Source organism: Yersinia canariae (assembly GCF_009831415.1).
GTDB lineage: Bacteria > Pseudomonadota > Gammaproteobacteria > Enterobacterales > Enterobacteriaceae > Yersinia > Yersinia canariae.
The window spans coordinates 3,629,565-3,687,235 of sequence record NZ_CP043727.1 but is presented as its reverse complement, the minus strand read 5'-3'; the positions used below and the strand labels follow the sequence as shown (position 1 = coordinate 3,687,235).

Below are 57,671 nucleotides of genomic sequence, written 5' to 3'. Positions count from 1 at the left end.
AGCTACTTGCTCAACCGCTTTGACCATAGAGCCAAAGAAAGGGTCTGATACATCAGAAACAATCATACCCACGGTTTCTGTCGATTGTTGAGCCAGCGCCCGAGCATTGGCATTTGGGTGGTATTGTAACTGCTCCATGGCGTTACATACTGCCTTTCTTGATGTTTCACTGGCCTTGGGCGAATTATTGATAACACGAGATACCGTCGCGACGGAAACACCCGCCAGCTTGGCAACATCCTTAATAGTGGCCATTTTTCTTCCAGAGATTTTCAGGGTAATCGCTTACATCACTCAGTTTTGCGGAAAACGAAGCTGTCCGCAAGGGGGGATGATCGCAACTTGGCGAGAAAAAACCACAGAACAACACATCAGCGCCCGCCCGCTTAGTCTAAAACGATTATGTTTAGTCAAAATTGTGCTTTGGGCATATTGCCGGGTAAATGTTACTTTTATGATCTATTTAATTGTCTGAGATAGCCATGTCCATCACCCGTTACCCCCAGCTTGCCCACTGGGGCGCTTACACTGCAGTCGTTGAAGATGGCAAATTAATCCGCTGCGAGCCGTTTGCCGATGACCCCAATCCTTCACCGCTATTGGATTCAATTACCCCAATGGTGTATTCCGATAAACGTATTCGTAAACCGGCGGTGCGCCGTTCGTGGTTGCAGCAGCGGGAAAAAAGTGATCGAACTTTACGTGGACGGGAAGATTTTGTTGAAGTGGACTGGGATGTCGCGCTGGATTTAGTCGCGCAAGAGAATCGCCGTGTCCGAGATAAATATGGCCCTTCAGGGCTATTTACTGGCTCCTATGGCTGGTCTTCTGCTGGGCGTTTACATCACGCCCGTTCATTAGTCCGGCGTTTTTATTTCAGTGGCGGTGGTGGTGTTGACCAACTCGGTAACTACAGTTGGGGTTCGGCGCAGTTTTTCTTGCCGTATGTGATAGGGACTTTTAGCCCACTGACTGGCAGGGTGACCTCTTGGCCAAGTGTGGTGGAGCACTGCGAACTGTTTATCGCATTTGGTGGGCTGGCACTGAAAAATGCTCAAGTATCGTCTGGTGGCTCGGCTGAACATTCATTAAAACCTTGGCTGGAGAAATTGGTACAAAAAGGCACTCCGGTGATTAACATCAGCCCGATGCGAGATGATTGCCCAGACTTTGTGAATGCGGAATGGATCCCCATTCGCCCGAATACTGATGTGGCATTGATGCTGGCGCTGGCGTATGAAATTCAGCGGGTTGGCGGCGAAGATAAGGCTTTCCTGGCTAGCCACTGTGTGGGTTATGAGCAATTGGCTGATTACATTCGCGGGGTGAATGACGGCATAGCGAAAACACCCGACTGGGCCAGTGAGATTACCGGTATCCCGGCGGCAAGAATTAGCCAGTTAGCACAGCAACTTATTGGTGTGCGCAGCTTTATGACCTGTTCCTATTCAGTTCAGCGCGCCCACCGCGGTGAGCAACCCTACTGGATGGTCATCGCGCTATCCGCCATGTTAGGGCAAGTCGGCTTGCCGGGCGGCGGTTTCTCCTTTGGTCACGGCTCAATGAATGGTGTCGGTAATCCACGAATTGATACCCCCGGGCCGAGTATGCCGGTGGGGAAAAATCCATCAGGATTGGCTATTCCCGTCGCGCGTATTTGTGACATGTTGCTGCAGCCGGGGCAGCCTTATCAATTTCAGGGGGAAACCCATACCTATCCAGATATTCATCTGGTGCATTGGGCGGGCGGGAATCCTTTTCACCATCATCAGCAATTGAACCGGCTGGTGGAGGGTTGGCAAAAACCCGATACCGTGATTGTGCAAGATATCTGGTGGACACCCGCGGCTAAAATGGCCGATATCGTGTTGCCGGTAACCAGCTCGCTGGAGCGCAATGATATTGGGGGCTCGTCACGGGATCGCTATGTATTAGCAATGCATCAGGCGATTGCGCCACAACATCAAGCACGGCACGATTTTGATATTTTCGCCGATTTGGCTGAGCGGCTAGGTTATCGCGATACCTTTACTGAGGGGCGAGATGAAATGGCGTGGATCAAGCATATCTATCAAGAGTGCGGTGCTGCGCAATTGCCCCATGGAGTGGAGTGGCCTGATTTTGATACATTCTGGCAACGGGGTCATGTGGATTTACCGGCCCCGCAGAAAGAGTTTGTTTTCTTTGATGCTTTCCGCGCCGACCCTCAGGTTAATCCACTTCAGACACCGAGTGGCAAAATTGAATTATTCAGTGAAAAAATCGCCAGCTATCAATATGAGGATTTTGCCCCGCATGCACAATGGAAACCCCCGGTTGAATGGCTGGGAGCACCGCAGGCAGAGCAGTGGCCGCTGCATTTGATCTCTATTCAGCCGAGTGATCGCTTGCATAGCCAGCTTGATCCGGCGCCATTGGCGCAGGGGAATAAAACTGCAGGTCGCGAAACGCTCTTTATGCATCCACAAGATGCGGCCAGCCGTGCAATTACTGAAGGCAGCCAAGTGAAAGTGAGTAATTTGCGCGGTAATTGTCTGGCGGGGGTGCGCATTACTGATGGTGTCACCCGGGGTGTGGTTTTGATGGCAACGGGGGCATGGTTTGATCCCGGCTTTGGTAGCAAACAACATCAAGTTGAGCAATCTGGTAACCCGAATGTCTTGACATTGGATATTGGGACTTCTCGTTTGACTCAAGGCCCGAATGCGATGAGCTGCTTAGTTGAGGTGGCGCTGTACTAATGTACTGCAATGAATTACAAACCTTTTCGGCTTACTGACAATGTTCACTCCTGGTTACACTTTGCACGTAAATGTTGCGATTGCCTGCTGGCTGAGGTTTCACACAAACGGATACAGTAGTGATCCCAGAGGTATTAATTGGTGAATAATCAACATACGCTGTGTGTTAAAGCCAGTTTTTTATTTGCACCGACCTACGCAGATGCGTAGGTTTTTTTTTATTTGTCTTTTTCCTCCCCATTATCGGCCTCCTCTTACAGATAAATCAGCCATTATTATAGTATCCTGTTCTTTTCATATTCATTGGCTTATAGAGAAACAGACATGGCTTATCGCTTGTTGCGTACTCTTTTTCGTGGATTATTTCGCGTCACCATTGATGGCATTACTGACCAGTTTTCGCACCCAAAACTGATTATTACGCCCAATCATGTCTCTTTCCTTGATGGTGCTCTGTTAGCGCTGTTTCTCCCAATAAAACCGGTGTTTGCTGTCTACTCCAACATTACTGAAAGCTGGTATATGCGCTGGTTGCGGCAGTATGTGGATTTTGTTGCGCTTGATCCTACCAAGCCCATGGCAATCAAACATTTGGTCAGAATGGTCGAACAGGGCAGACCAGTGGTGATATTCCCTGAGGGGCGAATCACCGTCACCGGTTCATTAATGAAAATCTATGATGGCGCAGCCTTTGTTGCTGCGAAATCAGGGGCTGCTGTTGTTCCTATCCGTCTGGAAGGGCCTGAATTTACACGTTTTGGGCGATTGGGGGATGTCCTAAAAGTCCGTTGGTTCCCAAAAATCAGTATTCATGTGCTGCCCGCAACCACTTTACCGATGCCGCGAGCGCCACGTGCCCGTGACCGCCGAGTGCTGGCAGGTGAGCGCTTACACGCCATTATGATGGCAGCACGCATGGCTATCGTGCCACGAGAAACATTATTTGAAGCGCTGTTATCAGCACAAACGCGCTATGGCCGTTTAAAGCCTTGCATCGAAGACATTTCCTTTAAGGAAGACAGCTATCAAACGCTGCTAAAGAAAATCTTAGGTGTCAGCCGTATTTTGCAACGTTTTACTGCTCGGGGAGAGCATGTTGGGATGCTTTTGCCCAATGCCACTATCACGGCTGCGGCGATTTTCGGTGCCACGCTCCGGGGGCGCATCCCGGCGCTGCTTAATTACACTTCGGGTGCTAAGGGTCTGAAAAGTGCTATTACTGCGGCTTCTTTAAAGACTATCGTGACCTCACGGCAGTTCTTGGAAAAAGGCAAACTGACACATTTACCTGAACAGGTTACTGAGGCCAATTGGGTCTATCTGGAAGATTTAAAAGATACGGTCACGTTGGCTGATAAGTTATGGATTTTATTCCATTTATTTTCCCCTCGTCGAGCAATGACGCCACAACAGGCAGATGACAGCGCGTTGATTTTATTTACTTCTGGCTCAGAGGGTAATCCTAAAGGTGTGGTGCATTCACACGCCAGTTTATTGGCAAACGTCGAGCAGATCCGCACCATTGCGGATTTCACACCGCGTGACCGTTTTATGTCGTCACTGCCGCTGTTCCATGCTTTTGGCCTGACGGTGGGGTTATTTACACCGCTGATGACTGGCAGCCGCGTATTTCTTTACCCCAGTCCCCTACATTATCGGGTCGTCCCTGAACTGGTGTACGACCGTAACTGCACGGTGCTGTTTGGTACCTCCACTTTCCTTGGCAACTATGCCCGCTTTGCTCATCCGTATGATTTTGCCCGCTTGCGTTATGTGGTGGCTGGCGCTGAAAAGTTAGCTGATAGCACCAAACAGATTTGGCAGGACAAATTTGGGATTCGTATTCTGGAAGGTTATGGCGTCACTGAATGTGCGCCTGTCGTGGCAATTAATGTGCCGATGGCGGCAAAAGTGAATACGGTGGGCCGCATTCTGCCAGGGATGGAGTCCCGGCTGATTCAGGTGCCCGGTATCGAACAGGGCGGGCGTTTACAATTACGTGGCCCTAATATTATGCGCGGTTATTTGCGAGTAGAAAACCCGGGGATACTGGAGCAGCCATCTGCTGAAAATGCTCAGGGCGAGCAGGAAATGGGCTGGTATGACACTGGTGATATTGTGGCTATTGATGAACAAGGCTACTGCGCCATTCGTGGCCGGATGAAGCGCTTTGCTAAATTAGCCGGAGAAATGGTATCACTGGAGAGTGTTGAACAGCTCGCACTGCGTGTTTCGCCGGAAGGGCAACACGCGGCAGCAACGAAAACCGATAGCGCCAAAGGGGAAGCTCTGGTGTTGTTTACTACTGACAGTGAAATGGCTCGTGAAAAGTTAGTCAAAGCAGCCCGAGAAAGTGGTGTGCCAGAATTGGCAGTGCCGCGTGATATTCGGGTGGTGAAAGCCTTGCCTCTGCTGGGGAGTGGCAAACCTGACTTTGTGACGTTAAGTAAGATGGCGGAAGACCCGGAGATGAGCGCATGAGTCAGCAAGAATTAGTCGATAAGCCGTTATTATCCAAGGGGATGGTCGCGGTTCTCTGCGCGCAATTTTTCTCGGCGTTTGGTGATAATGCTCTGCTTTTTGCTACATTGGCATTAATTAAGCAGCAGTTATATCCCGACTGGAGTCAGCCAATATTACAAATGGCGTTTGTCGCGACCTATATCATTCTGGCTCCGTTTGTTGGGCAATTTGCCGACAGCTTTGCCAAGGGGCGGGTCATGATGGTGGCGAACGGCTTGAAACTGGCTGGCGCGCTGGTTATCTGTTTTGGTTTCAATCCGTTCTTGGGATATAGCCTGGTGGGGGTAGGGGCTGCGGCTTATTCGCCAGCGAAATATGGCATTTTGGGTGAAATCACCTCCGGTGAGCAGTTGGTGAAAGCCAACGGCATGATGGAGGCTTCAACCATTGCCGCCATTTTACTCGGGTCGGTTGCGGGCGGCATATTGGCTGATTGGCATCTGGGCGCGGCATTGGGCGTGTGTGCGTTGGTCTATGCCATTGCGGTGGTCGCGAATATGTTCATCCCAAGGTTAGCTGCCGCCAGGTCAGGTAATTCATGGCGACCTCGGGCAATGACGGGCAGTTTCTTCACGGCGTGTCGCATTTTATGGCGCGATGGCGAAACCCGCTTCTCACTGGCGGGAACCAGCCTATTTTGGGGCGCGGGGGTAACATTGCGCTTCCTGCTGGTGCTCTGGGTGCCAATTGCACTTGGGATTACAGATAACGCCACTCCCACACTGCTCAATGCTATGGTGGCGATTGGGATTGTCGTCGGGGCGGGAGCTGCGGCCCGTTTTGTCACCTTGAAAACCGTGAAACGTTGTTTACCGGCAGGGGTATTGATTGGTGTTGCGGTCGCGATTTTTGCCCTGCAACACAGTATGCCGATGGCCTATTTGCTGTTGATTATTATCGGGATTTTGGGTGGTTTCTTTGTGGTTCCGCTTAATGCTTTACTGCAAGAACGCGGTAAAAATAGTGTCGGTGCGGGTAATGCTATTGCGGTGCAAAACCTTGGTGAAAACACGGCAATGTTGCTGATGCTGGGCTTGTTCTCCGTGGTGGTGAAGCTCGGTGTGCCAGTGGTGGCGGTGGGGATTGGTTTCGGCGTGATTTTCGCTCTGGCGATAGCGTTGCTCTGGGGTTGGCAGTGGCGGCAACAGCGGCGTAAAGTGGCTCAATGAGCCGATAACATAAACGAAAGGCCGCACAGCGGCCTTTTTGCTCTTTGGGTCAAGTAGAAATCAAGGTGCAGGGAAGGTAAATCGGGTATGAATCTCTTCCAATGCATTCAATACTTCTTGGCCCAGCACAACATTCTGACTATCAATATTACTTTTCAGTTGTTCCAACGAGGTTGCGCCCAGCAATGTGCTAGCAACAAATGGCTGCTGACGGACGAAAGCTAATGCCATCTGTGCCGGATCCAGCCCATGATGTTTTGCCAGCGCCACATATTCAGCAATTGCTCGCTGGGCTTGTGGCCCGGTATAACGAGTGAATCGGCTGAATAAGGTATTACGCGCCCCGGCGGGTTGTGCGCCGTTGAGGTATTTGCCGCTCAGGGTGCCGAATGCCAGGCTGGAATACGCCAGCAGTTCTACGCCCTCGTGTTGGCTTATCTCGGCCAACCCTACTTCAAAGCTGCGGTTCAGCAAACTGTAGGGGTTTTGAATCGAAACAATACGCGGTAAATCATGCTTTTCTGCCAGTTGCAGATAACGCATTACACCCCAAGGCGTTTCATTGGAGACGCCAATGTAGCGGATTTTACCCGCGCGAACCTGTTCGGTTAGGGCTTCCAGTGTCTCGAGCAAGGTGACAACTGCGGTTTGTTCACTGTAACGATAGTTCAATTTACCAAAGCAATTGGTTTCTCGTTGCGGCCAATGTAGCTGATAAATATCAAGATAATCTGTATTTAGGCGTCGGAGGCTGTCTTCCAGCGCAATACGGATGTTTTTTCGATCCAGTGCCATATTGGGGCGAATGGGCTTATCGTTCCCGCGTGATGGCCCGGAGACTTTACTGGCTAAAATTATTTTGTCTCGGCTACCGCGCGCTTTTATCCAGCTACCAATGTATTGCTCAGTTAACCCCTGAGTTTCCGGTTTTGGGGGGACTGGGTACATTTCTGCGGTATCTATCAAGTTAATACCGGCTGCAACGGCATAATCCAGTTGAGCATGGGCATCGGCTTCACTGTTTTGTTCACCAAAAGTCATGGTGCCCAGACCCAGCAGGCTTACTTCTAATGAACTGTGGGGAATACGATGATATTGCATTGCCGACCTTCCTTAATGTCTGAAATTATCAGGCCAATACCCATGGTGCCTGACATTGCTGCGCCAATTATTTGGGGTATAAGTCAAACTTGCCTTATCCGACTATAACGAAGCACTGCGGCAGGGGGAAGTGCGTAAGGCAAAAGTGCAGAAAAAAGCGTGAAACGGGCGTGGCGAACCACACCCGGAGTACGTGGTGTTTATTTACTTCGCCGGCTTATTTTTTTTCCCGCGCATGAGATTCAGGGTTTCAACACCCATAGAGAAGAACATGGCGAAATAAATGTAACCTTTCGGAATGTGAATCTGGAAGCTTTCCAACATAAGTGTAAACCCGACCAGAATCAGGAAAGATAAAGCCAGCATTTTGACTGATGGGTGGCGGTTAACAAATTCACCAATCGGCCGGGCAGCAAACATCATTACACCCACGGAGATGACAACGGCGGCCATCATAATAAACAGATGGTCTGAAAGCCCCACAGCAGTTATCACGGAGTCCAAACTAAAAATGATGTCCAACAGCATGATTTGCACGATAGCTGCAAAGAAAGAACTGACATTGCTGGTGTGCTCGGTGTCACCGCCTTCAATGGTTTCATGAATTTCTTTGCTGGCTTTCCAAATCAGGAATAAGCCCCCCAGCAGCAAAATGAGATCTCGCATGGAGATACCATGGCCCGCCACCGTAAATAGCGGCTCCGTCAGGCGGATAACCCAGGCAATAGAAGCAAGTAATGCTAAACGCATTAACATTGCTCCGGCCAAACCAAGACGACGGGCTTTGTTTTGCTGCGCCTTAGGTAATTTGGCGACCACTAAAGAAAGGAAAATAATATTGTCTATGCCGAGAACAATCTCGAGGATAGTCAGTGTGCCTAGCGCCAACCAAGCATTTGGATCGGCAATCCATTCAAACATAGTGCCTTACACCTTACGGAAATTACGGAAACACAAAGATACAATTATACGCGTTTATTGATTAATCGGAATAATAGGATTTGTCTGTTAAAGCAAAAAGTGACGTGACAGCATCGGGCCGGTAAGGGTCTTTTTCAGATAAAAACCACGAGGTAACGTCATGATGGGTTGCCCGTGCTCACCGATGGCCTCAGTTAATGCGCGGCTGTTGGCCGCTTTCGGCCGTAACTGCAACACTTCGCCATGGCGGGCGGTTATCGTTTCGACTCTCCCCAAAACGATAAGATCCATTAATTCTTCCCAATCACGACGCAGTAATTCTTCTTCTTCCTCATTTGGGCTCCACAATAAAGGAGCTCCCACCCGGCGTTGTGCTAACGGAATTTGCCGTTCCCCTTCGACAGGCACCCACAATACTTTGGCCAACTTATGCCGCACGTGACTGGTTTCCCACGTGATACCACTATTACCTGTTAGTGGGGCGACACAGACGAAAGTAGTTTCCAGCGGTTTGCCTTGAGCGCTGACAGGAATGGTTTTTAGCTCGATGCCAATATCTGCGAAATCCTGTTCAGGTTTGCTGCCCGCGCTAGCCCCCAGATAGAATTCCAGCAACATGCCTACCCAGCCTTTAACACGTTTTAAGTCCGCAGGAATGTTCCAGCCAGCCCTGATTGCCAATTCGCCAAGAGTAAAGCCTGCTAACGCCTCAGCACGCTGAAAAAGCTGATGTTCATTAGTGGGGGGAGCTGGGGGCAGTGAATAAACAGACATAAAATGGAAACCTGCTAAAGTCGGTTAAAAAACAAGCTGAAATAAACGTGACTGTAGATGTATTGTTATCCAGCCCAGCAGAAATGAATAATAGCATGATTTAACGGAAGTTTTCTGGTGTCATGCGCGGTAAATACTTTTATTCTGACCATCTTGTGCACCTGCTGACAGGAATAATGAACAGGATCTTACACCTATTTATCCACAGATTTGTTGGATAACCCCAGTAAATCACGATCACTGGTTCAATTTACAGCCTTGACGGCAGGTTTTTTTGCGCGTTTTGCTCTTTTTTGCATAACTTTGCCTCATTATCTGTGGATAAAAACTACATTGATGATTCTTTAGCCAGTTGCGGATCCAAAACGGATATAGATCACATTTTAGTGTCGTGAAAACCTGTGGGAAACCTGTTATTTCATTGAAATTAATCAATTATTTTTTTAGATATTTTTGGCGTATAATTGCGTTAAAATGAGTTGTACCTGCTTTTCCCTAGAGTTCTGCACACCTATATCCACAGAAAAAGTGAATAAAATGCGGAGTGTAACCCCTAGGGTGTTTATAACTTTGCCAATATCTGTGAGTTATCCCATAGTTATCAGGTTTCACTGGCAGATAAGCAGTGGTTTACCGCCTGTTGCTAGTGTGAAACAATCAGAGCATCTTTGAGTTTTAAGCTTATCGAGGTAGTCCGGTGATCGATGATGATGGCTACCGCCCGAACGTGGGTATCGTAATTTGTAATCGGCAGGGAGAAGTGTTGTGGGCCAGGCGTTACGGTCAGCACTCCTGGCAGTTTCCTCAAGGGGGGATAAACCCCGGTGAAACACCAGAGCAGGCAATGTATCGTGAACTTTTTGAAGAAGTAGGACTTAACAAAAAGGATGTCCGAATTCTGGCCTCAACCCGTAACTGGTTACGTTACAAATTACCCAAACGTTTGGTGCGTTGGGATACAAAGCCGGTATGCATCGGCCAAAAACAGCGATGGTTTCTACTACAGTTAATGTGTAATGAAGCCGATATCAACATGCAACGCAGTAGCACCCCGGAGTTTGATGGCTGGCGATGGGTCAGTTATTGGTATCCGGTACGTCAGGTGGTGTCTTTTAAACGGGATGTTTATCGTCGCGTAATGAAAGAATTTGCTCCAACTGTAATGCCTGTGCAGGAGGCTGTTCCACCACGGGTGCCGCCCGCTTATCGCCGTAAAAGAGGTTAAGTTAAGCCGATCATGCTCACGCGTTTGCGAGAAATAGTTGAGAAAGTGGCGATGGCAACCGGCCTAACGGATGCGTTAGAGCTGTTGGTCAATGAAACCTGTCTGGCGATGGACACGGAGGTCTGCTCGATTTATCTGGCAGACAATGACCGCCGTTGTTATTACCTAATGGCGACACGGGGTTTGAAAAAGCCCCGTGGTCGCACCATTACGCTGGCCTTTGATGAGGGGATCGTCGGGCTGGTAGGGCGTCTGGCCGAACCTATTAACCTGGCTGATGCTCAAAGTCACCCCAGTTTTAAATATGTTCCTCAAGTTAAAGAGGATCGCTTCCGGGCGTTTCTCGGGGTACCTATTATTTATCGCCGTCAGTTGCTCGGCGTGCTGGTGGTCCAACAACGTGAACATCGTCAGTTTGATGAGAGCGAAGAATCGTTCATGGTCACGTTGGCCACTCAACTGGCAGGTATCCTTTCACAATCCCAGCTTAACGCCATTTTTGGCCAATATCGCCAAACGCGGATCCGCGCGCTGGCTGCGGCTCCCGGTGTTGCCGTTGCCGAGGGCTGGCAAGATACTTCACAGCCTTCCCTTGATTTGGTTTATGAAGCCTCGACGCTCGATACAGCCCAAGAGCGCGAACGCCTAACCCAAGCGCTGGAAGAGGCTGCGGCTGAATTCCGCCGTTTCAGTAAGCGTTTTGCCGCCAGCTCACAAAAAGAGAGCGCGGCGATTTTCGATCTCTACTCTCACTTGCTCAATGATGCCCGCCTAAAGCGCGAACTTTTCGCGCAAATTGATGCAGGCTCAGTGGCCGAATGGGCTGTTAAGCAAGTGGTAGAACAATTTGCAGCGCAGTTTGCTAGCCTGCAAGACACCTATATGCGCGAGCGTGCCAGTGATTTGCGAGCATTGGGTCAGCGCTTACTGTTCCATCTCGATGACAGCACCTCTGGGGCCAGCCAATGGCCTCAGCGTTTTATTCTGGTGGCTGATGAGCTAACTGCCACACTGTTGGCTGAAGTGCCACAGGATCGTCTGGCCGGTGTTGTCGTACGCGACGGCGCAGCTAACTCTCATGCCGCCATTTTGGTCCGCGCCATGGGGATCCCAACAGTAATGGGCGCGGATATTCAACCCGCGCTACTTAATCAACGTTTATTGATTGTTGATGGTTACCGTGGTGAAGTTCTGGTTGATCCTGAGCCGGTGCTGGTCAAAGAATATCAACGGCTGGTTACTGAAGAGATTGAGCTTAGTAAACTGGCCGAAGACGATGTCGAACAGCCCGCGGCTCTGAAAAGTGGGGAGCGGATTCAGGTGATGCTGAACGCCGGCCTCAGCCCGGAACATGAACAATTGCTAGGAGGGCGAGTTGATGGTGTTGGTTTATATCGCACTGAAATCCCCTTTATGCTGCAAAGTGGCTTCCCATCTGAGGAAGAGCAAGTGGCGCAATACCAAGGCATGTTGCAGCTTTACCCCAATAAACCGGTTACGCTAAGAACGCTGGATATTGGTGCTGATAAACAACTTCCTTACATGCCTATCAGTGAAGAAAACCCTTGCTTGGGATGGCGCGGTATCCGCGTCACTCTCGATCAGCCAGAGATCTTTTTGATCCAAGTTAGGGCGATGCTAAGGGCCAATGCTGGGACCGGCAATTTGGGGATTTTATTGCCGATGATCACCAGTTTAGAAGAGGTTGATGAGGCAAAACGCCTAATTGATCGCGCGGGGCGTGAAGTCCAGGAAGTTCTGGGCTATGAGTTGCCGCAACCGAAATTGGGCGTGATGGTCGAAGTACCGGCCATGATCTTTATGCTGCCGTATCTGAAATCGCGAGTCGATTTTATCTCGGTTGGTACTAACGATCTGACGCAATATTTGTTGGCTGTGGACCGCAATAATACCCGTGTTGCTTCACTGTATGACAGCTTGCATCCGGCGGTGTTACAAGTGCTTAGCCACATTTTGACTCAGGCGACCCAGTCAGGCCTGCAAGTGAGCTTATGTGGTGAAATGGCCGGTGATCCGATGGGCGCGTTGTTGCTGGTCGGGTTGGGTTATCGCAATCTCAGTATGAATGGCCGCAGTGTGGCGCGCATTAAATACCTGCTGCGTAATATTGATTTGGTGGATGCGACAGCATTGGCTGAACGGGTATTGGCCGCCCAAATGACGACAGATGTACGTCATTTGACTGCCGCATTTATGGAACGCCGAGGGTTAGGGGGCTTGATTCGCGGTGGTAAATAGAATGTCGGGTTTACAGAACTTTTCTATTCAGTGCCGCCCAGACCGCCATTGGCCTATGCTATGATGCGCTACCTGTGGCCCTAACCGGGCAAGAACATAATCTTCTCAAAACAATAGACATTTCGTGGTGATAGATGAGCAATAGCTATCTGGCGTTTCCTAAGTTTGACCCGGTCATTTTCTCAATTGGTCCGGTTTCCCTGCATTGGTATGGCCTGATGTATTTGGTGGGCTTTGTTTTCGCGATGTGGTTGGCCGTTCGCCGTGCCAATAAACCGGGTAGCGGCTGGACCAAAGACGAAGTCGAAAATCTCCTTTACGCCGGGTTCCTCGGGGTGTTTGTCGGTGGTCGCGTCGGTTATGTTCTTTTCTATAACCTGCCGTTGTTCCTCGATAACCCGCTGTACCTGTTTAAGGTATGGGATGGCGGCATGTCATTCCACGGTGGTTTGATTGGTGTTATCTGTGTGATGCTGTGGTTCGCTCGCCGCACCAAACGTCATTTCTTCCAAGTTTCTGATTTTATTGCTCCACTTATCCCATTTGGCTTAGGTGCCGGACGCCTTGGTAACTTTATCAATGGTGAATTGTGGGGCAGGGTTACGACTGACACCCCATGGGCGATGCTGTTCCCGACTTCCCGGGGCGAAGATATTGCGATTGTTGCCGCAGACCCTGCTAAATGGCAGGCGATTTTTAATCAATACGGTGTATTGCCTCGCCACCCTTCGCAACTATATGAAATGATTCTGGAAGGGGTGGTGCTGTTTATCATCCTGAACCTGTTTATTCGCAAGCCGCGCCCGATGGGCAGTGTTTCAGGCCTGTTCCTGATTGGTTATGGGGCATTCCGTATTATTGTGGAATGTTTCCGCCAGCCTGATGCCCAGCTTGGCTTGTTCGACGGCGTGATCAGCATGGGGCAGATCCTGTCTGTGCCTATGATTCTGGCCGGTATCATTATGATGATTTGGGCGTATCGCCGTCCTGCGCAACAACTTTCGTGAGGTAACATGAAACAGTATCTGGATTTGATGAAAAAAGTGCTGGAAGAAGGCACCCCTAAAGATGACCGCACCGGTACTGGGACGCTGTCGATTTTTGGGCATCAGATGCGTTTCAATTTACAAGATGGTTTCCCGCTGGTAACCACCAAGCGCTGCCATTTGCGTTCAATCATTCATGAGTTGTTATGGTTCCTCAATGGCGATACCAATATTGCCTATCTGAAGGAAAATAACGTCTCAATCTGGGATGAGTGGGCGGATGAAAACGGTGACCTTGGCCCGGTTTATGGTAAGCAATGGCGTGCTTGGGGTGCTGCTGACGGCCGTCAGATTGACCAACTAAGTAAAGTCGTGCAACAGCTCAAGCAAGACCCAAACTCCCGCCGTATCATTGTGTCTGCATGGAATGTGGGTGAGTTGGATCAAATGGCATTAGCACCGTGCCATGCTTTCTTCCAGTTTTATGTTGCTGATGGCAAGCTGTCTTGTCAGCTATATCAACGTTCTTGCGATGTGTTCCTTGGCTTGCCATTTAATATTGCTAGCTATGCATTGTTGGTGCATATGATGGCACAGCAATGTGATTTGGACGTCGGTGATTTTGTCTGGACGGGTGGTGATACGCACTTATACAGCAACCATATTGATCAGACTCACTTGCAATTGAGCCGCGAACCACGGGCATTACCGAAACTGATTATCAAACGTAAACCTGATTCATTATTTGACTATCGTTTCGAAGACTTTGAAATTGAAGGGTATGATCCTCACCTTGGCATCAAAGCGCCTATTGCTATCTGACTTTCAACCGGAGCCATTTGGCTCCGGTTTATACCCGCCTTCCTGCAACTCGAATTATTTAGGGTATTTACCCACCATTTTTTAATCTGCAACCCCCCTTTAATAGCCATTCTTTGCACTTTATCCACTACATCCATCGGCAAGAAAATGCGAGCCGCGCCGCATCCTTATCGATACTTATGTCGCTATAAATAAAATTTTGCGTACCACTTCCAGCCTTCATTAACCGCTGCTGGATCTCAAATTTTCACGACGTAAACTCACGCCATGAAAACCATCCTACGATTCAATAAACTCCGCTTTATCAGCGGAAATATTATTAAAAAACAAAAAGGTATTAGCCTTATTGAGCTGTTATTGGTCATTGCCTTGGCCGGTATTATGGCGACATGGGGGGCACAGAATTGGCACCATTACCGGCAAAGGGAGAGGCTCGCGGACAGTGCTCGCCAGTTACTTGCCTTTTTAACACATTTACAGGCTAAGGCTAATCGCAGTAACAACACAGCATTGCTGTGGGTGCGGGAAGACGAACAGGGATGTTTAGGCAGTGGTAATAAGCCAGCAATAGCCTGTTCCTCATTAAAGGAAGACATATTTACTCCACCTTATCCTGATGTTTCTATTGCGATTCCTTTAAAAAAGGAAATAGGTTTTTTTGGCATAAGAAACACGGCACAAGCAGGAAATATTATGCTCAGTAACCCGGCTGGGCGTATCCGGTTAATTATCTCCAGCCGGGGGCGAATCCGGCTATGCAGTGAGGAGCAATCAATAGCAGGGATTCATATATGTTAGTAATGATAAAAAAGCCGGAAGCCGCAGTATCTGGTCACTTTTTGCATAAAGATATCGCCGGCTTTACCCTGCCAGAAATGATGTTGGCATTGAGTGTTGGCAGCTTGATTATTATGGCGGCCACAAAGACTTTTCCTCAACTACACAAGCAGGTAGCCATATTGCAGCAACATTATCATCTGGAGTTAGCACTGAGCCAGATTATGGCTGCGTTGGAAAAAGATCTGCGGCGGGCTGGATTTTGTCATGGAGAGTGTCAGGGAAAGGCGATTACAACACACCATTATCCAACGGAGGCCATCAACTCTTGTTTGATTGTTGCTTATGACCTTAACCGTAATGGCCGTTGGGAAGGGGAGAAACATCAGGAATCCGAATATTTTGGCTACCGGTTACGTAAAAAAGCATTAGAAGGTCAGCGCGGTAAGTTGAATTGTTTGGGCAGTGGTTGGGAAAAGTTATTTGATCCTCGAGACATCACCATAACGCACTTTTCTGTTAACCGATTACCGCAAGCATCGGGTCAGGTTTATAGAGTACAACTGACGGGCCAAAAAACCGGTAACCCAGCAATACACCATCAACTGAATTATACCATCCGTGGGAATAATTTATGAGGCAAGGTAAACAGTGGGGAACAAGCACTTTGGCTGCTGTTGCCACCCTTTTTGCCCTGGGTTTATTTCTGCTGTCAGCCTTACATCGCCACTTGGATAACATTCAGAAAATTACTGCCGAGGAGCAACATCATTTACGGTCTTTTAATCAGGCGACCTCATCATTGAATTGGGGAATGGATCAGCGTTGGTTATTTAGTATGCCTTGGCGTATTGGTTCAACATGGCATTGCCAGGACCAGCCACAATCTGGCTTGAAGGCCTGTGTTAAACCGGCATCACTGACCGGTTTTTTTATCCTCAGGGGGGAGAGCCAAACTTTTGGCGGTCAACTGCCTCTAATGCTTTATCAGCGAGTCAAACTCCATTCAGATAAGAGCGATAGGGGAGGTCACCAACTGGTGAAGGTAGCCCATGGTTGGTTAGATTTTTGCCCGGACAAGAGGGATGAATTTTGTATTTAGCTAGATACCGTAATAAACCACAGTGTGCTAAAGGGGTAGGTCACCCCTTTTTTCAACAAGGGGTTAGCCTACCAGAGGCCTTAATTGCAGCACTTTTTTTCTCAGTCTCTCTCTTGGGATTGCTGCAATATCATCAAGCTCTTTTACAGGGCTTTTCTTCTTTGTGGCAGCAACGGCAGGCATGGTCCTTACTTCACCAACACATTGAGAGCGGTGGTGATGAACCTGTAAAAACAGCCATCTCGGGAGTAAAACCTAATTGGCGATATCATCAGCTTACGAATCGAGTTGATGGCGAGTGTACCGAGTTTACATTTACCCTGAGAATACGACCTAAGCAGCAGGCAGAATTAAGCCGTTGGTTTTGTCGGGGGAGTGTCGATAGTTAACTGTACAGGTATAAAAATGATAATGAAGATAAGCTATTGCACTCACTCATTATCAAGTTAGAGTATAAAACCTCAGGATTTATCCACAAGTGATAGTCAGTTGGTTTAATCATTTATGGATATTCTCCATAGCGCCTTAAGGGAGTCATCATGTTCACGGTTTATCATTCTAATCAATTGGATTTACTCAAGGCGCTAACGACCGCGCTGATAGAACGAGAACCGTTGGATAACCCTTTCCAGCAAGAAGTTGTGCTTGTTCAAAGCCCTGGTATGGCCCAGTGGCTCCAAATGCAGTTGGCCCAACAATTTAGTATTGCGGCTAATATTGAGTTTCCGCTGCCTGCGACTTTTATCTGGGATATGTTTACCCGAGTACTACCGGGGATCCCGAAAGAAAGTGCCTTTAGCAAAGATGCCATGACATGGAAGCTCATGTGGTTACTGCCGGACTTATTGGAAAATCCGGTATTCTCTGCCATGAAACGCTATTTAAGTGACGATAGTGATAAACGTAAAATTCATCAACTGGCGGCACGGGTAGCTGACCTTTTTGACCAATATCTGGTATATCGTCCGGAGTGGCTTGAGAGTTGGGAACGTGGCCAACTGATTGATAAATTGGACGATGCCCAGCAGTGGCAAGCTTTGCTATGGGTTGAGCTTACGCGCTATACCCGCCAGCTAGAACAACCAGAATGGCACCGCGCCAATCTCTATCAGCGTTTTATCCGCACACTTCTCGAATCAGATGTTTGTCCGTCAGGGCTACCCAAACGAGTATTCATTTGCGGTATATCTGCATTGCCTCCAATTTATTTACAAGCTTTGCAAGCATTAGGTAAACACATTGATATTCATCTGATGTTTACTAACCCATGTCGCTATTTTTGGGGGGATATTCAGGATTATGCCTTTTTGGCGAAATTGCAAAGCCGCAAACGTAGGCATTATCGTGAGGCGATGGAAGTAAAACTGTTCCGTCACCCTGAACAGGCCGAACAGCTATTTAATGATGATGGCGAGCAAAATCTCAGTAACCCTCTGTTAGCCTCTTGGGGGCGGCTTGGCCGTGACCACATGTATTTATTATCTCAGGTTGATGATATCCAAGAGGTTCATGCTTTTGTCGATATCGAACCAGACAATCTATTACATGGTCTTCAGCATGATATGCTAGAGCTGGAAGATCACGCTGTTATTGGTACCACACCAGAAACCTTAGCTCATAGTCATCAAAAACGTGTATTGGAACTGGCAGACCGCTCCCTGAGCCTGCATGTGTGCCATAGCCCACAACGCGAGGTTGAAGTCTTACAAGATAATCTTTTGAGGCTATTGGCGGCTGATCCGGAACTGACCCCTCGTGACATCATTGTGATGGTCGCTGACATTGACAGCTATACCCCCTATCTTCAAGCCACATTTGGTAATGCTACAGGGGATCGCTATTTGCCATTTGCGATTTCAGACCGCAAGGCCAGCCAGGCACATCCCGCACTTCAGGCTTTTATCACTCTACTTGATTTGCCCCAGAGCCGTTTTACTTCTGAACAGGTGTTATCTCTGCTGGAAGTGCCCGCTTTAGCCAATAAATTTGGTATTACCGAAGATGGGTTGCGCCGTTTACGGCAATGGGTGGGCGAGTCAGGTATTCGCTGGGGATTAGATGATGACAATGTGCGTGAGTTGTCTCTGCCTGCAACTGGCCAGCATACCTGGCATTTTGGCCTGACCCGCATGCTGCTTGGTTATGCCATGGACAGCAATGCCGGTGATTGGCAAGGAGTTTTGCCCTATGACGAATCCAGTGGTTTAGCGGCCGAGCTTGCTGGGCAATTAGCGGATATGTTGATGCAATTGAGCCAGTGGCGGCAGCAATTAAGCGAATCTCGCGCCCTCAGTGAATGGCTACCATTATGCCGACAATTACTGGATACCTTCTTTGAACCCGATAATGATACGGAAGCGGTGTTAGTTCTGATTGAGCAGCAATGGCAGAAGGTCATCAGCTATGGTATTGCAGCCCAGTATCCTGACATCGTGCCGCTGAATCTGTTACGAGATGAACTGGCTTCGCGCTTGGATAATGAACGTATTAGCCAGCGCTTCCTCGCGGGGCCAATCAATTTCTGTACGCTGATGCCGATGCGTTCTATCCCGTTTAAAGTGGTGTGCTTATTGGGGATGAATGACGGCGTTTACCCAAGAACACTACCGCCGTTAGGTTTTGATTTGATGGCTAAACAAGTTCGGCGCGGTGACCGTAGCCGCCGTGATGACGACCGCTATCTGTTCCTCGAAGCATTACTCTCTGCCCAGCAGCAGCTCTATATCAGCTATATTGGGCGCTCAATTCAAGACAACAGTAAGCGCTATCCTTCAGTTCTGGTTAGCGAGTTGATTGAATATATTTCACAAAGTTATCACTTGCCAGGTGATGAAGAGCTCAGTGCGGATGAGAGTGCCGAACGGGTCATTCATCATTTGCTATGCTGGCATGCTCGCATGCCATTTGCAGCGGAAAACTTCATTCCTAATAGCGAGTTACAGAGTTACGCCGCTGAATGGCTACCCTCTGCGGAGTTCAAGGGGTTGGCCCATCCAGAGTTTAATCAGCCTTTACCGCCTGAACCGGTGCCAGAAATTACTCTTGATGACTTAATTCGCTTCTATCGCCACCCGGTGAGAGCATTCTTTCAATTACGGCTTGGGGTCAACTTTGTTATTGAAGAAACAGAGTTACCTGATGAAGAACCTTTTACCTTAGATAACCTTAATCGTTATCAGTTTAATACTCAGCTATTGAATGCACTGATAGAAGGGAGTGATATCAATACTGTATTTACCCGTGCTCGTGCTGCGGGCAACCTTCCCTATGGCTCCTTTGGTGAGCTTTATTGGGAAAGCCAGCAAGAGGAAATGGTGCCATTAGCTGAACAAATTCGTGCTGAACGTAAAGAAAGTCACAGTCTTGAACTCAATATTGAATTTGGTGATACCACTCTTACGGGGTGGATTCATCAGATTCAAGAGGATGGTTTAATTCGTTGGCGGCCAGCGGCATTAACAGCGGTCGATGGGCTTTTATTGTGGATTGAACATTTGGTGTATTGCGCCGCAGGTGGTGAAGGTGAAAGCCGGATGTATGGCCGTAAAGGAACTGCATGGCGGTACGCCCCATTGAATTGCGATGAAGCACGGCAATATTTACAGCAGTTAATCAGTGGCTATCAGCAAGGTATGTGCGAACCTTTACTACTATTGAGTAAAAGTGGCTGGGCATGGTTGAGTCAGTGTTTTGATAGTGATTCTGGTCAAATTTTGTGGGATGAAGAAACCCAAACCAAAGCCCGAATGAAACTTTTACAGGTTTGGCAAGGTGACCAACGGATTGCCGGAGAAGGTGAGGATAACTATATACAAAGAGTATTCCGCCAGATGGATAACCAACATCTCGACATGATATTACACGAAACTGAACGTTATTTATTACCAATAGCTCGCCATAATAAGGCGTGATAGCTATGCATTTTAGTACATATTGAATACCAGAAGCCGAATATATGTTTTAGCGGCAATTTTAAGGGGTTAGGGGAGAAACGGAATGCATAAACAGTTTGCCCGCATCATTGGCATATTTTTCTTACTAGGTTTGTTGGCCCCACTGAGTTGGGCGGACACTCCTGCATGGCAACCACTGGCAGAGGTTATCCACAAAAGTGAACATGACCTGCGTAAATATCAGGCAATAAAATTGCCTAATGGTATGACAGTGTTGCTGGTCTCTGATGCGCAGGCACCCAAATCCTTGGCTGCTTTGGCATTGCCTGTCGGGTCACTGGAAGATCCTAATAATCAACTGGGATTAGCCCATTATTTGGAGCATATGTTACTGATGGGCTCTAAGCGTTTTCCTGAGCCAGGCAGTTTCTCTGAGTTCTTGAAAAAGCATGGTGGTAGCCATAATGCGAGTACGGCTTCTTATCGAACCGCTTATTATCTTGAAATTGAAAATGATGCATTGGCCCCGGCGGTTGACCGCTTGGCTGATGCTATTGCGGAGCCGCTGTTAGACCCCATTAATGCCGACCGCGAACGCAACGCGGTGAATGCCGAATTGACGATGGCCCGCTCACGCGATGGTATGCGTATGGCACAGGTGAATGCGGAAACGCTTAATCCAGCTCACCCGAGTGCGCGTTTTTCCGGCGGCAATCTGGATACACTTAAAGATAAGCCAGATGGCAAACTACATGATGAACTTTTGAGTTTCTATCATCATTATTACTCCGCCAACCTGATGGTGGGTGTGCTCTATAGCAATCAGTCTTTGGAACAATTAGCACAATTAGCGGCTGATACCTTTGGCCGAATTCCTAATCGGGATGCGAAAGTACCACCAATTACAGTACCGGCGGTCACACCGGATCAAACCGGCATTATTATCCACTATGTTCCTGCTCAACCTCGCAAACAGCTAAAAGTAGATTTTCGCATTGACAACAACAGTGCAGAGTTCCGTAGTAAAACAGATACCTATATTAGTTATTTGATAGGAAATCGTAGCAAAGACACCTTATCTGACTGGCTGCAAAAACAAGGGTTGGCAGATGCAATCAATGCTGGGGCTGACCCCATGGTAGATAGGAATGGCGGCGTATTCTCCATTTCTGTATCACTTACCGATAAAGGGTTGGCCAATCGTGATGTCGTGGTTGCCGCCATTTTTGATTACATCAACATGCTGCACAAAGATGGCATTGAAAAGAGCTATTTTGATGAAATCGCCCATGTATTGAATCTGGATTTCCGCTATCCCTCAATCACGCGGGATATGGATTACATCGAGTGGCTAGTGGATATGATGCTGCGGGTGCCTGTCGAGCATGTGCTTGATGCCCCTTATCTGGCTGATCACTATGATCCGAAAGCCATTGCTGCGCGACTGGCTGAAATGACACCAGAAAATGCCCGTATTTGGTTTGTCAGCCCAGAAGAACCTCATAACAAAGTCGCCTATTTTGTTGATGCCCCTTATCAGGTCAATAAAATAAGCCCACAAGAGAGGCAAGAATGGCAAAAACTGGGCAAAGATATCACGCTGAGTTTACCGACTCTTAACCCTTACATTCCGGATAACTTCTCTTTAATTAAAGCGGATAAAAATATTACCCGGCCGCAGAAAGTTACAGAACAGCCAGGGTTACGGGTGTTCTACATGCCAAGTCAGTACTTTGCTGACGAACCGAAAGCCGATATCTCTGTTGCTTTTCGTAACCCACATGCTCTGGACACCGCCCGTCATCAGGTTCTTTTTGCTTTGACTGATTATCTGGCTGGGTTATCACTTGATGAGCTGAGTTATCAGGCCTCAATAGGTGGAATCAGCTTCTCAACCGCGCCAAATAATGGTTTGTATGTCAGTGCAAATGGCTTCACTCAGCGGATGCCGCAGTTGCTGACTTCTTTAGTTGAGGGTTATTCCAGCTTCACTCCAACAAAAGATCAATTGGCACAAGCTAAGTCTTGGTATCGTGAGCAACTGGAAGTCGCCGAGAAGGGCAAGGCTTATGAATTGGCCATTCAGCCAGCTAAGTTACTGTCTCATATCCCTTATTCCGAACGCAGCGAGCGGCGTAAATTGCTGGACAGCATCAGTGTGCAAGATGTTGTGACTTATCGCGATGGCTTACTCAAGCAGTCAGCGGTAGAAGTCTTGGCGGTAGGTAATATGACAGCCCAGCAGGTGATTTCTTTAACCGAGTCATTGAAAAAACAACTCAGTTTGACTGGGACAATCTGGTGGACTGGCGAGGATGTCGTGGTTGATAAAGCGCAGCTTGCCAATATGGAACGGCTTAGCAGCAGCTCTGATGCTGCGCTGGCAGCCGTCTATGTGCCAACAGGTTATACAGAAATTGAAGGTATGGCATACAGCGCTTTGTTGGGGCAAATTGTACAGCCGTGGTTCTATGATCAACTGCGCACAGCAGAGCAACTCGGCTACGCGGTATTTGCCTTCCCAATGTCAGTTGGTCGCCAATGGGGCTTAGGTTTCTTACTGCAAAGTAATAGTAAGCAGCCCGATTATCTGTATCAGCGCTATCTTGCTTTCTATCCACAAGCTGAAAAGCGTCTGCGTGAAATGAAACCGGCTGATTTTGAACAATATAAACAAGCACTAATCAACCAATTACTGCAACGCCCTCAAACGCTAGATGAAGAAGCCAGCCGCTACAGTAATGATTTTAATCGCAATAATTTTGCGTTTGATAGCCGTGAGAAAATGATTACTCAGGTGAAACTGCTGACGAACACTGCATTGGCAGATTTCTTCCAGCAAGCTGTTATCAAACCACAAGGTTTGGCACTGCTTTCTCAGGTTAAAGGCCAAGGGCAAACGACCGGTGGGTATGCTGTGCTTAAAGGATGGACGACCTACCCAACCACGTCAGCCTTGCAAGCGACTTTACCGCAGAAGGTATTGGCTCCATGACATCAATGACTCCCCAGCGGCTGGAGCCGCTAACGCTCCCCTTGTATGGTGAGAGGCTGATTGAGGCCTCTGCTGGTACTGGTAAGACTTTTACCATCGGGGTTCTCTATCTCAGATTGCTGCTTGGCTTGGGGGGTAATGCAGCATTTAGCCGCCCCTTAATGGTTGAAGAAATCCTGGTGGTGACTTTTACCGAGGCAGCAACGGAGGAGTTAAGAGGGCGAATTCGTGACAATATTCATCAGTTGCGAATCGCGTGCGTGCGGGGAGTCAGTGATGACCCAATGCATCAGGCTTTGCTAGCTGAAATCATTGATTTGAGTGAGGCCTCAGCACAATTGCTGGCGGCTGAGCGCCAAATGGATGAAGCGGCAATTTATACTATTCACGGTTTTTGTCAGAGAATGCTCGCTAACAATGCATTTGAATCTGGCATTTTGTTCGAACAGACCTTGGTGCAAGACGAACTGCCATTGCGTCGGCAAGCTTGTGCTGATTTCTGGCGACGCCATTGTTATCCGCTCCCGTTGGCCATTGCCAGAGCGATTAGCCAGGAATGGAGTGGGCCGGAGGCATTACTTAAAGATCTTTCTGCTTACTTGCAAGGTGAAACACCGAAATTTCGGCAAGCGCCCGGTGAGGATGAAACGATATTCAGCCGGCATCAACAGATAGTGGTGCAAATTGATGAGCTTAAAACACAATGGCGTGCAGCGGCTCCAGAGTTAGAAGCGTTGATTAGTGGGTCTGGTGTTGATAAACGCAGCTACAGTGCCCGGTATTTACCTAACTGGCTAGAAAAAGTGGGGCTTTGGGCTGAGCAAGAAACCGGTGATTATCAGTTACCCAAAGAGTTGGAGAAATTTCGCCAGTCAGTCTTGTTTGAAAAAACAAAAAAAGGCGTAGCCCCACAACACGATTTATTCAGTTCCATAGACCGTATATTTGAGCAACCTCTGACACTCAGAGACCTGATTTTAGCTCGAGCAATCAGTGAGATACGAGCCTCGGTACAACAAGAAAAACGGCAACGTGCTGAACTGGGGTTTGATGATCTGCTCAGTAAATTGGATGCGGCATTGCAGCAGCCGGGTGGAGAATTGTTAGCTCAATCTATTCGCTCTCGTTATCCCGTCGCTATGATTGATGAGTTTCAAGACACTGACCCGCAACAATATCGTATTTTTCACACACTTTATGGTGGGCAAGGAGAGTGTGGTTTATTGCTGATTGGGGATCCCAAACAGGCTATTTATGCTTTCCGCGGCGCTGATATTTTCACTTATATCCGTGCTCGCTCTGAAGTAAGTGCCCACTACACACTTGAGACCAATTGGCGCTCATCTTTTCCGATGGTGCAGTCAGTGAACCGGCTTTTTAGTTTAGTCGATGTTCCTTTTTTGTTTAAACAAATCCCCTTTATCAACGTCACACCTGCGGAAAGAAATAAGCGGTTATCATTTGAAATAAAAGGCAAAAAACAACCCGCATTGTCTTTCTGGTTGCAGCCGGGCGAGGGTGTTGGGGTTAGTGAGTACCAACAATTAATGGCACGACAGTGTGCTGCTCAAATACGCGACTGGCTCACTGCTGGCCAGAAGGGGCAGGCACAATTAGTGACAGCCAGCAACTCAAGGCCGGTTCAGGCATCTGATATCACTATATTGGTGCGCAGCCGGGCAGAAGCTGCGTTGGTCCGCGATGCCCTCAGTGCATTGGCAATCCCATCTGTTTATTTATCTAATCGTGACAGTGTATTTGATACTGCCGAGGCCAAGGATTTACTGTGGCTATTGCAAGCAGCTCTGGCTCCTGAGCAGGAGCGGGCATTACGTAGCGCCATGGCAACCGGCATGATGGGGTTGGACGCACAAATGCTAGATGGTTTGAATCACGATGAGCGGGCTTGGGATGCTTTGGTTGATGAGTTTGATGGTTACCGCCAGCACTGGCAGCGCCGTGGGGTGCTCCCGATGCTACGAGAGATTATGGCTCGCCGCCATTTAGCTGAAAACCTGCTAGCAACCCAGGGTGGGGAAAGGCGACTGACCGACTTGCTGCATTTGGGCGAGTTATTGCAAGAAGCGGCATCTCAGCTTGATAGTGAGCACGCACTCATCCGTTGGCTAGCACAACAAATAGCACAACCCAACCATCAGTCCGATAATCAACAACTGCGTTTGGAAAGTGACCGCCATTTGGTGCAGGTTATTACTATACATAAATCGAAAGGGCTAGAGTATCCGCTGGTGTGGCTACCTTTTGTGGGTAATTTCCGACAGCAGCAGGACGTGCTCTATCATGATCGTCATAGCTTTGAGGCATTACTGGACCTGAATGCTGATGAAGAGAGCCAGGCTTTGGCGGAGGAAGAGCGCCTGGCTGAAGACTTACGGCTACTATACGTCGCACTCACTCGCGCGGTTTATCATTGCAGTGTTGGTATTGCTCCGCTGATTAAAGGTGGGCGAAAAAAACAGGGTGAAAGTGACATGCACCTGAGTGCGTTAGGTTATCTGGTGCAGCGGGGTAAGGTGGGTGATGCGCAGTATCTGGCTGATAACCTTGCAGAATTAACCGTGTTGGCAGGTGGGGATATCTCTGTTTCACACGCCGGACAGTTAGATGAAACGCCTTGGCAGCCCCAGTTGGCAGAATTACCCACACTGGCTGCGCGCCAGTTTAGCCGCCAAATACAAGATTTTTGGCGTGTCACCAGTTATTCCGGCCTACAACAGCATGGTTCGAGCAAAAGTAGTACATCACTGGCGCTCAATACGCCATTACAGGAACTATTACCACGGCTGGATACTGATGCTGTTGGTGAGCAGGCATTAATAACAGAATCTCAGTTAACTCCTCATACCTTCCCCCGAGGTGCAGCTCCGGGGACTTTCCTGCATGATTTACTTGAATCACTGGATTTCAGTCAGCCTATTGAGCAAGACTGGCTGACAGAGCAACTACAGCAACAAGGCTTTGGCGATCACTGGTCACCTATGTTGTATCAATGGCTAAATGACATTATACAAGCGCCCCTGAATGAAACTGGTGTGAGATTGGCGGGATTGTCCGCACACAGCAAACAGGCTGAGTTGCAATTTTATTTGCCGATTGAGCAACTGCTACACGCGAAAGAATTAGATACCTTAATCAAGCGCTATGACCCGCTTTCCCGTCAATGCCCGGTGTTGGATTTTCAGCAAGTCCGAGGGATGTTGAAAGGGTTTATTGACTTGGTTTTCTGCTGGCATGGGAAGTATTACTTATTAGATTACAAATCAAATTGGTTAGGTGAAAACAGCACCGCCTATACCGATGAGGCGATGGCTCAAGCTATGGCTGAGCATCGCTATGACTTGCAATATCAACTTTATACCCTGGCGTTACACCGTTATTTACGCCATCGGCTGGGTAATTATGATTATCAACGCGATTTTGGGGGCGTTATTTATCTCTTCCTACGTGGTGTTGATAGCCAGTGTCCGGGGAATGGTATTTTTAGCTGCCGACCTGAACGGGAGCTTATTGAGGGAATGGATTGTTTATTCAGTGGCCGTGAGGCAGATCTGCATATGAGTGACAAAAGCGATACCGCCAGAGCCGGTGAGGACACATCAATATGATGACATTACTGGAGCAGGCAGTTCGTGACCACTTACTACGCCCGCTGGATGTTCAGTTCTCGCGCATGATAGCGGGTGACAACGCCCCGATGCTGCAATTGGCCGCAGCTGTTCTCAGTGCTGAAGCTGGTGCTGGGCATGTGTGTCTGCCGCTGAGTTATTTACAGCCCGATCAGCTATTTGGCGGGCGGCAGCCGGTGCTATCACAAGCGCTATGGCAGGCGGCTGGTACGCCGGATCAATTACAGTGGATACAGGCACTCAACAACTCTTCAGCAGTCAGTGATGGCTCACAACCAACACCACTAGTTTTGCAAAATAGCCGCTTGTATCTACAACGGATGTGGCAATACGAAGGGGATGTGGTGCGCTTTATTGCCAGTGACAATACCGCGTCATTTATCAACGATGCCAGAGACGTAAATGAAGTATTACTAAGAGAGACGCTCGACCGTCTATTTGGGCTGGCGGATACTGAGGTCGATTGGCAAAAAGTGGCTGCTGCTGTTGCTGCGACCCGCCGTATTTCTGTGATTTCCGGTGGGCCAGGAACGGGTAAAACGACGACTGTCGCCAAGTTATTGACTGCGTTGATACAACTCAGTCAGGGGCAACGTTTACGTATCCAACTTGCCGCCCCAACCGGTAAAGCTGCTGCCCGCTTGACCGAATCACTGGGTAACGCTATTCGCCAACTTTCGCTGACTGAGCATGAGCGCAAGCTATTTCCGGACCAGGCGTCCACATTGCACCGTTTGTTGGGCGCACAACCCAATAGTCAGCGCCTTCGTTATCACCGTGGGAATCCCTTAAATCTTGATGTGCTGGTGGTTGATGAAGCATCAATGGTGGATTTACCTATGATGGCGCGGCTTATTGCGGCATTGCCAGCCAAAGCTCAGGTGATTTTTCTCGGTGACCGTGATCAATTGGCCTCGGTGGAAGCAGGCGCTGTTCTAGGGGATATCTGCCGTTTTGCTGAGTTGGGCTATAGCGAATCTCGAGCTGAACAATTAACCCGCTTAACAGGATGCATATTGACGGGAAATATCCCGATTGGTGATGTGCAAACCGATACCGTCAATGTCCGTGATAGTTTGTGTTTGCTGCGTAAAAGCTATCGTTTTGATGAAAAGTCCGGCATTGGGCAGCTTGCTTTAGCCGTGAATGCTGGGAGGTATCGGGATGCATTATCCGTTTTAAACGGAGCATATTCAGATATTGAACGTTTCTCTCTGGACGATTCAGAAGACTATCAGGTACTGCTGGAAGATTGTGTTGCCGGTTATCAGCATTATCTGGAGCTGGCGACAGCAGGTGCGCGGGCTGTCGATGTGCTGGCAGAGTTTGGTCGCTACCAACTATTGTGCACATTACGCTCCGGGCCATTTGGTGTCAGCGGCTTAAATGAGCGAATTGAACAGCTCTTGCACCACAAGCGGTTAATTGAGCGCCCCCCAGGACCATCAGGGCGTTGGTATGTTGGCCGGCCGGTGATGATTGGGCTGAATGACAGCGCTCTTGGCCTATTCAATGGCGATATTGGTATTGCTTTGCATGATACTCAAGGTGAGCTGCGGGTACATTTCCAGTTACCAGATGGCAATATAAAATCCGTGCAACCGAGCCGTCTTCCCCGCCATGAGACTGCTTATGCCATGACAGTTCATAAATCCCAAGGATCTGAGTTTGAACATACCGCCTTGGTATTGCCCAATAGTTTCATGCCAGTATTAACTCGAGAATTGGTCTATACCGCCATCACTCGCGCCCGGCAGCATTTAACTCTGTATAGCAGTGATACGGTGTTGGGCCATGCGATTCGTACACCCACCCTACGACTTAGCGGATTGGTGGAACGTTTGAATGAGCTGAGATGATTTTATAAAACCAAGGGGGATGTTAGCCCCCTTGGTGTGATGCGCGGCTACTACAAATCAGCCAACATAATTTTTGAGCGGCGTTGGTAGTTATATAATTCTTGCTTCTGAATCGGCAATACTTCCACTTCTGCAGGAGTAAAACCGCGTTCCTGGAACCAGTGAATACTGCGGGTGGTTAATACAAACAGTTTTTTAAGGCCCATCTGGCGGGCTTGATTCGCGACCCGTTTTAACAGCATTTCCCCTCGGGATGAACTGCGGTAATCCGGGTGTACAGCAACACAGGCCATTTCACCGATTTGTTCCTCAGGGAATGGATAAAGTGCTGCGCATGCAATGGTTAAATTATCCCGTTCGATAATGGTGAATTTATCGATTTCCATCTCAAGCTGTTCGCGTGAGCGGCGCACTAAGATACCTTGTTGCTCCAATGGGCGAATCAGCTCCAATATGCCGCCAATATCATTAATTGTCGCGCGACGGACTTGTTCCGCACTCTCCATGACAATCTGGGTACCGATACCATCGCGGGAGAATAATTCTTGTACCAGCGACCCATCTTCCTGATAACTTAGTAAATGGCTCCGGCGTACACCGCTGCGGCAGGCTTTTACTGCCCCGCGTAGAAAACGTACCGTCCCAGAGTTGTAATCGCCTTCTTGCTCTAAATCTTCAATCCGCTTTTGAGCATCATTGGGGAACAGCTCAGAAATAATATTACCCTCGCTATCCGTCACCCCTTGGGATGAGCAGAAACCGATCATTTTTTCTGCTTTCAGTTTGATAGCTAACTGAGTTGCAACTTCTTCAGACGTCAGATTAAAGCTCTCGCCGGTCACGGATACTGCCACTGGCCCCAGCAACACAATAGCGCCATTGTCTAATTGGCGATGAATCGCATCCTCATCAATCCGACGAATACGGCCACTGTGACAATAATCAACACCATCATCGACCCCCAAGGGCTGAGCAATAATAAAGTTACCGCTGACCACATTGATATGCGCCCCTTGGAGTGGGGTATTATTCAAACTCATTGATAATCTTGCAGTGATATCCAACTGCAATAGGCCCGCAGCTTGCTTAACCATTTCCAATGTACGGGCATCAGTCACGCGGGTGTGCTTGTGATAAATAGGCTCGTAGTGATGCTGCGCCAGATTGCTGTCGATTTGCGGACGAGCACCATATACCACGACCAGCCTGATCCCAAGGCTATGCAGCAAGCCTATATCGTTAACGATATTAGAGAAGTTTTCATGCTCAATCGCCTCGCCCCCTAGCATGACAACAAATGTCTTGCCGCGGTGCGCATTGATATAGGGAACTGAGTGGCGAAACCCCTGGACCAGTTCAGTACTACGTTCCTTCACGGCAGATCCTCTTTGAATTTTTATTCGGTATTTTTGTATTTTTATTCTTTTTTGATCAAGATGGCAAGCAAGAAATTGCTATTGAATGCATATGTATGACACATGCATATTAATAAATTGAATAACATAAAAATGTTTTTCTGATGACAGCGTGGGATCGATTCGTTAAAGTTTTTCCTCGTGAATTTTTTTTGTTCGATTTTTATTCATATTTTGGTAGTTATTTTGGAGTGACATGGCAGATTCAAATCATAATTCTGGGCGTCGCCGTCTACTACAAGGTGCCGCCGCGGCGTGGCTACTGAGTGTCAGCCGAGTTGGATTTGCTGCTGCTTCACATATTATTGCCGTCAGAATTTGGCCCTCTTCAACATATACCCGAGTAACACTGGAATCCAATACACCGCTCAAGTATCGCCAATTCGCGCTGACGAATCCGGATCGTATTGTGGTGGATATTGAAGGTGTGCATCTCAACAGCGTGCTAAAAGAGATGACCAAACAAGTTCAGGTCGGTGATCCTTACTTGAAACAGGCGCGAGTAGGGCAGTTTGATAAAAATACGGTTCGGCTCGTTTTGGAGTTGAAGCAAAGTATCAGTCCGCAGCTCTTTACCCTTAAACCCTTTGCTGAGTTCAGGAATCGTCTGGTGGTGGACCTCTACCCGCAAGAGGGGAAAACCTCGGCGGAAGATGACCCATTGCTGGCATTATTGGAGGATTACAATAAAGGTAATGTGGAGCGGACTTTACCTGCCGAAGCACCGAAAGCAGGTAAAGCAGGACGGGATAGGCCGATAATTATCATGTTAGACCCCGGACACGGTGGGGAAGACCCCGGTGCTATTGGCCGAAATAAAACCCGTGAGAAAGACATTGTGCTGCAAATTGCCCGCCGGCTACAGGCGCTGATTAAGAAAGAATCGAATATGCGGGTCTTTATGACTCGCAATGAAGATGTTTTTATTCCCTTAAAAGTTCGGGTAGCTAAAGCCCGCAAGCTACGTGCGGATTTATTCATTTCGATTCATGCCGATGCCTTTACCAGCCAGGCAGCCAGAGGTTCTTCAGTCTTTGCATTATCGACCAAAGGGGCAACCAGCACGGCTGCACGTTTCTTGGCGCAAACACAGAATGAGGCGGACCAGATTGGTGGGGTTAGCAAGAGTGGGGATCGCTATCTTGACCACACGATGATTGATTTGCTGCAAACTGCGACTATCAATGACAGCTTGAAATTTGGTAAAGAAGTACTGAACCGCATGGGGAAGATTAATAAACTTCACAAGAATCGGGTTGACCAGGCGGGTTTTGCTGTATTGAAAGCCCCTGATATTCCATCAATTTTGGTTGAAACCGCGTTTATCAGTAATTTGGAAGAAGAGAGAAAATTGCGAACCAGCCATTTTCAGCAGCAAGTCGCTGAATCCATCTTTGCGGGTATCAAAGCTTATTTTGCAAATGGCGGTGCGATGGCCCGGCTTTAATACATTGGGCACAGCTATGAGAATATTATACTGCAGGGGCCGAGTCGCCCTTGCTTTGGGAGGGAAAGCCAGAAACAAAAAAACACCCTTGAGGGTGTCTGATGGTGATATAAAATTGATTAAGAATTGGTTGCGGGGGCCGGATTTGAACCGACGACCTTCGGGTTATGAGCCCGACGAGCTACCAGGCTGCTCCACCCCGCGTCCGTCTTAATGCTATTTTCTATCTTACTGCTTTTATTACTGAGTTATGTAGTTGGTTGCGGGGGCCGGATTTGAACCGACGACCTTCGGGTTATGAGCCCGACGAGCTACCAGGCTGCTCCACCCCGCGTCCGTCACTACATATTGTACTGCTGAACTGCTATTCTACCTAATTCGCCTTAACTTTCAAGACTATCGGACGACATTTGACACTGCTGGTAGCCAGTATCGGTTGGTTGCGGGGGCCGGATTTGAACCGACGACCTTCGGGTTATGAGCCCGACGAGCTACCAGGCTGCTCCACCCCGCGTCCGATTGAGCGCACTATACGCTGGATGAGATCTGTTGCAAGTAGTTTTACCACTTAATTAAGGTAAATAGGTTTTTTCGATTAATTTATCAACTATCTGTTTCCTTTTTCCCCACAACAGCGTCAGGGATTTTTTTCTGCATGCGGATTCCTTTATCTATAGGCGTTTGTTATCGTTCGCCGGTAGATAAAAATAAGTAAGAGAAGGCGTGAAATGACAAGTCGTTGGGGCAAATACCTACTGAGTGGAATAATGATTGCTGTTCTGGCTGGTTGCCAATCTCGGCCAACCGATCGCGGGCAACAATATAAAGATGGGCGTCTGGAGCATCCACTGGAATTGGTGAATGAACCACACGCAACAGGTAAGCCAGTCAACGCCAAGGATTTTTCTGACCAGGTGAAAGTGATTAATCAATCTTCACCGGGTCTGTATAACCGTAACAGCAGTACATTCAGTGCAGTAGAAAACTGGATGTTAGCCGGAGCAGATACCAGTAAGTTAAGTCTGTTTGGCTTGAATGCCTATCAGATGGAGGGAGTGGATAATTTCGGTAATGTGCAATTTACCGGTTATTACACCCCAGTGCTTCAGGCCCGCTATACCCCGCAAGGTGAATTTCGCCATCCACTTTATCGAATGCCCGCGAAAGGAAAGCGCCGTCTGCCGGATCGTGCTGCTATATATTCGGGCGCATTGGATAACCGCAATTTAATTATCGCGTACACCAATTCGCTGGTGGATAATTTTATGATGGAAGTGCAGGGCAGCGGTTATGTTGATTATGGTGATGGACGACCACTAACCTTCTTCGGCTATGCGGGTAAAAACGGCCATGCTTATCGCAGTATCGGCAAGGTACTGATTGACCGCGGTGAAGTGGCCAAAGCAGATATGTCGATGCAAGCTATCCGCCATTGGGCTGAGACGCACAGCGAAGCTGAAGTCAGAGAGCTGTTAGAGCAGAATCCGTCGTTTGTTTTCTTCAAACCGGAAATGTATGCACCGGTGAAAGGGGCCAGCGCCGTCCCATTAATTGCTAAAGCCTCTGTTGCCTCCGATCGTTCCCTGATTCCACCGGGTACCACATTATTAGCTGAAGTTCCCTTATTAGACGATAAGGGGAAATTCACCGGCCAATATCAGATGCGGTTGATGGTGGCGCTGGATGTCGGGGGCGCAATTAAAGGCCAACATTTTGATATCTATCAAGGGATTGGCCACGAAGCGGGCCAAGCTGCAGGTTTCTACAACCACTATGGCCGGGTTTGGGTGTTGAAAAATGCACAAAGCAACGGGCCGCTGTTTACTGCTTATCAGGGGGGTAAAACTGCGGCCCCATTCGGTAATAGTTCTTCACTATTGGTGAAAAATCAGGGCCAATAAACCGGCCGTTTGATGTGATTGATTCTACACTTTCTCAGGCGGCCAACTGGCCGCTTTTGTATTCGTATTGTTTTTCCAGGTAATAAAGGTAATAAGTGATGAAGGTAACAAGTCTATGAGCACCGCCCATTCTGAAGCTTACCAACAGCGATTTGGTGGTATTGCTCGCCTGTATGGGCAGCAGGCGCTGACACTTTTTTCGCAGGCGCATATTTGTGTCATCGGTATTGGTGGCGTGGGTTCATGGGCGGCAGAAGCACTGGCGCGTACGGGGATTGGCGCGATTACATTGATTGATATGGATGATGTTTGCGTCACTAATACCAATCGCCAGATCCATGCTTTACGGAACCATGTCGGACAGGCTAAAACAGCCGTTATGGCGGAACGTATTCTGGCCATCAATCCTGAATGCCAGGTAACTTGTATTGATGATTTTATTACTGCGGATAATGTTGCAGAGCTTTTAGATAAAAACTTTAGCTATGTTATTGATGCTATTGATAGTGTTCGCCCCAAAGCGGCACTACTGTCCTATTGCCGACGTTATAAAATCCCAGTGGTGACGACGGGAGGAGCTGGTGGGCAAATCGACCCGACTCGCATTGAAGTGGTGGATTTGGCGAAAACGATTCAGGACCCTTTAGCGGCGAAGTTGCGTGAAAGGTTGAAAAGTGATTTTAACGTGGTGAAAAATAGCAAAGGCAAATTGGGGATCGACTGCGTTTTCTCCAGCGAACCATTAGTTTACCCGCAGAGTGATGGCTCGGTATGCGCATCGCGCAGCACTGCCGAAGGGCCGAAGAAGATGGATTGTACTTCAGGTTTTGGTTCGGCAACGATGGTCACCGCGACATTTGGCTTTGTTGCGGTGTCTCATGCATTGAAAAAAATGATGGCAAAAGCCGCCCGTCAGGGGCAATGACCGTCACGGCGCATATTGAGTGGCAATCGCCCGTATCCCCTGCGCCAGTGCCTGTAAACCGCTGGCGCGCGATGTGCTTAATTGCTGCCGTAATCCTAATTGGTCAAGCAATGCCAAAGGATCCTCCGTCAATATTTGCTGTGGCATTTTACCCTCTACGGCGGTGAGAATAACCGCCAGCAGCCCACGAACAATGCGGCCTTCGCTGTCGCCGTAGAAATGTAAACGGCCATCTGGCAAGCACTCATGCCCCAGCCAGACTCGGTTTTCACACCCCGTCAACTCCAGCTCATTTTGCTTCAATGATTCTGGCAATGGTGGGAGTTGCTTGGCCAGCAAGATTAACTGGCGATAGCGATCTTCCCACTGTTTATGAGCACTAAACATCTCAAGTAACTTCGTAGCAGTGATATCGCGACCAAAAGGGTGTGGAGCAATCATGATATTCTCGTGTTATAACCAGTTGATATTTATCTAAATAGTTCTCTATAGGCACTTAATCTTGCAACAATTCCAGAGCTTTGCCGATCGCCGTACACAACATTTCAACATCATTTTCTGTATTGTATGGTGCAAATGAAGCACGCAGACTACCACTGACTCCCAGTGCCGCCATTAAGGGTTGCGCACAATGCTGCCCAGCGCGTAGCGCGATACCTTGCTCTGCTAATAATGTCACTAAGTCACTATGGTGAACACCATCAAAAGTGAATGCTAACAGGCTTGATTGCTGACAACGAAAGCTACGAAAACCCGGTAATTTAGCCAGCTTATGCTCCGCCAGTGTTGCCAGACTTTGGCTATAGATTTCGGCTTCGTCCAAATCAATATGTTCCAGCCAACTGAGCACCGCCGATAAACCAATCACACCCGCAATATTTGGAGTGCCGGCTTCAAAGCGGTAAGGCACTTCATGGGGCGTAAAACCGCCAAATGAGGCATGCGTGAGCATTTTGCCACCGCCTTGCCATGCGGGCATTTCTTTCAGTAATTCGGCCTTGCCATACAGTACGCCAATCCCCGTTGGCCCATACAATTTGTGGGCAGAAAAGGCATAAAAATCAATATTAAGGGCTTGAACGTCCGCCGGGCTATGCACAATTCCTTGTGCGCCATCTACCATGACGATGCAGTCATATTGATGGGCGAGTTCAATGGCTTCGGCTAATTGTGGGCGGCCACCCGTGACGTTAGACATCTGGCCAAGCGCTAATATGCGGGTTTTAGTGCTTAATAACTGCGGTAATTGTTGTAAATCAGGTAGATGATCGAGGCCAATAGGCAACTTAATTATTCTGGCACCTGTTTGTTCTGCAACCATAAGCCAGGGTATTAAGTTGGCATGATGTTCTGCTTCGCTGACAATGATTTCATCCCCAGCTTGTAGGCGAGGGCGAGCATAGCTTTGCGCTACCAGATTAATGGCTTCTGTGGTGCCCCGTGTCCAAACAATATTTTCTGCGTCTGGCGCATTGATAAAGTCTGCTACCTGCTGGCGGGTTTCTTCAAAGCGAACTGTCAATGATAATGCCGATTGATGCTGACTGCGGTGCACTGTTGCGGAGTCTTGCTGATAAAACAACTGGGTAGCTTCAATCATGGCGCGCGGTTTCAGGGCGGTCGCTGCGCTGTCCAGATAAATTATTTCATCGTTAATTGCCGGGAATTCCTGGCGAAAATCCGTTGGATTAAAAGACTTCATTCTGTTGTTCGCATCCTTTGGTTCACTTCGGAACTGTCTCATTTTAGCCATAATTAGCCCGCTAATGGCCCTGATAACTGGCAATATGTCACAAGATGGTTATGCTGAATAGTAACGGGCATAACCATTTGTCTGGTAATGGAAACGATTTTTTTAGCATTTTAATCTGCAAGGAGTCACACATGAAAAAGACAGCTGCCGTAATTTCTGCACTTATGCTCACTTTTACCTTAGCAGCGTGTTCAAGCAACTATGTAATGCACACGAATGATGGTCGCACTATCGTTGCTGATGGTAAACCAAAAGTAGATGATGACACTGGGATGATAAGCTACATCGACGCCAATGGCACCGAACAGCAAATTAATCGTTCAGAAGTCAAAGAAATGGCTGAGGGCAAGTAGTTAAGCCGCGAAGTTGTTCTGAAAAAGAAGCCTGATCCGGCTTAGAAACCCTCTGCAACAACTTAAATTTAAGCTTAACTCTGTGCAATACAAAGTGGTGCTTACATTTAAGCTCTGAAAATAGGGTAAAAAAAAGCACCGCAAAAATAGCGGTGCTGCATAAAATCACTATGGACAGACAGGGTAAATGTACAGGAAGTGAAAAAAAAACAGTAGCTTAGCTACTATGTCTGGTACACCAGACCATTTGCAAACACAACATCACAACCACAAAGCCAAAAGCATTTCAGTACCTGGATACTAAACCTACTTTTCGTTCCGGCTTGGGAAGTGCCGTCACTATAGGTATTTGCTGGCGCATCATCAACGGACAATTTATAATGTCTCGGATTATAAAAACTAATAAGTAAACAAAGGGTTTCACTTGAAAGTGAGCCGTTATAAAAAAGTATCCAATTCATGTCAAAACGATTACCACCACTGAATGCCTTGCGGGTCTTTGATGCGGCCGCACGCCACCTGAGTTTTACTAAAGCCGCTGATGAATTGTTTGTCACACAAGCTGCTGTTAGCCACCAGATAAAGTCACTGGAGGATTTTCTCGGACTAAAACTGTTCCGCCGTCGTAATCGTTCTTTGCTGCTGACCGAAGAAGGTCAGAGTTATTACCTCGACATCAAAGAGATTTTTACCTCTATCAATGAAGCGACTCGCAAGCTGCAAGCCCGCAGTGCGAAAGGCGCTCTGACTGTCAGCCTTCCCCCCAGTTTTGCTATTCAATGGTTGGTTCCCCGTCTCTCTGGATTTAATGCTGCTTATCCGGGCATTGATGTCAGGATTCAGGCGGTAGACCGGGAAGAGGATAAACTTGCCGATGATGTAGATGTGGCGATATTTTATGGTCGCGGAAATTGGACCGGTTTGCGGACTGAGCGCCTGTATGCCGAATTTTTGCTCCCTGTCTGCGCTCCCAGCCTGTTAATGGGCGAGAATGGATTAAAAGTACCGGCAGATCTGGCTAATCACACCCTGTTGCATGATACTTCCCGCCGAGATTGGATGGCATACACCCGCCAATTGGGTGTGCCACAGATTAATGTGCAGCAAGGCCCGATATTTAGCCACAGTGCGATGGTGGTTCAGGCCGCTGTTCATGGGCAAGGTATTGCGTTGGTGAATAACGTTATGGCTCAATCTGAGATTGAAGCGGGGCGATTGGTGTGCCCGTTTAATGACGTGCTGGTCAGTAAAAATGCTTTTTATCTGGTTTGTCATGACAGTCAGGCAGAACTGGGTAAAATAGCCGCCTTTCGTCAGTGGATACTGGCAAGAGCCGCTAGTGAGCAGGAAAAGCTACGCTTTCGCTACGACAACTAATTTTAATTATTACCAGGCGATATTAATTTAAGGTTAATGGCGATGAATGGTCGTTTAATGCTGATATTTGCCGCCCTGAGCGGTTTTTTCTATGTTGCTTTTGGCGCCTTTGGGGCGCACGTATTGAGCGCCTCTTTAGGGCCGAATGAAATGGCTTGGATTCGTACCGGGCTTGAGTATCAGGGGTTCCATACATTGGCAATTCTGGCACTTGCTGTTGCAATGCAACGGCAGATAAGTATTTGGTTTTACTGGAGTGGGGCCTTGTTAGCGCTTGGAACACTACTCTTTAGTGGCAGTTTATACTGTCTGGCTCTATCACACCTGAAATTGTGGGTATATATCACGCCAGTGGGCGGAGTATGTTTTCTGGCGGGATGGGTTTTGATGTTGATTGGCGCGCTGCGTCTAAGAAAAAGGGCAGAACGCCATGAATAATAAAATTGCTTTATATTGCCGCTCTGGCTTTGAAAAAGAGTGTGCGGCGGAAATTACCGCCAAAGCAGCACAGCTTGAAATCTTTGGTTTTGCGCGGGTGAAAGAAAACAGTGGTTATGTGCTGTTTGAGTGTTATCAGTTGGAAGATGCGGACCGTTTAATTCGTGAAGTGCCATTCCGTGAATTGATTTTTGCTCGCCAGATGATGGTTGTGGGTGAGTTATTGAAGGATTTACCACCGGAAGATCGCGTCTCTCCTATTGTTGGCATGTTAGTTGGTGTTGTCGAAAAAGCCGGTGAGCTGCGGGTTGAAGTTGCTGATACCAATGAAAGCAAAGAGTTACTTAAGTTTTGCCGTAAGTTAACAGTGCCGCTGCGTAGCGCAATGCGTGAACAAAAAATTCTGTCTGCTCGTGAGAACGCACACCGGCCAGTGGTGCATGTGTTCTTTATTGCATCGGGCTGCTGTTATGTGGGTTATTCTTACAGCAACAATAACTCCCCGTTCTATATGGGGATCCCGCGTCTTAAGTTCCCATCTGATGCGCCAAGCCGCTCGACTTTAAAACTGGAAGAAGCTTTCCATGTGTTTATCCCGGCGGATGAATGGGAAGAACGTTTAGCCAGTGGTATGCATGCTGTTGATTTAGGCGCTTGCCCCGGCGGTTGGACTTATCAATTAGTGCAACGCAGTATGATGATTCAGGCCGTTGATAACGGCTTGATGGCGCAAAGCTTGATGGATACAGGGCAGGTTACGCATCATCGTGTGGACGGTTTTAAATATGAGCCAACGCGCAGTAATATTTATTGGCTGGTGTGCGATATGGTAGAAAAACCGGCTAAAGTCACCCAACTTATTATCAAATGGTTGGTCAATGGTTGGTGCCGTGAGGCGATTTTCAACCTGAAGTTGCCAATGAAAAAACGTTTTGAAGTTGTTTCGGAGAATCTGGAAATGATTAATGAGCAGCTAAAAGAGAATGGTATCAATGCCCACATTCAGGCCAAGCAGCTTTACCATGACCGTGAAGAAGTCACTGTGCATGTACGGCGTATTTGGTCTGGTGTACCCGGCCGCCGTGATGAGCGTTTTTAATATTTGGTGATATATACGCAAGGGGCCGATGGGCCCCTTAGTTTTTTATACTGCTGTCATTGACTTAAACGTAGTTGCTGCAAATTGCCAGTTAATTGCAAATCAGTTTTCAGCGTTGCTATTTTTTTGCAAATAAAGGCCACTTCCTGATGTTGTTGCAACTTTTTGCGCCACTTCTCCGGTACTGAATCTAGATTCTGATAGAGTTCTTCCAAGCTGCTGGCTTGTTGCAGTAACAGCGCAGCGGTTTTTGCGCCAATACCCGCGACACCTGGAATTTTACTGCTGCTGATGCCGGCAAGCCCCCAGTAGTCAGGTAATTGATGCGGTAACACGCCAAATTCTTGCTTTACGAACGGCATGTCCAACCAGCGTTTTTGGAAGTAATCACGAATCTGTACATTCGGTGCTAACAGTTGGCAATAACCTTTGTCGGTTGAAACAATGGTGACCTGATGCCCCGCCCCACCAATTTTTATTGCCAACGTAGCCGCAAGATCATCAGCTTCATTGCCTGGTGAACTCCAGCAACTCACCCCCAATGAATGGAATGCTTCACGGATAAGCGCCATTTCTTGTTGCAGATTATCGGGCATCGGTGAGCGGCCCGCTTTATAGTCGGGCAGACATTGATGACGCCAGCTATCTGAGCGGTCATCTTCATCAAAAACGGCGACTGCATGTGTTGGCTGACTATGTGAAATAAGCTGTTGTAACCCATGCTGACAAGCATTAACACAAGGTGAACCTTGCACTGCGTGAATGCGACGAATCAGATTAAGGGCATCAACGATAAGAAGGTGGATTTGCATGGACTGTTTTAGAACCTATCCCATAAGGGCTATTTTATCGCCCCTTTTTTGCTATAAAGAGCGAACCTGGCGGTGCTCAAACAATTGTCAGGTCGCGTTGGCCAGAAGTTAGCACCAGCGCGACAAGTGACAATTATTTATTCTTTAACTACAGATTTCATAGCAAGGTGTATAAGCACTGCCCGGTAACTTCATCCGGGATTGAGCGATAAAACCCTGTAACAACAGGTCCATATGCTTCATCAGTAATGGATCACCGTGCAATTTGAATGGCCCGTGAGCTTCAATTGCCTGGATCCCCACCTCTTTGACATTTCCTGCCACAATACCAGAGAAAGCACGACGCAATGCAGCGGCCAGTTTCTCTGGTGCTTGATTATGGGACAAGTCCAGATTGGCCATATTCTCATGGGTCGGTTCGAAAGGATGCTGCAAATCAGGCTCAATACGAATAGACCAGTTGAAGCTATAAGCATCACCAGTATTACGGCGATTCTCTTTCACCAATGGCATCGCTTTCTTCATCTGACGGGCGACTTCATCCGGGTCATCAATAATTATCTGGTAATATTTACGCGCTTCATCACCGAGAGTGTTCATGATGAACTCGTCCACGACTCTGAAGTAATCTGCGCTCTCTTTAGGGCCCGTCAGGATCAGGGGTAAAACCTGCTCACTGTTATGCGGGTTCATCAGAATACCTAACAAGTAGAGTAACTCTTCTGCCGTCCCCACGCCGCCAGGGAAAATAATGATGCCATGGGCGATACGGACGAAGGCTTCCAGCCGCTTTTCAATGTCTGGCATGATAATCAGCTCATTGACTAACGGGTTTGGTGGCTCTGCTGCAATAATTGACGGCTCGGTCATACCAATAAAGCGGCCTTGTCTGTAGCGTTGTTGGGCATGACCCACTGCGGCACCTTTCATCGGCGCTTCCATGGCTCCCGGCCCACAACCGGTGCAGATATTCAATTCACGTAAACCCAATTGGCTGCCAACTTTACGGGCATATAAGTATTCGGTTTCATTGATTGAATGGCCGCCCCAGCACACAATCATATTTGGATCTTCATCAAGATGTAGGGCGCGAGCATTACGCAAAATTGAAAAGACCAAATTGGTCAAATGGCTGGAACTTTCTATATTCAGATGTTGGAAACGCCCGGCGTTTACGATTTGACCATTCACAAACAGAATGTCACGCAAGACTGCAAACAGGTTTGCTTGCAAAGAGCGAATAATTTTACCATCAACAAAAGCATGCTCTGGTGGATTCACCAGTTCGAGTTTTACACCGCGCTCGCGGCGAAGCACATTGATATCAAAGGTTTCATAGCGAGATAAAAGCTCTTTGCTGTTATCGGTCAGGCTACCTGAGTTGAGAACAGCCAATGAGCAATTACGGAATAAACGGTACAGGTCACTGCTGGCTGTACGTTTGAGCATATCCACTTCTAGCTGTGATAACAGATCCATTGAGCCGAGTGGGCTGACATGTGTAATCAAAGTTACTCCTTTACACCCCTAGGGGTGGTAGTGCCCGTGTATCAGAGTGCTGCTTTCTGTTTTTCCGTGGAATATCAGAGAGGCCACTAAGTATCTATTACTGATTTTTATACTGAAAATAGCATAAGAAACCTATAATTAACCTTAACGTCGTCGCTTACTTTTTGCCAATACTAACGCGCCACTGGTGATAAAGTTGCGCATATGCCCGCATTTATTGTCGTGCCAGACGGCCAGTTGATGGCACAAAATCAGTGTTAGAACGCCATGGATTGATATCCAGCCCCCCACGGCGGGTATAGCGCGCATAAACTGACAGTGTTTCCGGCTGACAGAAGTGCATGATGTCATTGAAAATACGTTCGACACACTGCTCGTGAAATTCATTATGATGGCGGAAAGAGACCAGATAGCGCAGTAAGGCTTCGCGGCTAATCTGTGGGCCACTGTAGCTGATTTGGACGGAGCCCCAATCGGGTTGGTGGGTTATTAGACAGTTGGATTTAAGTAAGTGGCTAACCAGACTCTCTTCGACGTGATTTTTACCTGTAGCGCCTTGCAGGTAGTCGGCACTGAACTCATAGCTATCAATACAGATATCTTGTTCATCCAGACACTCCCCCGAGAAATTGGCAATGGGTTGATGTGTCAATTCGTCCAATCGGTATAGCGTGACACTGACATCCCCTTGAGCACAGGCGGATAAATCCTGTTGCAAAGTGGTTCGTACACTCTCCCAGTTAGTAAATGCAGTTTGGTTGAAGCTGTTGAGGTAAAGCTTAAAACTCTTTGATTCAATGAGATTAATACTATTGGAGTTTAGGCTTATTTCGCCTACGGCAACCTGCGGCAAGCCATGGCTGTTTAGCCAGGAAAGCTCATATAATGTCCAGATGTCCGCACCATGAAAGGGCAGGTTATCGGGATATAACCCGAGAGGCTCGCGGTTCATACTCCGTGGTACCGCCTGCAATAAGGTTACATCATAGTGGTCGCGATACGCAGTAGGTTTGCCCAGCGTCAGTTGCGCCAGAGCTTGGTGGTCTTGATATGAAGACATGCTGTTCCCATGATAAGAGAAAGGTACAATAGCTATAGTTTATCAATTAATGCCGCGTTTAACTGTATTTCTAGGTGAGGGCGATATTCACCTTGGTACACGTAAGCCGCCGCGATGCAGAGAAAAAGAATGGACCAAAACGTTTCAACGGCACTTAAGAGTTTTACTCAACGCTACATTGATTTATGGCAACAGCAAACCGGTTGCCCGCCTGCCAGTGAGGAGCTGTATGGCGTTCCTTCTCCTTGTACGATAGAAACGCAGGATAGTCAGGTATTTTGGTTGCCACAGCCTTTTGTCGCGGACGCCAATCTTGCCAATATCGAACGGGCATTGGAGATTCAGCTTCATCCAGATATTCATGAGTTTTATACCCAGCAATATGCCGGAGATATGAAAGCTGATTTAGGTGATCACCGCTTTACCTTGCTGCAAGTCTGGAGTGAAGATGATTTTATCCGGTTACAGGAAAATCTCATTGGTCATCTGGTGACCCAGAAAAGGCTGAAACTCTCACCGACTCTGTTTTTGGCGACAACAGACTCCGAAATGACCATGGCCTCGCTGTGTAATGTCAGTGGCAATGTTGTATTAGAAGAGTTTGGTAGCGGAAAACGGACATTACTGGCATCGACTCTTACTCATTTTCTGGATGCATTGCGCCCAGTATTTTCTGAATAAAGAAATAGTTATTGTCTATTCCAACACAGCCCGTGTGAGAGATCTCGCACACGGGCTGTGAGACATCACTTCTATTCCTTTTATGTGAAATTATTGTGTTAGATTTATCTTCAATAAAATCATTTTGTTATAAACATTCATTTTTTTATATATAAAAGCATCCCCCTCATTCGCCTTACAGTACCTTGTCTCTCTTTGTCGATTAAGCGATCCTTTACTCGCCGGATAGGATCTGGTGGAGAAGGACGGTATCAGGATGGTGCCACTTCAGGATGAAGAACACAGGGACTGCTTAGGATGAGTGAAGGGATGTTTCAGGATGAAACAAAGGACACCTCCAGGATGGAGATTGAGAGCCAGTCCAGGATGATTGGTGGGTTAGGATAACTTCAGGATTGGCATCAGGATGGTGTAGGACAACGCGATGGATTGCTGGTTAGGATAACCGCACGGAAAAGTTTTCAAGGATTGAGCAGGGAGCATCACTTTTAGCTGGATTGCTATAAAACGAATAGAGGGGTACTGGTAAAACAGTACCCCTTTTTTTATCTGTATTGTGCTCAATTTGCCGCTGTTATCCAGGGTGTGAGTTTGGGTATATTCTTCTTCAATGGTATGCTTGGCCGCCGTTGAACCGGCCCGGTGAATGGTTGTTTTTTGGTTGAGAGCATAATCATGAATACAGAAAATCAGGTGCGCCAGAGCCTACAGAATATCGAGCTTGCTATGCGGGCTATTGATCTCTGGCAAACAGTTTCGCCACAAATTGAGGCTTTTGAAAGTAATGAGCCTTTCAGCATTGATACCATGGAGGCTGAACAGTGGTTGCAATGGGTACTTATTCCTCGGATGTATGCATTGCTGGAATCGAAAGGGCCGCTTCCCACTCGTTTCGCTATTACTCCCTATTTTGAAGAGGCGCTCAGTGGTGAAGGTCGGCCAGATTGCACCGTATTGCTGGTAGAATTACAGCGTTTAGATGACCTGCTAAATAAAGAAAATAACTAATGCTGGAAATACTCTATCAAGACGAACATATAGTTGCGGTCAATAAACCGGCTGGCTGGCTTGTTCATCGCAGTTGGTTAGATAGCAACGAAACTGTATTTGTGATGCAAACGGTACGCGACCAAATTGGTAAGCATGTCTATACCGTTCATCGCCTCGATCGCCCGACATCTGGTGTGTTGCTCATGGCGCTCTCCAGTGATGTGGCTCGGGCCCTGTCTTTGCAATTCGAGCAGCATCAAATTCAAAAAACGTATCATGCTGTCGTTCGTGGATATGTGCTGGAAGGTGGCACTATTGATTACGAAATGACTGAAGAGCTAGACAAAATTGCGGATAAATTTTCTCGGCCAGATAAAGCGCCTCAGCCTTCAGTTACTCATTATCAGGCCCTGGCTCAAGTGGAAGTGCCAATTGCTATTGGGCGTTATGACACTGCGCGTTTTAGTTTAATGGAACTCAAGCCAGAAACAGGCCGTAAGCACCAGCTTCGTCGGCATATGGCGCATATCCGCCACCCGATTATTGGTGACAGCGCCCACGGAGATCTGCGTCAGAATCGTGGGGTTGCAGAGCATTTTGATTGCTCACGGCTGATGCTTCATGCCAGCCATCTGCATCTTACTCATCCTGTGACGGGAGAACCCCTTAGCTTGACTGCACGTTGGGATGAATCCTGGCAACAGCTGATGTCACATTTTGGTTGGTTGGGCATTGTCCCTAATCTTGAAAGGGTTGAGTTTCCGGCTATAGCGGGTCAGGATGGTGCGTAATTTTTCTCGTTAAAAGGACATGATTTTTATGGCTCAGGTCGGGATTTTTGTCGGCACAGTTTACGGTAATGCATTGTTAGTTGCAGAAGAAGCCGAGAACATACTGAAAGAGCAAGGGCACGAGGTCAAAGTGTTCGATGAGGGGTCCTTAGAGGCCTGGCAGTATTATCGCCAGCATTATGCGCTGGTGGTCACCTCGACAACCGGGCAGGGTGATTTCCCGGACAGTATTGCTTCGCTCTTTGTTGCGGTGCGTGATCAGGTTGGGTTCCAGCCAGAGTTGCGCTATGGCGTCATTGCGTTGGGTGACAGCAGTTATGATAATTTCTGTGGTGCCGGGCGCGCATTTGATGAATTGTTGCAAGAGCAGGGGGCGACGAGAATTGGCGAAAGGCTAGAAATTGATGCTATTGAACACCCTGAGCCTGAGGTGGTTTCTGCCTCTTGGGTGGAGCAGTGGGGCCGCTTGCTTCAGTAAAATTCCTATCATAATTCAACGCGAATTAATTAGGTGATATCCCCTTTATTCTTGAAGTTGCAGGTGGGAGCGATGTTTACTCACCTGCAACGCCAATAACGCCAAGGATACCAAAAATCAGATTTAGCGGCCGTTGGTTAATTTTTCCAGGTCAGATTCAATTTCAGCAATCTTATTGGCTACAACGCTTTCTAAATGACGTAAATCATCCAGAATCTTCCGCTTCAAATCAACTTCAATCTGATCGCGTTTGCACAGTTGATCAAGCTCATCAATGACATAACGTAGATTCGGATTGATTTCATTGATTTCTTTATAACCATGACCCGCATTATCAGCAACCACAGTTTTGCGTTGGCGTGGGTATTTGAACTTCACACTCTTGGCAAAAAATTCACCTTTATCTTTGCGGAAGTAAATTTTCAGAATGTCGTTATTGGCCTCCTGACGCAGGCTATAGCGATCGACATCTTCTGGTTGTGTGATTCCTAAGCTTTTCAGATTGTCATACATAGCGCCACCTTTTAGTTTTATATTCCACAGATTATGATTATGACGGTAATTTTCGCCAAAAAATGTGACTAACTCACAAGGCAAAAAAATAGCGGGGATTAGCCCGCTATCTTCAATCTTAGTCGATGGTGCGCAATAACTCATTAATACCGACTTTCCCACGGGTCTTGGCATCCACTTTTTTCACGATAACCGCGCAGTACAAGCTATAACTACCGTCTTTCGATGGCAGATTGCCAGAAACAACGACAGAACCCGCAGGAACACGACCATAATGGATTTCGCCGGTTTCGCGGTCATAAATACGGGTGCTTTGACCGATGAATACGCCCATAGAAATAACCGAGCCTTCCTCAACGATAACCCCTTCAACCACTTCTGAACGTGCGCCGACAAAACAGTTGTCTTCGATAATGGTTGGGTTAGCTTGCAGGGGTTCCAATACGCCGCCAATGCCAACGCCACCAGACAGGTGAACATTCTTACCGATTTGTGCGCAAGAACCAACCGTTGCCCATGTGTCGACCATGGTGCCTTCATCAACAAAAGCACCGATATTGACATAGGAAGGCATCAGTACGGTATTACGTGCAATAAATGCGCCTTTGCGCACAGTTGCTGGTGGCACAACACGGAACCCTTCACGTTGGAAACGGGCTTCATCATAGCCTGCAAATTTCATCGGGACTTTATCGTAATAACGCGTTTCTGCGCCTTCCATGACTTGATTGTCATTGATGCGGAAAGACAGCAGCACGGCTTTTTTCAGCCACTGATGAGTGACCCACTGACCGTCAATCTTTTCTGCAACACGCAGTGCGCCGGTATCCAGCAGATCAATCACATGATTAATCGCTTCGCGCGTTACGGTGTCGACATTTGCCGGAGTGATATCTGCACGGCGTTCGAAAGCGGTTTCAATAACGTTCTGTAGTTGCTGCATCCTGTTCTCTTTCCTGATGTTTTACCCTTCTATTGACGTTGCTGCGGTGTGAGCAACAACGCCAATGATGTTGGGTAGTCGATTGTAAGAAAATAAATCGCTAAAAAGGTATTTGTATCACAGTTTATCGTTCGGATTGAGGGTATCTGTCAACCGTTGTGCTAATTCACGACGAGTTTCAATGCTTAAAGCACGGCGATCTTTGTCTGCTAATACAAATAAATCCTCTACCCGTTCGCCGATCGTGGTGATTCGCGCACTATGCAGTGATAACCCTAAATCTGCAAAAATATCACCGACGCGTGCCAGTAGGCCCGGTTGGTCCAGCGCAATGAGCTCCAGATAAGTCCGGCGTTCGTTATGTGTTGGCAAGAAATTGGTTTCAGTGGGTACGCTGAAATGGCGTAATTTGGGCGATAAGCGTCTTACTCGTGGGTGTTGATAGTTTTGTCGGGTCATCGCTTGCTGCAACGCATGGATGATTATCGGGTGCCTATCTTGTGCCAATGGGCTGCCATCAGGCTCCAACACGATAAAAGTATCCATCGCCATACCATCTCGATTAGTAAAAATCTGTGCGTCATGGACACTCAGGTTTCGACGATCCAACTCGCCCACAACGGCGGCAAATAAGGATGGGCGGTCAGGGCACCAAATAAAGATTTCTGTTCCCCCTCGCGTTGCCTGACGGCTAACCAGCACTAATGGTTTTGTTGAGTCGTGTTCCAGTAAATGCCGGGCATGCCAAGCCAATTGATTAGGCGAGTGGCGCAGGAAGTAATCTGCTCGACAACGGCTCCAGATGCGGTGCAGCGCTTCTTCATCAATATTATCCATGCGCAATAATGCCAGCGCTTGTAGCCGATGATGACGAACGCGTTCGCGTAAGTCTGGGCTGTTTTGCATACCACGGCGAAGCTGTTTCTCTGTGGCGAAATAAAGTTCGCGCAATAGGCTTTGCTTCCAACTGTTCCACAAATTCTCATTGGTGGCACAAATATCCGCGACTGTCAGGCTGACCAAATAACGTAAGCGGGTTTCACTTTGCACTTCTGCGGAAAATTGTTGAATCACCGCTGGGTCTTGAATATCTCGACGCTGAGCTGTTACTGACATCAATAAATGGCAACGGACTAACCAGGCAACAAGTTGAGCTTCGCGGGAGTTCAATCCATGCTGCTCGGCAAATTCCAGCACATCGTGAGCGCCCAATATTGAATGGTCACCCCCCCGACCTTTGGCGATATCGTGGAACAGTGCCGCGAGCAGCAATAATTCAGGCTGAGGTAAACGCGGATAAAGTTCAACACAAAGGGGATGGCGAGGGCGGGTGGTTTCATCGGCAAAACTTTCGAGTTTAAGTAACACTCGGATAGTGTGCTCATCGACGGTATAGGCATGAAATAAGTCAAACTGCATTTGCCCGACAATACTGCCCCATTGCGGCATGTAGGCCCACAGAACACTGTGGCGATGCATGGGTAACAAGGCTCGGGAAACCGCACCAGGGTGGCGTAAAATGGCCATAAACAGTTTGCGTGCTTCAGGGATATTACATAATGGCTGCTTCAGATGCCGGCGGGCATGGCGCAAGCGGCGCACGGTGGTGGAGTAAATGCCTTTGATGTCCTGATTGCGCACCATAAGATAAAACATGCGCATAATGGCTTCAGGTTTCTCAACAAAGAGATTTTCATCACGAAGATCGATTAAATCGCCACGCAACTGAAATTCATCATCCAGCGGCCGTGGTTTCTCATTGGCATCCAGCGCCAATATGGCTTCATCAAATAGCTGCAACAGCATGTTGTTCAGTTCGCTAACCCGTCGAGTCATACGATAAAAATCTTTCATCATGCGTTCGACCGGCTCATTACCTTCGCCCTGATATTGCAAAAGCTGAGCAACGCTCAGTTGGCGGTCAAATAGGAGACGGTTATCGTAGCGGGTTAGGACTAAATGCAATGCAAAACGGATGCGCCACAAAAAACTTTGGCTTTCAATCAGTTCATTGCGCTCTGCTTTCGTTAGAAAGCCAAAATCAACCATCTCACTTAAGGAGGTGGCTCCAAAATGGCGGCGAGCAACCCACTGTAAGGTATGAATATCTCTTAATCCACCGGGGCTGCTTTTGATGTCCGGTTCCAGATTATAGCTGGTGCCGTGGTAGCGCTTATGCCGCTCTTGTTGCTCAACTACTTTGGCATGGAAAAACTTCGGGGATGGCCAGAAATTTTCGCTGAAAATGTGTTTTTGCATCTGTAGAAACAGGGCTACATCGCCACAAATGAGGCGAGATTCAATCATATTAGTAGCAACGGTAAGGTCGGCCAGCCCCTCCAGCAAACACTCTTCCAGCGTTCGTACGCTATGACCGACTTCCAGCTTCAAATCCCATAATAATGTGATCAACTGGCCGACTCGCTGTGCATGCTCGTCATTTAGCCGCTGTTTGGACAGAATCAGAACATCAATATCTGAAAGCGGATGCAGCTCGCCACGACCATAACCGCCGACGGCAACTAGCGCGGTTTCTGCCACATCATCAAAGCCATAGAATGTCCACAATCGCCGTAAGAGACGGTCGATGTAATCACTGCGCGCAGCAATTAATGTCTCCGCACTGATTCCGGCATTGAATGCATCAGCCAACCAGGACTGGAAAGTTTCCAATCGTTGTTTGAGTTCTGGGCAATTAAGCTCACTATCAAGGTAGGTAGCCGGTGATGCGGGCTGCTCAGGAATGACCTTCGTTACCGCGGGGGATACAGAGTGCTCGGTGTGATTGTCAGCCATATGTTTACCTGATGAATGTCGACCTGCTAAAAAGTGCAGCCCATAAAAAAGCCGGCGGCTGCCGGCTTGTCATTACTACTCGTGCGTTATGATGTTGGGGATAGTGTCATCCTTGCGCAACGTCATTATTTCGCAGCCGTTATCAGTTACCACAATAGTATGCTCGTACTGCGCCGACAAGCTGCGATCTTTAGTTTTTACTGTCCAACCGTCTTTCATGGTGCGGATGCGGTAATCGCCAGCATTGACCATCGGTTCAATAGTGAATGCCATTCCTGCTTGCAGCACGACACCACCGTCATCAGCATCATAGTGCAGAACCTGCGGCTCTTCATGGAAACCCTCACCAATACCGTGACCACAATATTCACGCACTACCGAGAAGTTTTCTGCTTCTACAAATTTCTGGATCTCTTTGCCCAAGGTGCGCAGACGGATGCCCGGTTTAACCATTTTGATGGCCAGATACAGGCTTTCTTGTGTCACTCGGCACAAGCGCTCACCAAGGATAGTGGGCTTACCGACAATAAACATTTTTGACGTATCGCCATGGAAGCCGTCTTTAATCACGGTGACGTCGATATTCACGATATCACCATCTTTCAGCACTTTCTCATCACTCGGAATACCGTGACAAATAACTTCATTGACCGAGATACAAACGGATTTTGGAAAACCGTGGTAGCCGAGACACGCTGAGATAGCTTGCTGGTGATTGGTGATATGGTCGTGACAAATTCGGTCAAGCTCGCCGGTGGTGACGCCAGGTTTTACGTGAGGTTCAATGATTTCCAGCACTTCAGCAGCCAAGCGGCCAGCAACGCGCATTTTTTGAATATCTTCAGGTGTTTTGATTGAGATTGCCATGCAAAAGTGTCCGTAGGGGCTGTGAGTTTCAGCCGCCATTAATTAATTATGCCCTTAACTGAGGCATAGAGGTCGAAATGAGCAGGTAAATATCGATTAATAAAAAATCTGCACTAATGGTACCAGCCCTGTAATTTGCTGCCAAACTTTCGTTTGCAGTGACGACACTAAATGCAACAAAAGTTGGTGTGTTGTGGCTGTTTATGGTATAAAGCGCGCCGGCGAACCGCACTCTCTTCTTGGACATGTCCTGGTAAGAAAGCGTTGTTTAGTCGAGCAATACCAATCGCACTCATATGTGTAAATAACACACACGTGTCGACACATACGCCGGGGTGCCCTAAAGTTTTTGGTTATTATCAATTACTTATGGGGTCGGCGTTATGGGACACGTGGAGGCATAACCCCAACTGATACTATAGAGGTTTTAATCATGGCAACTGTTTCCATGCGCGACATGCTCCAGGCCGGTGTTCACTTCGGTCACCAGACCCGTTACTGGAACCCGAAAATGAAGCCTTTCATCTTCGGCGCACGTAACAAAGTTCACATCATCAACCTGGAAAAGACCGTACCACTGTTCAACGAAGCTCTGGCTGAATTGAAAAAGATCTCTTCTCGTAAAGGTAAGATCTTGTTCGTTGGTACTAAACGCGCAGCAAGCGAAGCGGTAAAAGACGCTGCCAACAACTGCGACCAGTTCTTCGTGAACCATCGCTGGTTGGGCGGGATGCTGACTAACTGGAAAACTGTTCGTCAGTCCATCAAACGTTTGAAAGATTTGGAAATCCAGTCTCAAGACGGCACCTTTGACAAGCTGACCAAAAAAGAAGCGCTGATGCGTACTCGTGAACTGAACAAGCTGGAAAACAGCCTGGGCGGTATCAAAGACATGGGCGGCTTACCAGACGCACTGTTCGTTGTTGATGCTGATCACGAACACATCGCTATCAAAGAAGCTAACAACCTGGGTATCCCGGTATTCTCTATCGTTGATACTAACTCCGATCCAGATGGCGTTGACTTCATCATCCCAGGTAACGATGACGCAATCCGTGCAGTTAAACTGTACCTGAGCGCTGTTGCTACTGCTGTCAATGAAGGTCGTTCTCAAGATCTGGCCGTTCAAGCGGAAGAAAGCTTCGTAGAAGCTGAATAATAAGTCAGGCTCGTCGTGAGCCCTTATTAACCAGGTATTGAAATATGTTGGTTAGGGGGCCTTTTATAGGCCCCCTTTGCGTATCTAATGTGAGATCTTGTTTTCACAAGAGAACCGAGGAAATTGAAATGGTTGCTATTACCGCTGCTTTGGTAAAAGAACTGCGTGAACGTACTGCCGCAGGCATGATGGAATGTAAAAAGGCGTTGGTTGAAGCTAACGGCGACATCGAGCTTGCCATCGACAATATGCGTAAATCTGGTCAGGCTAAAGCTGCCAAGAAAGCAGGCCGTATCGCTGCTGAAGGTATCATCCTGGCTAAAGTTTCAGCCGACGACAAATTTGGTGTGATTTTGGAACTGAACTGCGAAACTGACTTCGTTGCTAAAGATGCTGGCTTCAAAGCATTCGGCGAAGAAGTTATCAACGCAGCTCTGGCTGACAAAATCGCTGATATCGACGCTCTGAAAGCTAAGTTCGAAGAACAACGCGCTAACCTGGTTGCTAAAATCGGTGAAAACATCAACATTCGTCGTGTTGCTGTTCTGGAAGGCGATGTTCTGGGTACTTATCTGCACGGCGCACGTATCGGTGTTATGGTTGCGGCAACTGGTGCTGATGAAGAGCTGGTTAAGCACATTGCTATGCACATTGCTGCAAGCAAGCCTGAATACGTTAAGCCAGAAGATGTTCCTGCTGAAGTTGTTGCTCGTGAGCACCAAATCCAGTTGGACATTGCTATCGAATCCGGCAAGCCACGTGAAATTGCTGAGAAGATGGTTGAAGGCCGTATGCGTAAGTTCACCGGCGAAGTTTCTCTGACTGGTCAGAACTTCGTTATGGATCCAAGCAAAACTGTTGGTGATTTGCTGAAAGAGCACAACGCTGACGTTGTAAACTTCATCCGCTTCGAAGTGGGCGAAGGCATTGAGAAAGTTGAGACTGACTTTGCTGCTGAAGTTGCAGCAATGAGCAAACAGTCTTAATGCTAAAAATGGGGCCGCCACCAGGCGGTTCCATTTTATCCAATCTAGAATTTAGTCCGTAGACTTTTAGCGCTTATTGTTGCTCTGAATGTATGACGGTCAAGTCCCCAATATTTTTACTGCTGCTTAGGACAGAACACCATGGCAACCAATGCAAAACCCGTATATCAGCGTATCCTGCTTAAGCTTAGTGGCGAAGCCCTGCAAGGCGCAGAAGGTTTTGGTATCGACGCAAGCGTTTTGGATCGCATGGCTCAAGAAGTTAAAGAGCTGGTCGAATTGGGCATTCAGGTCGGTGTGGTCATTGGCGGTGGTAACTTATTCCGCGGTGCCGGTTTAGCACAAGCTGGAATGAACCGCGTAGTGGGCGACCACATGGGAATGCTGGCTACCGTAATGAACGGCCTGGCAATGCGAGATGCACTGCACCGTGCCTATGTGAACGCCCGCCTGATGTCTGCCATTCCACTTAATGGTGTGTGTGATAATTACAGTTGGGCTGAAGCAATCAGCCTGCTGCGCCACAACCGCGTGGTTATTTTTGCTGCGGGTACCGGTAACCCATTCTTCACTACGGATTCTGCGGCATGTCTGCGCGGTATCGAAATTGAAGCCGATGTTGTGTTGAAAGCAACAAAAGTCGATGGGGTTTACTCTGCAGATCCGGTGAAAAATCCTGATGCAACACTGTACGAACAGTTAACCTATCAGGACGTTTTAGAGCGTGAATTGAAAGTGATGGATCTGGCTGCCTTCACTTTAGCCCGTGACCATAATCTACCTATTCGCGTCTTTAACATGAATAAACCTGGTGCTTTACGTCGCGTAGTGATGGGTGAGAATGAAGGGACTTTAATCACCAAAGAAGTCACATCGATCGCTAAATAAGCGGCTGCCCGTATCGTCAGGGGTGAGAAGATACTGAGCTTGCCCCGTTAGCCAGCAACTGTTGGTTTGTATATTCACCGGCTATACTTATGTTATGGCCTGCCAAGTAACCAGTTTCCAAGGGTTCACAACGTGATTAACGAAATTAGAAAAGATACCGAAGTGCGCATGGAAAAATGCGTCGAAGCCTTCCAGAACCATATCAGCAAGATCCGTACCGGCCGTGCTTCTCCAAGTATCCTTGATGGCATCCAGGTTGAGTACTACGGTACGCCAACACCACTGCGTCAGGTGGCCAACGTTGTTGTTGAAGACTCCCGTACTCTGGCGTTGACTGTTTTCGACCGTAGCCTTAGTGCAGCAGTTGAGAAAGCTATTATGTCTTCAGATTTAGGTCTGAACCCGTCTTCGGCTGGCACCGTTATCCGTGTTCCACTGCCGCCACTGACGGAAGAGCGTCGTAAAGACTTGATCAAAGTTGTTCGCGCGGAAGCAGAGCAGGGCCGTGTTTCAATTCGTAACGTGCGCCGCGATGCTAACGACAAAGTTAAAGCATTGTTGAAAGACAAAGAAATCAGCGAAGATGAAGACCGTCGCTCTCAAGATGACGTGCAAAAGCTGACTGATGCCTTTATCAAGAAAGTTGATGCAGCATTGGCTGCGAAAGAAGCTGAGTTGATGGATTTCTAATCTTCACTCACCAAGCAGAGCGTCGCTTAGGTGGCGCTTTGTTTTTAGCTGGTTCAATATTTTATTAGATTGATGCCGCGCCTATCATAATACCCAAAATAATTCGAGTTGCAGGAAGGCGGCAATTGAGCGAATCCCCAAGAGCTTACACAGGTAAGTGACTGGGGTGAACGAAAGCAGCCAACGTACATGCAGCTTGAAGTCTGATGGGTATAAAACAGTTATTCAGAGCACTCTCATGAAGCAACTGACTATTCTTGGTTCTACCGGCTCCATCGGCAACAGCACTCTGGGTGTTGTGCGCGCTAATCCCGAATTATTCAAAATCACCGCATTGGTCGCTGGCCGCAATGTTGAGCAGATGGCACGCCAATGTCTCGAGTTTTCCCCCCGCTATGCCGCAATGTCTGATGAACCGTCAGCTAAAGCATTGCGCTTGCTGTTGGCCGAAAACGGTTCAAGAACTGAAGTCTATTCTGGCGAGAAAGCCGCGTGTGAATTGGCGGCTATAGATGATGTTGATCAGGTCATGGCGGCTATCGTCGGTGTTGCGGGTTTACCTTCTACGCTAGCGGCCATTCGCGCCGGTAAACAAGTATTGCTGGCCAACAAAGAGTCACTGATTACCTGTGGCAAGCTTTTTATGGATGAAGTGAAGCACAGTCGTGCTCAACTGCTTCCTATCGACAGCGAACATAATGCTATTTTTCAGAGTTTACCTGAACGGGTTCAGTCTCAATTAGGCTATTCTTCACTGAGTGATAATGGTGTTTCCCGCATTATTTTAACTGGCTCTGGTGGCCCACTGCGTGAAACTCCATTAGCCCAATTTGCAGATGTTACTCCGGACCAAGCTTGTGCTCATCCAAATTGGTCGATGGGGCGTAAAATTTCTGTCGATTCAGCGACAATGATGAATAAAGGGCTAGAGTATATTGAGGCGCGGTGGTTATTTAATGCTAGCGCAGAGCAGGTGGAGGTTATTTTACATCCTCAATCTGTGATTCACTCGATGGTGCGCTACCATGATGGCAGCGTATTAGCGCAAATGGGTACTCCAGATATGCGCACACCTATTGCGCATGCAATGGCATATCCACTGCGGGTGAGTTCAGGAGTGGCGCCGTTGGATTTCTGTAACATACGCGAACTGACTTTTGCCGAACCGGATTATCAGCGTTATCCATGCTTGAAACTGGCTATTGATGCATCGAATGCAGGGCAAGCGGCAACAACAACACTGAATGCCGCTAACGAAATATCTGTTATGGCATTTTTGGATTCGAAAATTCGTTTCACTGATATTGCAGTTATCAATCGTACTGTAGTGGATCAGTTATCACTACCAGAGCCTGCTAGTGTGGACGAGGTGTTGGTGATTGACCGTAAAGCCCGTGATATGGCAGCTCAAGTCATCGCGAAATTGAAGAATTAAAAGCCTCATTGGCTGACGCGGGAATTTGTTAGGGCAAGGCTGAGATGATATAGTCTGCACCGTAATGGACAGCTAGACTGTTGATTAGTGGCCCAATAGGTATTTAAACCGTCTATTTTGGCTGTCACTTAAGAAGCCGTGACTTGGTACACGGCTTTTTTTGTGCGCTTACTGCCTAATGTTCGGGATGAACAATTGATTTATTGAGGAAATGAGTTTGCATTATGTCGTCTGTAAATGAAGATAGGGCTAACTTGTCCCCCCTGACTCCACGCCATGTTGCTATCATCATGGATGGCAATGGGCGTTGGGCGAAAAAACAGGGTAAATTAAGGGTTTTCGGTCATAAAGCGGGAGTGAAATCGGTTCGTAGGGCGGTTAGTTTTGCTGCTACTCACCAGTTAGATGCGCTCACGCTTTATGCTTTTAGCAGTGAAAACTGGAATCGCCCTGCTCAAGAAGTCACCGCATTAATGGAACTTTTTGTCCGTGCGCTGGACAGCGAAGTAAAAAGCTTGCATAAACATAATGTTCGTTTATCTGTTATTGGTGATATCAGTCGATTTAGTGAACGTTTACAACAACGGATCCGTCGCTCAGAAGAGTTAACAGCGAATAATGACGGTCTGAGACTTAACATTGCTGCCAATTATGGTGGCCGTTGGGATATTATTCAGGGAGTGCGTCACTTAGCTGAGCAGGTACGGCGAGGCGAGTTGCAACCCACAGATATCAGTGAAGAATCGCTAAACTCGTATATCTGCCTGCATGAGCAATCTGAGGTAGATTTAGTGATCAGAACCGGTGGTGAACATCGCATCAGTAATTTCTTGTTGTGGCAAATCGCCTATGCTGAACTTTACTTTACTGATGTACTCTGGCCTGATTTTGATGAACATGTCTTTGAAGGTGCGCTGAATGCATTTGCACAACGCGAGCGTCGCTTCGGGGGAACTACACCTATCGATGCCACTGCATCCTAGGGGGAACTTTTGCTGAAGTATCGTCTCATAACTGCTTTGATTTTGATTCCGGTTGTCATTGGTGCACTGTTCCTGCTTCCGCCGGTTGGTTTTGCTATTGTCACTCTTGTTGTCTGCATGCTTGCGGCTTGGGAGTGGGGTCAATTAGCCGGGTTTGCCAGTCGTTCTCAGCGTATTTGGTTAGCCATACTGTGTGGTTTTTTACTGGTCTCAATGCTGCTTAGCCTTCCGGCCTACCAGCATTCAGTTCATCTTCCACAAGTGAGCGTCCCTCTCTGGCTCTCTATGGGGTGGTGGGTCGCAGCATTGCTGTTGGTGCTGACTTACCCTCGGTCTGCGGTGGTCTGGCGCGATTCACGTCTCTTACGTATAATTTTCGGCATTCTAACTATTGTCCCATTCTTCTGGGGGATGGTTGCACTGCGCCAGTATGGTTATGATCAGGACCATAATATCGGTGCCTGGTGGCTGCTGTACGTGATGCTGTTAGTATGGGGTGCCGATTCTGGCGCTTACATGTTCGGTAAGTTGTTCGGTAAACATAAATTAGCGCCTAAAGTCTCACCGGGTAAAACATGGGAAGGATTA

The 57,671-nt window shown here is 47.9% G+C and carries 47 protein-coding genes and 3 tRNA genes (2 of these 50 cut by a window edge); 33 read left to right on the top strand and 17 right to left on the bottom strand.

All coding sequences use genetic code 11. The annotated features are described in order from the left end of the window. Positions 1-255, bottom strand: partial view of an HTH-type transcriptional regulator GalR gene (gene galR, locus F0T03_RS16975; protein WP_159679618.1) — the 5' end (the start) only. The gene continues 762 nt to the left of window position 1, outside the view; 255 of the gene's 1,017 nt are visible here — the first part of the coding sequence; it begins with the start codon at positions 253-255; the stop codon falls past the left edge of the window. A gap of 227 nt (positions 256-482) precedes the next feature. On the opposite strand from galR, the gene F0T03_RS16970 reads away from it, so the two are divergent. The 3 genes from F0T03_RS16970 (at position 483) to lplT (ending at position 6,433) form a co-directional block, all read left to right on the top strand. Beyond that, positions 483-2,741 (top strand): molybdopterin guanine dinucleotide-containing S/N-oxide reductase, encoded by a 2,259-nt coding sequence (locus F0T03_RS16970; protein WP_159679616.1) that lies wholly within the window; start codon positions 483-485, stop codon positions 2,739-2,741. Between the two features lie 324 nt (positions 2,742-3,065). Beyond that, positions 3,066-5,222 (top strand): bifunctional acyl-ACP--phospholipid O-acyltransferase/long-chain-fatty-acid--ACP ligase, encoded by a 2,157-nt coding sequence (gene aas / locus F0T03_RS16965; protein WP_159679613.1) that lies wholly within the window; start codon positions 3,066-3,068, stop codon positions 5,220-5,222. Then, on the top strand, positions 5,219-6,433 hold the full coding sequence (gene lplT, locus F0T03_RS16960) for a lysophospholipid transporter LplT (protein WP_159679610.1): 1,215 nt from the start codon (positions 5,219-5,221) through the stop codon (positions 6,431-6,433). The genes aas and lplT overlap by 4 nt, the downstream gene beginning before the upstream one ends. A gap of 60 nt (positions 6,434-6,493) precedes the next feature. Here lplT and F0T03_RS16955 read toward each other — a convergent pair whose 3' ends face one another. From F0T03_RS16955 to mutH, 3 genes are all read right to left on the bottom strand, one after another. Then, positions 6,494-7,534: an NADP(H)-dependent aldo-keto reductase gene (locus F0T03_RS16955; protein WP_159679607.1), complete on the bottom strand. Its 1,041-nt coding sequence runs from the start codon at positions 7,532-7,534 to the stop codon at positions 6,494-6,496. Positions 7,535-7,738: 204 nt separating this feature from the next. Continuing rightward, positions 7,739-8,455, bottom strand: coding sequence for a TerC family protein (locus tag F0T03_RS16950; RefSeq protein ID WP_145555991.1), 717 nt, complete (start codon positions 8,453-8,455; stop codon positions 7,739-7,741). Positions 8,456-8,542: 87 nt separating this feature from the next. After that, positions 8,543-9,229 carry a DNA mismatch repair endonuclease MutH gene (gene mutH / locus F0T03_RS16945; RefSeq protein ID WP_159679605.1) on the bottom strand — a complete coding sequence of 229 codons (687 nt, stop codon included), beginning with the start codon at positions 9,227-9,229 and terminating at the stop codon, positions 8,543-8,545. Positions 9,230-9,926: 697 nt separating this feature from the next. On the opposite strand from mutH, the gene rppH reads away from it, so the two are divergent. The 12 genes from rppH to recD all read left to right on the top strand — a co-directional run bounded on the left by rppH (position 9,927) and on the right by recD (position 28,794). Further along, positions 9,927-10,454, top strand: coding sequence for an RNA pyrophosphohydrolase (gene rppH, locus F0T03_RS16940; protein WP_145510837.1), 528 nt, complete (start codon positions 9,927-9,929; stop codon positions 10,452-10,454). A 12-nt stretch (positions 10,455-10,466) separates the two neighbouring features. Further along, on the top strand, positions 10,467-12,713 hold the full coding sequence (gene ptsP, locus F0T03_RS16935; protein ID WP_159679602.1) for a phosphoenolpyruvate--protein phosphotransferase: 2,247 nt from the start codon (positions 10,467-10,469) through the stop codon (positions 12,711-12,713). A 134-nt stretch (positions 12,714-12,847) separates the two neighbouring features. Continuing rightward, positions 12,848-13,720: a prolipoprotein diacylglyceryl transferase gene (gene lgt / locus F0T03_RS16930; protein ID WP_145555987.1), complete on the top strand. Its 873-nt coding sequence runs from the start codon at positions 12,848-12,850 to the stop codon at positions 13,718-13,720. Between the two features lie 6 nt (positions 13,721-13,726). Next, positions 13,727-14,521: a thymidylate synthase gene (thyA, locus tag F0T03_RS16925; protein WP_145555986.1), complete on the top strand. Its 795-nt coding sequence runs from the start codon at positions 13,727-13,729 to the stop codon at positions 14,519-14,521. 267 nt (positions 14,522-14,788) lie between these two features. Continuing rightward, positions 14,789-15,319 carry a prepilin peptidase-dependent protein gene (locus tag F0T03_RS16920; protein WP_159679600.1) on the top strand — a complete coding sequence of 177 codons (531 nt, stop codon included), beginning with the start codon at positions 14,789-14,791 and terminating at the stop codon, positions 15,317-15,319. A 2-nt stretch (positions 15,320-15,321) separates the two neighbouring features. After that, positions 15,322-15,936, top strand: a complete 615-nt coding sequence (locus tag F0T03_RS16915) for a prepilin peptidase-dependent protein (RefSeq protein WP_162527051.1) — start codon at positions 15,322-15,324, stop codon at positions 15,934-15,936. Beyond that, positions 15,933-16,400 (top strand): YgdB family protein, encoded by a 468-nt coding sequence (locus F0T03_RS16910; RefSeq protein ID WP_159679596.1) that lies wholly within the window; start codon positions 15,933-15,935, stop codon positions 16,398-16,400. Before F0T03_RS16915 ends, F0T03_RS16910 begins: the two co-directional genes overlap by 4 nt. 83 nt (positions 16,401-16,483) lie before the next feature. Next, positions 16,484-16,789, top strand: coding sequence for a prepilin-type N-terminal cleavage/methylation domain-containing protein (locus tag F0T03_RS16905; protein WP_246169971.1), 306 nt, complete (start codon positions 16,484-16,486; stop codon positions 16,787-16,789). 150 nt (positions 16,790-16,939) lie between these two features. Beyond that, on the top strand, positions 16,940-20,311 hold the full coding sequence (recC, locus tag F0T03_RS16900) for an exodeoxyribonuclease V subunit gamma (protein WP_159679592.1): 3,372 nt from the start codon (positions 16,940-16,942) through the stop codon (positions 20,309-20,311). 85 nt (positions 20,312-20,396) lie between these two features. Further along, positions 20,397-23,288: a pitrilysin gene (ptrA, locus tag F0T03_RS16895; RefSeq protein ID WP_159679590.1), complete on the top strand. Its 2,892-nt coding sequence runs from the start codon at positions 20,397-20,399 to the stop codon at positions 23,286-23,288. Further along, positions 23,285-26,914, top strand: a complete 3,630-nt coding sequence (recB, locus tag F0T03_RS16890; RefSeq protein ID WP_159679588.1) for an exodeoxyribonuclease V subunit beta — start codon at positions 23,285-23,287, stop codon at positions 26,912-26,914. Before ptrA ends, recB begins: the two co-directional genes overlap by 4 nt. Continuing rightward, on the top strand, positions 26,911-28,794 hold the full coding sequence (gene recD / locus F0T03_RS16885; protein ID WP_159679586.1) for an exodeoxyribonuclease V subunit alpha: 1,884 nt from the start codon (positions 26,911-26,913) through the stop codon (positions 28,792-28,794). Before recB ends, recD begins: the two co-directional genes overlap by 4 nt. 50 nt (positions 28,795-28,844) lie before the next feature. Here recD and argA read toward each other — a convergent pair whose 3' ends face one another. Beyond that, entirely contained in the window at positions 28,845-30,170 is a 1,326-nt protein-coding gene (gene argA, locus F0T03_RS16880; RefSeq protein ID WP_159679584.1) for an amino-acid N-acetyltransferase, read from the bottom strand. A gap of 235 nt (positions 30,171-30,405) precedes the next feature. On the opposite strand from argA, the gene amiC reads away from it, so the two are divergent. Then, positions 30,406-31,656: an N-acetylmuramoyl-L-alanine amidase AmiC gene (gene amiC / locus F0T03_RS16875; RefSeq protein ID WP_145555976.1), complete on the top strand. Its 1,251-nt coding sequence runs from the start codon at positions 30,406-30,408 to the stop codon at positions 31,654-31,656. A 127-nt stretch (positions 31,657-31,783) separates the two neighbouring features. Here the strand turns inward: amiC and F0T03_RS16870 are convergent. From F0T03_RS16870 to F0T03_RS16860, 3 genes are all read right to left on the bottom strand, one after another. Beyond that, positions 31,784-31,860: transfer RNA gene (locus F0T03_RS16870), tRNA-Met, on the bottom strand. Positions 31,861-31,913: 53 nt separating this feature from the next. Next, positions 31,914-31,990, bottom strand: a tRNA-Met gene (locus F0T03_RS16865). A 103-nt stretch (positions 31,991-32,093) separates the two neighbouring features. Beyond that, a tRNA-Met gene (locus F0T03_RS16860) sits at positions 32,094-32,170 on the bottom strand. A gap of 214 nt (positions 32,171-32,384) precedes the next feature. Here F0T03_RS16860 and mltA point away from each other — a divergent pair. Further along, positions 32,385-33,557, top strand: coding sequence for a murein transglycosylase A (gene mltA / locus F0T03_RS16855; RefSeq protein WP_145555975.1), 1,173 nt, complete (start codon positions 32,385-32,387; stop codon positions 33,555-33,557). A gap of 115 nt (positions 33,558-33,672) precedes the next feature. Next, the gene (gene tcdA / locus F0T03_RS16850; protein WP_145555974.1) at positions 33,673-34,482 is read left to right on the top strand and encodes a tRNA cyclic N6-threonylcarbamoyladenosine(37) synthase TcdA; all 810 of its coding nucleotides are present in this window, start codon (positions 33,673-33,675) and stop codon (positions 34,480-34,482) included. 3 nt (positions 34,483-34,485) lie between these two features. On the opposite strand, the gene csdE is transcribed toward tcdA, so the two are convergent. Together csdE and csdA are read right to left on the bottom strand one after the other, a co-directional pair. Beyond that, positions 34,486-34,923 carry a cysteine desulfurase sulfur acceptor subunit CsdE gene (csdE, locus tag F0T03_RS16845; protein ID WP_208787086.1) on the bottom strand — a complete coding sequence of 146 codons (438 nt, stop codon included), beginning with the start codon at positions 34,921-34,923 and terminating at the stop codon, positions 34,486-34,488. Positions 34,924-34,978: 55 nt separating this feature from the next. Beyond that, complete coding sequence (gene csdA / locus F0T03_RS16840; RefSeq protein ID WP_162526969.1) at positions 34,979-36,184, bottom strand: cysteine desulfurase CsdA; 1,206 nt, start codon at positions 36,182-36,184, stop codon at positions 34,979-34,981. Positions 36,185-36,366: 182 nt separating this feature from the next. Between csdA and F0T03_RS16835 the strand changes: the two genes are divergently transcribed. The 4 genes from F0T03_RS16835 (at position 36,367) to rlmM (ending at position 39,502) form a co-directional block, all read left to right on the top strand. Then, positions 36,367-36,588: a YgdI/YgdR family lipoprotein gene (locus tag F0T03_RS16835; RefSeq protein WP_025377222.1), complete on the top strand. Its 222-nt coding sequence runs from the start codon at positions 36,367-36,369 to the stop codon at positions 36,586-36,588. 459 nt (positions 36,589-37,047) lie between these two features. Then, positions 37,048-37,965: a transcriptional regulator GcvA gene (locus F0T03_RS16830; RefSeq protein ID WP_145555972.1), complete on the top strand. Its 918-nt coding sequence runs from the start codon at positions 37,048-37,050 to the stop codon at positions 37,963-37,965. 42 nt (positions 37,966-38,007) lie between these two features. Further along, a complete protein-coding gene (locus tag F0T03_RS16825) occupies positions 38,008-38,403 on the top strand; it encodes a DUF423 domain-containing protein (protein ID WP_159679582.1) in 396 nt (131 codons plus the stop codon). Then, positions 38,396-39,502: a 23S rRNA (cytidine(2498)-2'-O)-methyltransferase RlmM gene (gene rlmM / locus F0T03_RS16820; RefSeq protein ID WP_145555970.1), complete on the top strand. Its 1,107-nt coding sequence runs from the start codon at positions 38,396-38,398 to the stop codon at positions 39,500-39,502. Before F0T03_RS16825 ends, rlmM begins: the two co-directional genes overlap by 8 nt. 56 nt (positions 39,503-39,558) lie before the next feature. Here the strand turns inward: rlmM and xni are convergent, their stop codons facing one another. From xni to queF, 3 genes are all read right to left on the bottom strand, one after another. Then, a complete protein-coding gene (gene xni, locus F0T03_RS16815; protein ID WP_159679579.1) occupies positions 39,559-40,314 on the bottom strand; it encodes a flap endonuclease Xni in 756 nt (251 codons plus the stop codon). 144 nt (positions 40,315-40,458) lie between these two features. After that, on the bottom strand, positions 40,459-41,823 hold the full coding sequence (gene ppnN, locus F0T03_RS16810; protein WP_145555968.1) for a nucleotide 5'-monophosphate nucleosidase PpnN: 1,365 nt from the start codon (positions 41,821-41,823) through the stop codon (positions 40,459-40,461). Between the two features lie 214 nt (positions 41,824-42,037). Next, complete coding sequence (gene queF, locus F0T03_RS16805) at positions 42,038-42,883, bottom strand: NADPH-dependent 7-cyano-7-deazaguanine reductase QueF (RefSeq protein ID WP_159679577.1); 846 nt, start codon at positions 42,881-42,883, stop codon at positions 42,038-42,040. A 129-nt stretch (positions 42,884-43,012) separates the two neighbouring features. On the opposite strand from queF, the gene syd reads away from it, so the two are divergent. The 4 genes from syd to F0T03_RS16785 all read left to right on the top strand — a co-directional run bounded on the left by syd (position 43,013) and on the right by F0T03_RS16785 (position 45,823). After that, the gene (syd, locus tag F0T03_RS16800) at positions 43,013-43,564 is read left to right on the top strand and encodes a SecY-interacting protein (RefSeq protein WP_159679575.1); all 552 of its coding nucleotides are present in this window, start codon (positions 43,013-43,015) and stop codon (positions 43,562-43,564) included. A 675-nt stretch (positions 43,565-44,239) separates the two neighbouring features. Beyond that, on the top strand, positions 44,240-44,572 hold the full coding sequence (locus F0T03_RS16795; RefSeq protein ID WP_159679573.1) for a YqcC family protein: 333 nt from the start codon (positions 44,240-44,242) through the stop codon (positions 44,570-44,572). Further along, entirely contained in the window at positions 44,572-45,345 is a 774-nt protein-coding gene (gene truC / locus F0T03_RS16790; protein ID WP_159679571.1) for a tRNA pseudouridine(65) synthase TruC, read from the top strand. Before F0T03_RS16795 ends, truC begins: the two co-directional genes overlap by 1 nt. A gap of 28 nt (positions 45,346-45,373) precedes the next feature. Then, positions 45,374-45,823, top strand: coding sequence for a flavodoxin (locus F0T03_RS16785; RefSeq protein ID WP_145555963.1), 450 nt, complete (start codon positions 45,374-45,376; stop codon positions 45,821-45,823). A 123-nt stretch (positions 45,824-45,946) separates the two neighbouring features. On the opposite strand, the gene F0T03_RS16780 is transcribed toward F0T03_RS16785, so the two are convergent. The 4 genes from F0T03_RS16780 to map all read right to left on the bottom strand — a co-directional run bounded on the left by F0T03_RS16780 (position 45,947) and on the right by map (position 50,942). Continuing rightward, positions 45,947-46,336: a DUF3461 family protein gene (locus F0T03_RS16780; protein WP_145555962.1), complete on the bottom strand. Its 390-nt coding sequence runs from the start codon at positions 46,334-46,336 to the stop codon at positions 45,947-45,949. A gap of 118 nt (positions 46,337-46,454) precedes the next feature. Beyond that, the gene (gene dapD / locus F0T03_RS16775) at positions 46,455-47,279 is read right to left on the bottom strand and encodes a 2,3,4,5-tetrahydropyridine-2,6-dicarboxylate N-succinyltransferase (protein ID WP_004391708.1); all 825 of its coding nucleotides are present in this window, start codon (positions 47,277-47,279) and stop codon (positions 46,455-46,457) included. A 117-nt stretch (positions 47,280-47,396) separates the two neighbouring features. After that, entirely contained in the window at positions 47,397-50,075 is a 2,679-nt protein-coding gene (glnD, locus tag F0T03_RS16770) for a bifunctional uridylyltransferase/uridylyl-removing protein GlnD (RefSeq protein ID WP_145555961.1), read from the bottom strand. Positions 50,076-50,150: 75 nt separating this feature from the next. Continuing rightward, positions 50,151-50,942 carry a type I methionyl aminopeptidase gene (gene map, locus F0T03_RS16765; protein WP_050078629.1) on the bottom strand — a complete coding sequence of 264 codons (792 nt, stop codon included), beginning with the start codon at positions 50,940-50,942 and terminating at the stop codon, positions 50,151-50,153. 433 nt (positions 50,943-51,375) lie between these two features. On the opposite strand from map, the gene rpsB reads away from it, so the two are divergent. The 7 genes from rpsB to cdsA all read left to right on the top strand — a co-directional run. Beyond that, positions 51,376-52,101 (top strand): 30S ribosomal protein S2, encoded by a 726-nt coding sequence (gene rpsB, locus F0T03_RS16760; RefSeq protein WP_004715071.1) that lies wholly within the window; start codon positions 51,376-51,378, stop codon positions 52,099-52,101. 128 nt (positions 52,102-52,229) lie between these two features. Further along, positions 52,230-53,087 (top strand): translation elongation factor Ts, encoded by an 858-nt coding sequence (tsf, locus tag F0T03_RS16755; protein ID WP_145555960.1) that lies wholly within the window; start codon positions 52,230-52,232, stop codon positions 53,085-53,087. Positions 53,088-53,228: 141 nt separating this feature from the next. Continuing rightward, entirely contained in the window at positions 53,229-53,975 is a 747-nt protein-coding gene (gene pyrH, locus F0T03_RS16750; protein WP_005185746.1) for a UMP kinase, read from the top strand. A 132-nt stretch (positions 53,976-54,107) separates the two neighbouring features. Further along, positions 54,108-54,665, top strand: a complete 558-nt coding sequence (gene frr / locus F0T03_RS16745) for a ribosome recycling factor (RefSeq protein WP_145555959.1) — start codon at positions 54,108-54,110, stop codon at positions 54,663-54,665. Between the two features lie 238 nt (positions 54,666-54,903). Beyond that, positions 54,904-56,100, top strand: a complete 1,197-nt coding sequence (ispC, locus tag F0T03_RS16740) for a 1-deoxy-D-xylulose-5-phosphate reductoisomerase (RefSeq protein WP_145555958.1) — start codon at positions 54,904-54,906, stop codon at positions 56,098-56,100. A gap of 224 nt (positions 56,101-56,324) precedes the next feature. Then, complete coding sequence (gene ispU, locus F0T03_RS16735) at positions 56,325-57,083, top strand: (2E,6E)-farnesyl-diphosphate-specific ditrans,polycis-undecaprenyl-diphosphate synthase (RefSeq protein WP_145555957.1); 759 nt, start codon at positions 56,325-56,327, stop codon at positions 57,081-57,083. A gap of 9 nt (positions 57,084-57,092) precedes the next feature. Beyond that, on the top strand, positions 57,093-57,671 hold the 5' portion of the coding sequence (cdsA, locus tag F0T03_RS16730) for a phosphatidate cytidylyltransferase (RefSeq protein ID WP_145555956.1). It continues 270 nt past the right edge of the window; only the first 579 of its 849 coding nucleotides appear in the window; the start codon lies at positions 57,093-57,095; its stop codon lies beyond the right edge, outside the window.

Coding starts and splice junctions, on each gene's coding strand:
- ptrA (WP_159679590.1), top strand. CDS start 20,397: ATGCATAAACAGTTTGCCCGCATCATTGGCATATTTTTCTTACTAGGT.
- F0T03_RS16920 (WP_159679600.1), top strand. CDS start 14,789: ATGAAAACCATCCTACGATTCAATAAACTCCGCTTTATCAGCGGAAAT.
- queF (WP_159679577.1), bottom strand. CDS start 42,883: ATGTCTTCATATCAAGACCACCAAGCTCTGGCGCAACTGACGCTGGGC.
- thyA (WP_145555986.1), top strand. CDS start 13,727: ATGAAACAGTATCTGGATTTGATGAAAAAAGTGCTGGAAGAAGGCACC.
- csdA (WP_162526969.1), bottom strand. CDS start 36,184: ATGAAGTCTTTTAATCCAACGGATTTTCGCCAGGAATTCCCGGCAATT.
- F0T03_RS16955 (WP_159679607.1), bottom strand. CDS start 7,534: ATGCAATATCATCGTATTCCCCACAGTTCATTAGAAGTAAGCCTGCTG.
- glnD (WP_145555961.1), bottom strand. CDS start 50,075: ATGGCTGACAATCACACCGAGCACTCTGTATCCCCCGCGGTAACGAAG.
- recD (WP_159679586.1), top strand. CDS start 26,911: ATGATGACATTACTGGAGCAGGCAGTTCGTGACCACTTACTACGCCCG.
- F0T03_RS16915 (WP_162527051.1), top strand. CDS start 15,322: ATGATAAAAAAGCCGGAAGCCGCAGTATCTGGTCACTTTTTGCATAAA.
- F0T03_RS16830 (WP_145555972.1), top strand. CDS start 37,048: ATGTCAAAACGATTACCACCACTGAATGCCTTGCGGGTCTTTGATGCG.
- recB (WP_159679588.1), top strand. CDS start 23,285: ATGACATCAATGACTCCCCAGCGGCTGGAGCCGCTAACGCTCCCCTTG.
- F0T03_RS16910 (WP_159679596.1), top strand. CDS start 15,933: ATGAGGCAAGGTAAACAGTGGGGAACAAGCACTTTGGCTGCTGTTGCC.
- lgt (WP_145555987.1), top strand. CDS start 12,848: ATGAGCAATAGCTATCTGGCGTTTCCTAAGTTTGACCCGGTCATTTTC.
- F0T03_RS16825 (WP_159679582.1), top strand. CDS start 38,008: ATGAATGGTCGTTTAATGCTGATATTTGCCGCCCTGAGCGGTTTTTTC.
- csdE (WP_208787086.1), bottom strand. CDS start 34,923: ATGATTGCTCCACACCCTTTTGGTCGCGATATCACTGCTACGAAGTTA.
- F0T03_RS16785 (WP_145555963.1), top strand. CDS start 45,374: ATGGCTCAGGTCGGGATTTTTGTCGGCACAGTTTACGGTAATGCATTG.
- rpsB (WP_004715071.1), top strand. CDS start 51,376: ATGGCAACTGTTTCCATGCGCGACATGCTCCAGGCCGGTGTTCACTTC.
- mutH (WP_159679605.1), bottom strand. CDS start 9,229: ATGTCTGTTTATTCACTGCCCCCAGCTCCCCCCACTAATGAACATCAG.
- F0T03_RS16970 (WP_159679616.1), top strand. CDS start 483: ATGTCCATCACCCGTTACCCCCAGCTTGCCCACTGGGGCGCTTACACT.
- recC (WP_159679592.1), top strand. CDS start 16,940: ATGTTCACGGTTTATCATTCTAATCAATTGGATTTACTCAAGGCGCTA.
- xni (WP_159679579.1), bottom strand. CDS start 40,314: ATGCAAATCCACCTTCTTATCGTTGATGCCCTTAATCTGATTCGTCGC.
- rlmM (WP_145555970.1), top strand. CDS start 38,396: ATGAATAATAAAATTGCTTTATATTGCCGCTCTGGCTTTGAAAAAGAG.
- ispC (WP_145555958.1), top strand. CDS start 54,904: ATGAAGCAACTGACTATTCTTGGTTCTACCGGCTCCATCGGCAACAGC.
- aas (WP_159679613.1), top strand. CDS start 3,066: ATGGCTTATCGCTTGTTGCGTACTCTTTTTCGTGGATTATTTCGCGTC.
- F0T03_RS16795 (WP_159679573.1), top strand. CDS start 44,240: ATGAATACAGAAAATCAGGTGCGCCAGAGCCTACAGAATATCGAGCTT.
- syd (WP_159679575.1), top strand. CDS start 43,013: ATGGACCAAAACGTTTCAACGGCACTTAAGAGTTTTACTCAACGCTAC.
- dapD (WP_004391708.1), bottom strand. CDS start 47,279: ATGCAGCAACTACAGAACGTTATTGAAACCGCTTTCGAACGCCGTGCA.
- tsf (WP_145555960.1), top strand. CDS start 52,230: ATGGTTGCTATTACCGCTGCTTTGGTAAAAGAACTGCGTGAACGTACT.
- F0T03_RS16950 (WP_145555991.1), bottom strand. CDS start 8,455: ATGTTTGAATGGATTGCCGATCCAAATGCTTGGTTGGCGCTAGGCACA.
- ptsP (WP_159679602.1), top strand. CDS start 10,467: ATGCTCACGCGTTTGCGAGAAATAGTTGAGAAAGTGGCGATGGCAACC.
- ispU (WP_145555957.1), top strand. CDS start 56,325: ATGTCGTCTGTAAATGAAGATAGGGCTAACTTGTCCCCCCTGACTCCA.
- map (WP_050078629.1), bottom strand. CDS start 50,942: ATGGCAATCTCAATCAAAACACCTGAAGATATTCAAAAAATGCGCGTT.
- F0T03_RS16835 (WP_025377222.1), top strand. CDS start 36,367: ATGAAAAAGACAGCTGCCGTAATTTCTGCACTTATGCTCACTTTTACC.
- pyrH (WP_005185746.1), top strand. CDS start 53,229: ATGGCAACCAATGCAAAACCCGTATATCAGCGTATCCTGCTTAAGCTT.
- mltA (WP_145555975.1), top strand. CDS start 32,385: ATGACAAGTCGTTGGGGCAAATACCTACTGAGTGGAATAATGATTGCT.
- lplT (WP_159679610.1), top strand. CDS start 5,219: ATGAGTCAGCAAGAATTAGTCGATAAGCCGTTATTATCCAAGGGGATG.
- truC (WP_159679571.1), top strand. CDS start 44,572: ATGCTGGAAATACTCTATCAAGACGAACATATAGTTGCGGTCAATAAA.
- tcdA (WP_145555974.1), top strand. CDS start 33,673: ATGAGCACCGCCCATTCTGAAGCTTACCAACAGCGATTTGGTGGTATT.
- F0T03_RS16780 (WP_145555962.1), bottom strand. CDS start 46,336: ATGTATGACAATCTGAAAAGCTTAGGAATCACACAACCAGAAGATGTC.
- amiC (WP_145555976.1), top strand. CDS start 30,406: ATGGCAGATTCAAATCATAATTCTGGGCGTCGCCGTCTACTACAAGGT.